40 protein-coding genes and 1 pseudogene (1 of these 41 only partly in view) are annotated in these 48,949 nt (G+C 67.4%); 21 read left to right on the top strand and 20 right to left on the bottom strand.

Features of this window, described 5'->3' with window-relative positions:
• Nucleotides 1-1,902, bottom strand: a pseudogene (locus DXK93_RS28900) (autotransporter outer membrane beta-barrel domain-containing protein); the annotation flags it as partial.
• Between the two features lie 110 nt (nt 1,903-2,012).
• A complete protein-coding gene (locus tag DXK93_RS28895; RefSeq protein ID WP_119451910.1) occupies nt 2,013-2,432 on the bottom strand; it encodes a RidA family protein in 420 nt (139 codons plus the stop codon).
• A 68-nt stretch (nt 2,433-2,500) separates the two neighbouring features.
• On the opposite strand from DXK93_RS28895, the gene DXK93_RS28890 reads away from it, so the two are divergent.
• The 5 genes from DXK93_RS28890 (at nt 2,501) to DXK93_RS28870 (ending at nt 9,426) form a co-directional block, all read left to right on the top strand.
• Nucleotides 2,501-3,112: a class I SAM-dependent methyltransferase gene (locus DXK93_RS28890; protein ID WP_119451909.1), complete on the top strand. Its 612-nt coding sequence runs from the start codon at nt 2,501-2,503 to the stop codon at nt 3,110-3,112.
• A 153-nt stretch (nt 3,113-3,265) separates the two neighbouring features.
• A complete protein-coding gene (locus tag DXK93_RS28885; RefSeq protein ID WP_054451796.1) occupies nt 3,266-4,147 on the top strand; it encodes a ribose-phosphate pyrophosphokinase in 882 nt (293 codons plus the stop codon).
• Nucleotides 4,148-4,172: 25 nt separating this feature from the next.
• Nucleotides 4,173-6,527, top strand: coding sequence for a xylulose 5-phosphate 3-epimerase (locus tag DXK93_RS28880; RefSeq protein WP_119451908.1), 2,355 nt, complete (start codon nt 4,173-4,175; stop codon nt 6,525-6,527).
• 26 nt (nt 6,528-6,553) lie between these two features.
• The gene (locus tag DXK93_RS28875; protein ID WP_119451919.1) at nt 6,554-7,912 is read left to right on the top strand and encodes an MBL fold metallo-hydrolase RNA specificity domain-containing protein; all 1,359 of its coding nucleotides are present in this window, start codon (nt 6,554-6,556) and stop codon (nt 7,910-7,912) included.
• Nucleotides 7,909-9,426 (top strand): thymidine phosphorylase family protein, encoded by a 1,518-nt coding sequence (locus DXK93_RS28870; RefSeq protein ID WP_233564629.1) that lies wholly within the window; start codon nt 7,909-7,911, stop codon nt 9,424-9,426. The genes DXK93_RS28875 and DXK93_RS28870 overlap by 4 nt, the downstream gene beginning before the upstream one ends.
• A 37-nt stretch (nt 9,427-9,463) precedes the next feature.
• Here the strand turns inward: DXK93_RS28870 and DXK93_RS28865 are convergent, their stop codons facing one another.
• From DXK93_RS28865 to DXK93_RS28835, 7 genes are all read right to left on the bottom strand, one after another.
• Entirely contained in the window at nt 9,464-11,671 is a 2,208-nt protein-coding gene (locus DXK93_RS28865; RefSeq protein WP_199728349.1) for a TonB-dependent siderophore receptor, read from the bottom strand.
• Between the two features lie 100 nt (nt 11,672-11,771).
• Entirely contained in the window at nt 11,772-12,776 is a 1,005-nt protein-coding gene (locus tag DXK93_RS28860) for a siderophore ABC transporter substrate-binding protein (RefSeq protein WP_119451907.1), read from the bottom strand.
• A complete protein-coding gene (locus DXK93_RS28855; protein WP_119451906.1) occupies nt 12,773-13,549 on the bottom strand; it encodes an ABC transporter ATP-binding protein in 777 nt (258 codons plus the stop codon). Before DXK93_RS28855 ends, DXK93_RS28860 begins: the two co-directional genes overlap by 4 nt.
• Nucleotides 13,546-14,493 carry an iron chelate uptake ABC transporter family permease subunit gene (locus DXK93_RS28850; RefSeq protein WP_119451905.1) on the bottom strand — a complete coding sequence of 316 codons (948 nt, stop codon included), beginning with the start codon at nt 14,491-14,493 and terminating at the stop codon, nt 13,546-13,548. The genes DXK93_RS28855 and DXK93_RS28850 overlap by 4 nt, the downstream gene beginning before the upstream one ends.
• Nucleotides 14,493-15,434, bottom strand: coding sequence for an ABC transporter permease (locus tag DXK93_RS28845; protein WP_119451904.1), 942 nt, complete (start codon nt 15,432-15,434; stop codon nt 14,493-14,495). Before DXK93_RS28845 ends, DXK93_RS28850 begins: the two co-directional genes overlap by 1 nt.
• Complete coding sequence (locus tag DXK93_RS28840; protein WP_119451903.1) at nt 15,434-17,188, bottom strand: ABC transporter ATP-binding protein; 1,755 nt, start codon at nt 17,186-17,188, stop codon at nt 15,434-15,436. Before DXK93_RS28840 ends, DXK93_RS28845 begins: the two co-directional genes overlap by 1 nt.
• A complete protein-coding gene (locus DXK93_RS28835) occupies nt 17,182-18,984 on the bottom strand; it encodes an ABC transporter ATP-binding protein (protein ID WP_119451902.1) in 1,803 nt (600 codons plus the stop codon). Before DXK93_RS28835 ends, DXK93_RS28840 begins: the two co-directional genes overlap by 7 nt.
• A gap of 142 nt (nt 18,985-19,126) precedes the next feature.
• On the opposite strand from DXK93_RS28835, the gene DXK93_RS28830 reads away from it, so the two are divergent.
• The gene (locus DXK93_RS28830; protein WP_119451901.1) at nt 19,127-19,804 is read left to right on the top strand and encodes a TetR/AcrR family transcriptional regulator; all 678 of its coding nucleotides are present in this window, start codon (nt 19,127-19,129) and stop codon (nt 19,802-19,804) included.
• Between the two features lie 39 nt (nt 19,805-19,843).
• Here the strand turns inward: DXK93_RS28830 and DXK93_RS28825 are convergent, their stop codons facing one another.
• A complete protein-coding gene (locus DXK93_RS28825; protein WP_119451900.1) occupies nt 19,844-21,286 on the bottom strand; it encodes a M81 family metallopeptidase in 1,443 nt (480 codons plus the stop codon).
• Between the two features lie 447 nt (nt 21,287-21,733).
• Here DXK93_RS28825 and DXK93_RS28820 point away from each other — a divergent pair, with 447 nt between their 5' ends.
• From DXK93_RS28820 to DXK93_RS28790, 7 genes are read left to right on the top strand one after another with little or no spacing between them, the layout of a single operon-like run.
• On the top strand, nt 21,734-23,173 hold the full coding sequence (locus DXK93_RS28820; RefSeq protein ID WP_119451916.1) for a M81 family metallopeptidase: 1,440 nt from the start codon (nt 21,734-21,736) through the stop codon (nt 23,171-23,173).
• A 57-nt stretch (nt 23,174-23,230) separates the two neighbouring features.
• Complete coding sequence (locus DXK93_RS28815) at nt 23,231-24,814, top strand: ABC transporter substrate-binding protein (RefSeq protein ID WP_119451899.1); 1,584 nt, start codon at nt 23,231-23,233, stop codon at nt 24,812-24,814.
• A gap of 34 nt (nt 24,815-24,848) precedes the next feature.
• A complete protein-coding gene (locus DXK93_RS28810) occupies nt 24,849-25,784 on the top strand; it encodes an ABC transporter permease (protein ID WP_054451821.1) in 936 nt (311 codons plus the stop codon).
• 19 nt (nt 25,785-25,803) lie between these two features.
• Nucleotides 25,804-26,697: an ABC transporter permease gene (locus DXK93_RS28805; protein WP_054451823.1), complete on the top strand. Its 894-nt coding sequence runs from the start codon at nt 25,804-25,806 to the stop codon at nt 26,695-26,697.
• Nucleotides 26,698-26,706: 9 nt separating this feature from the next.
• A complete protein-coding gene (locus DXK93_RS28800) occupies nt 26,707-27,777 on the top strand; it encodes an ABC transporter ATP-binding protein (protein ID WP_054451825.1) in 1,071 nt (356 codons plus the stop codon).
• Nucleotides 27,774-28,781, top strand: a complete 1,008-nt coding sequence (locus tag DXK93_RS28795; RefSeq protein WP_119451898.1) for an ABC transporter ATP-binding protein — start codon at nt 27,774-27,776, stop codon at nt 28,779-28,781. Before DXK93_RS28800 ends, DXK93_RS28795 begins: the two co-directional genes overlap by 4 nt.
• Nucleotides 28,778-30,163, top strand: a complete 1,386-nt coding sequence (locus DXK93_RS28790) for an amidase (protein ID WP_119451897.1) — start codon at nt 28,778-28,780, stop codon at nt 30,161-30,163. Before DXK93_RS28795 ends, DXK93_RS28790 begins: the two co-directional genes overlap by 4 nt.
• 31 nt (nt 30,164-30,194) lie before the next feature.
• On the opposite strand, the gene DXK93_RS28785 is transcribed toward DXK93_RS28790, so the two are convergent.
• On the bottom strand, nt 30,195-31,070 hold the full coding sequence (locus tag DXK93_RS28785; protein ID WP_054451830.1) for a LysR substrate-binding domain-containing protein: 876 nt from the start codon (nt 31,068-31,070) through the stop codon (nt 30,195-30,197).
• A 119-nt stretch (nt 31,071-31,189) separates the two neighbouring features.
• Between DXK93_RS28785 and DXK93_RS28780 the strand changes: the two genes are divergently transcribed.
• The 3 genes from DXK93_RS28780 (at nt 31,190) to DXK93_RS28770 (ending at nt 34,141) form a co-directional block, all read left to right on the top strand.
• On the top strand, nt 31,190-31,813 hold the full coding sequence (locus DXK93_RS28780) for a glutathione S-transferase family protein (protein ID WP_054451831.1): 624 nt from the start codon (nt 31,190-31,192) through the stop codon (nt 31,811-31,813).
• Nucleotides 31,814-31,911: 98 nt separating this feature from the next.
• The gene (locus DXK93_RS28775) at nt 31,912-32,871 is read left to right on the top strand and encodes an LLM class oxidoreductase (RefSeq protein WP_199728350.1); all 960 of its coding nucleotides are present in this window, start codon (nt 31,912-31,914) and stop codon (nt 32,869-32,871) included.
• Between the two features lie 52 nt (nt 32,872-32,923).
• Nucleotides 32,924-34,141 carry a hypothetical protein gene (locus tag DXK93_RS28770; protein ID WP_119451895.1) on the top strand — a complete coding sequence of 406 codons (1,218 nt, stop codon included), beginning with the start codon at nt 32,924-32,926 and terminating at the stop codon, nt 34,139-34,141.
• A 12-nt stretch (nt 34,142-34,153) separates the two neighbouring features.
• Here the strand turns inward: DXK93_RS28770 and DXK93_RS28765 are convergent, their stop codons facing one another.
• Nucleotides 34,154-35,374, bottom strand: a complete 1,221-nt coding sequence (locus tag DXK93_RS28765; protein WP_119451894.1) for a hypothetical protein — start codon at nt 35,372-35,374, stop codon at nt 34,154-34,156.
• A gap of 197 nt (nt 35,375-35,571) precedes the next feature.
• Nucleotides 35,572-36,621, bottom strand: a complete 1,050-nt coding sequence (locus tag DXK93_RS28760) for a hypothetical protein (RefSeq protein ID WP_119451893.1) — start codon at nt 36,619-36,621, stop codon at nt 35,572-35,574.
• 325 nt (nt 36,622-36,946) lie between these two features.
• On the opposite strand from DXK93_RS28760, the gene DXK93_RS28755 reads away from it, so the two are divergent.
• Nucleotides 36,947-37,606, top strand: a complete 660-nt coding sequence (locus DXK93_RS28755) for a glutathione S-transferase family protein (RefSeq protein ID WP_119451892.1) — start codon at nt 36,947-36,949, stop codon at nt 37,604-37,606.
• Nucleotides 37,607-37,625: 19 nt separating this feature from the next.
• Here DXK93_RS28755 and DXK93_RS28750 read toward each other — a convergent pair whose 3' ends face one another.
• The 7 genes from DXK93_RS28750 to DXK93_RS28720 are packed head-to-tail and all read right to left on the bottom strand — an operon-like array spanning nt 37,626 to nt 45,517.
• Complete coding sequence (locus tag DXK93_RS28750) at nt 37,626-38,372, bottom strand: citryl-CoA lyase (protein WP_054451836.1); 747 nt, start codon at nt 38,370-38,372, stop codon at nt 37,626-37,628.
• 52 nt (nt 38,373-38,424) lie between these two features.
• Nucleotides 38,425-40,560, bottom strand: a complete 2,136-nt coding sequence (locus tag DXK93_RS28745) for an acetate--CoA ligase family protein (protein WP_119451915.1) — start codon at nt 40,558-40,560, stop codon at nt 38,425-38,427.
• The gene (locus DXK93_RS28740; RefSeq protein WP_054451838.1) at nt 40,557-41,054 is read right to left on the bottom strand and encodes a MaoC/PaaZ C-terminal domain-containing protein; all 498 of its coding nucleotides are present in this window, start codon (nt 41,052-41,054) and stop codon (nt 40,557-40,559) included. The genes DXK93_RS28745 and DXK93_RS28740 overlap by 4 nt, the downstream gene beginning before the upstream one ends.
• Nucleotides 41,051-41,800, bottom strand: a complete 750-nt coding sequence (locus tag DXK93_RS28735) for an SDR family NAD(P)-dependent oxidoreductase (protein ID WP_054452294.1) — start codon at nt 41,798-41,800, stop codon at nt 41,051-41,053. Before DXK93_RS28735 ends, DXK93_RS28740 begins: the two co-directional genes overlap by 4 nt.
• A gap of 60 nt (nt 41,801-41,860) precedes the next feature.
• Complete coding sequence (locus tag DXK93_RS28730; protein WP_054451839.1) at nt 41,861-42,826, bottom strand: tripartite tricarboxylate transporter substrate binding protein; 966 nt, start codon at nt 42,824-42,826, stop codon at nt 41,861-41,863.
• Between the two features lie 22 nt (nt 42,827-42,848).
• Nucleotides 42,849-44,312, bottom strand: coding sequence for an aldehyde dehydrogenase (locus tag DXK93_RS28725; RefSeq protein WP_119451891.1), 1,464 nt, complete (start codon nt 44,310-44,312; stop codon nt 42,849-42,851).
• An 11-nt stretch (nt 44,313-44,323) separates the two neighbouring features.
• The gene (locus tag DXK93_RS28720) at nt 44,324-45,517 is read right to left on the bottom strand and encodes an iron-containing alcohol dehydrogenase family protein (RefSeq protein ID WP_119451890.1); all 1,194 of its coding nucleotides are present in this window, start codon (nt 45,515-45,517) and stop codon (nt 44,324-44,326) included.
• A gap of 80 nt (nt 45,518-45,597) precedes the next feature.
• Between DXK93_RS28720 and DXK93_RS28715 the strand changes: the two genes are divergently transcribed.
• From DXK93_RS28715 to DXK93_RS28700, 4 genes are all read left to right on the top strand, one after another.
• On the top strand, nt 45,598-46,419 hold the full coding sequence (locus DXK93_RS28715; protein WP_054451842.1) for an IclR family transcriptional regulator: 822 nt from the start codon (nt 45,598-45,600) through the stop codon (nt 46,417-46,419).
• On the top strand, nt 46,416-47,435 hold the full coding sequence (locus DXK93_RS28710; protein ID WP_119451889.1) for a nitronate monooxygenase family protein: 1,020 nt from the start codon (nt 46,416-46,418) through the stop codon (nt 47,433-47,435). The genes DXK93_RS28715 and DXK93_RS28710 overlap by 4 nt, the downstream gene beginning before the upstream one ends.
• A gap of 256 nt (nt 47,436-47,691) precedes the next feature.
• Nucleotides 47,692-48,663: a tripartite tricarboxylate transporter substrate binding protein gene (locus DXK93_RS28705; protein ID WP_119451888.1), complete on the top strand. Its 972-nt coding sequence runs from the start codon at nt 47,692-47,694 to the stop codon at nt 48,661-48,663.
• Between the two features lie 4 nt (nt 48,664-48,667).
• Nucleotides 48,668-48,949: the 5' portion of an acyl-CoA dehydrogenase family protein gene (locus DXK93_RS28700; RefSeq protein WP_119451887.1), read on the top strand. The gene runs 870 nt beyond the window's last position; only the first 282 of its 1,152 coding nucleotides appear in the window; its start codon is at nt 48,668-48,670; the stop codon falls past the right edge of the window.

Here is a 48,949-nt window from a genome sequence, read left to right as displayed (position 1 = left end):
AGATGTGTATAAGAGACAGCCTATGCTTTGCGCCAGCACGCCATTGCTGTGCGCGCCCATGGTCGTGATCGTGCCCTGGCGGGCTTGCGTGAATGACACGGTGCTGCCGGAGCCGCCGCTGCCGCCCTTGCCGCCCGTCGCCACCGTCACGTTCAGCCCCACGCCCACGCCGACCGCATTGGCCGAACCGCCGCTGCCGCCTCCGCCGCCTATGCTCTGGAGGATCACGCCCGAAGCATTGCCCGCGCGGGTCAGAATCCTGCCTTGCGAGGAAAACTGGATCAGGCCGCCGTTGCCCGCCGCGCCGCCCGTGCCGCCAATGGCGACCGACGCGATCACGCCGGTGCTGTTGGCGTCGCCGCCCACGCCGCCGCCTCCGCCTATGCTCTGCAGCAGCACCGCCGCGCTGTTGTCGCCCGAGGTGTCGATGCCGCCGCTGTTGGCCATGGCGATGCCGCCTCCCGCGCCACCCGTGCCACCATGCCCGCCGCCCACGGCGATGATGCCGTTGCTGGACGAAGCCAGCCCGCCGCCGCCGCCCGCACTGTTGGCAATGACGGCGGCCGCATCGTTGCCGTAGGTGCTGATGACGCCCGCATTGGTGATGGAGATCGCCTGGCCCGCAACCGCGCCCGCGCCGCCGTCCCCACCCCGTCCAAAAGCGCCGCTGGCGCCCCCGGGGCCGCCTTCTCCGCCCAGCACGCTGGCCACGATGCCTTTCGCGCCGACGCTGCCGTTGCTGCCAGCCGTGATCTTCCCCGTATTGACGATCGAGATGGCGCCAGGCGATCCGCCCGCGCCGCCGTCGTGTCCGCCGGACCACGAACCGTTGCCGCCGTTGCCGCCATTGCCCCCCTGGGTCAGCGCATAGACGCCGATCCCCCGGTTGCCGTCGGTCCTGATGGCGCCGCCGTTGGTCACGCTGACCTGGCCGGCATTGCCGCCCGCCGCGGCCTTGGTGTCAACGCCATTGGACGTCGACGCATTGCCGCCGATGGAACGGGCGATCACGCCGTACACGCCGTCGCCGTGGCCGCTGACTGACGTTCCGGCCGAGGACGTGAACATGACCGTCGAGGCATCGCCGCCCCGGCCCGCATCGCTATGCCCGCCGAAATCGCCCGTGTGCTCGGCCGCGCCCGCGGGCCCGCCCGACGAGATCAGACCCACCGCGGCACTGACATCACCCGGCCCCGGTCCGCGCGCCGTCACCGAACTCGTCCCTTGCAGTATCACGGACGCGAGTCCGGCGCTGCCGCCGTGGCCGGACGTGTAAGCGCCGCTGAAGCCGTCGGCGATGGCGCTGTCAGTCCCCGCGCCGCCCCAGGATTGGACCGCGACGCCGAACCCCGTGCCCATTACCGTAGCGTTGTCGAGCGTGATGCGCGCCTGATGCCCGTCGCCGCCGATGCCGTAACCGCCATTGGGTCCGTCCGCATTGCCCCACAGGCCGCCATTGCCGCCCGCGGAATACAAGTCTATTCCGCGGCCAGCAGCGTTGACCGTGCTGGCCGACAAGATGTAGTCGATGATCCGCCCGCCGCCGCCATTGCCCCCCCAGTGATTCTGGTTGGCATCCCTGCCGTTGCCGCCATGGCCGCCGCTGACGTCGATCAGGATGCCGGTCTGGCCGGCCCCATTGGCGCTGATGCGCTGGTTGCGGTCCGTCTGCACGAAGTCGCGCTGGCCCCATTGGCCGTCATGGCCATTGTTGGGATGATTGCCGCTGGAACAACAGGCGCCGTCGGCGCCGCGCAGTTGATAGGACAGCGGCGCGGTCTGGGAGAACGCCGGCCGCCCGAAGACGTAGAGGACGGAGATTCCCGCATGCAAAAGCAATGCCAGCCTGGAAAGCCGCAGGCCGTTGCGGCCGGGCTTTGGAATATCTTGCGGGGAGATCATGGCTGCAGCGGCGGAATTGGGCAAATTGAGAAATTCGCCGTTCACCGCGCGCCGTACAAGTCCAAGATGACGAATCAACCATCCCGGCTGACGAGTCGCCGCTCCCCGCCCTATTTCGAATCCCGCACCGCCGCGACCACCTTGATCTCCACCGCCAGCCCGGGCCGCGCCAGCGCCGCAACGCCCAATATGGTCCAGGCCGGGAAGTCGGACCGTATGTACTTTTCCTTCACCGCGCGGAACCCGGCAAGGTCGGCGCCGACGTCGACGTGATACGAGACCATTTCGACCACGTCGGTAAAATCCAGGCCCAGATGGCCGAGCACCGCGGCGATGCGCTGGAACGCCACGTCGGCTTGCTCCGCGGCCGATTCGGGCACGGAACCGTCTGCGCGCAATCCGATCTGCCCGGCGATGAAAACCAGCCCATTGGCCGTGACCGCAGGCGAGTACTGGAACAGGTCGAAGATCCGGTTGCCGCCAAAGGCGGGATCGTCATCGGGAAGGCGCAGGCGCTCGATCTTGCTCATGGAAGTCCTTGTGCAACGCGGGCGTTGCTCGCTTATCGGGATTTGCAACTCTACTAGGGAACGCCGCGATGTCCACCTCCCCCGCCGACAACGTGATCACGCTGTATCGCGAACATGCCGACGCCTTCGAGAAACTGCGCGGCACGCAGCTGGCCGAACGCGCCTGGCTGGACGCGTTCCTGGATCTGCTGCCCGGCCCCGCTCCCCAGGTGCTGGACATAGGCTGCGGCAACGGCGTCCCCATCGCCCGCCATCTGATCGAACGCGGCTGCAGGCTGACCGGCGTGGATGCCTCGGACGCGATGCTGGCGAGGGCAAGAGCCTCGTTCCCGGGACACAGCTGGATTGAAGCGGACATGCGCAGCCTGCCGCCCTTGCGGCCCTTCCAGGGGCTGATCGCCTGGCACAGCTTCTTTCACCTGCGGCCTGAAGACCAGCGGCCCATGTTCCAGACCTTCGCACGCCTTGCCGCGCCGGGCGCGGCGCTGATGTACACCAGCGGGACGCATCTAGGGGAAGCCATCGGCCGGTTCGAAGGCCAACCGCTCTATCACGGCAGCCTGGACAGCGCGGAGTACCGCGAACTGCTGCGCCAAGCCGGCTTCGAAGTGGTGCGCCACGTGGAAGGCGATACGACCTGCGGCGGCGCCAACATCTGGCTGGCGCGGCGGCATACATAAAACCTTTGAGTTACATCAAGGTTTGACCGGCCGACAACGCCGGCAAACGCCGCCCCTGCGCCATAATCAGAATGCCGCGGCCCCATTGGGGCTGCGCGGGGCCCACCCGGCCTCTTCGGTTTCCCTTACCTCGATCAGGCGGACCCGGCATTCATGCAAAGACTTATCCTCCCGCTCCCCGGCAACGAAGGATTCGCCAAGCGCCTTGCCGCCCTGTGCCAAGGTGAACTCGGCGCCGTCGAGACCCGCCGTTTTCCTGACGGCGAAAGCTACGTACGGCTGCATGGCGACCCGCGCGGACGCGCCGTCGACATCGTCTGCACGCTGGCCCGGCCGGATCCCAGCTTTCTCGGCCTGATCTTCGCGGCCGACACCGCGCGCGACCTGGGCGCCACAGAGGTCAACCTGATCGCGCCCTATCTGGCCTATATGCGCCAGGACAAACGCTTCCAGGACGGAGAAAGCGTGAGTTCGCTGTCGTTCGCGCGCCTGGTGTCGTCGACCTTCGACCGCCTGCTGACGGTCGATCCGCATCTGCACCGGCATCCGTCGCTGGCGGCGCTGTACACCATCCCGACCACCACGCTGCATGCCGCGCCGCGGCTGGCCAGCTGGATCGCCGGCAATGTGCAAGCGCCGCTGATCGTCGGCCCCGACGAGGAAAGCGAGCAATGGGCCGGCTCCATCGCCGCGCGCATTGGCGCGCCACACGTGGTGCTGCGCAAGACCCGTCACGGCGACCGCCAGGTCGACATCGAAGCGCCCGACCTCTCCGCCTGGCGCGACTGCACGCCGGTGCTGGTGGACGACATCGCCTCGTCCGGCCGCACCCTGGTGACGGCCGCCGGCAAGCTGGCGGGCATGCGGCCGCCGCAATGCGTGGTGGTGCATGCGCTCTTCGCCGAGGACGCCTGGTCCCAGGTATCCGCCTGTTTTGAACGCGTCGTTTCCACCGACGCGGTGCCCCATCCCAGCAACCGCATCGAACTCGCGCCCTTGCTGGCCAATGCACTTCTGCGCGACCTGCGCGATTGATCACCCGATTTGAAAGGAACCCGCGATGACGCTACGCGAGCATTGGCTATCTGGCCACGGCCCCATCCAGCACCGCGCTGAAACCGTCGAGCGCATCGATGCGCTGGTGCAACGCCTGGCGGCGAGCGGCCGCATCGCCAGCGCGGACGATGCCTACGCCATGCTGGCCGCGGCCGACCGCCTCAGCTGCGCCGCCATGAACGTGGTGGCGCACATGACCTACGCACGCCGCATCGACCTGAACGGCGCGCCGCTGGCCGCCGAAGACTTCAAGCCCAACCCCGAAGGCCATACGGGCGGTTCGCTGAACATGGCGCCCGCCTTCGTCGCCTACCTGCTGGCCAACGCGTTGAGCGGCAAGACCCGCGGCTGGCTGATGGGCCAGGGCCATTGCGTGGCCGCCATCGAAGCCGTCAACGCCCTGACCGGCGACGTGTCGCCTGCGCAGCGCGGCCGCTATGACCGCAGCGAAGCCGGGCTGGGACGCCTGATCACGGACTTCTATTCCTACGCCATCGACGCCCGGGGTTTGGCAGCCGTGCCGCTGGGCAGCCACGCCGGCCCCAACACGGCGGGCGCCGTGTCGGAAGGCGGCTACCTGGGCTTCGCCGGCCTGCAATACGTGCACATGCCGCTGCCGGGCGAAAGCCTGGTGGCCTTTCTGAGCGACGGCGCGTTCGAAGAACAGCGCGGCTCCGACTGGGCCACGCGCTGGTGGCGCGCCGAGGATTGCGGCCAGGCCGTGCCGGTCATGATCCTCAATGGCCGCCGCATCGAGCAGCGCACGCAGATCGTGCAGGAAGGCGGCGCGCATTGGCTGGCCGAGGACCTGCGCCACAACGGCTTCGATCCGCTCATCGTCGACGGCCGTGATCCGGCGGCCATCGCCTGGGCCATCCTGGCGGCGGAAGACGCGCTGGCCGCAAGCCTCGCGGCGCCAGGCTTCCAGTACCCCGCCCGGCTACCCTACGTCATCGCCGAAACCAAAAAGGGATTCGGCTTTCCCGGCGCCGGCACCAACGCCGCGCACAACCTGCCGCTGGGCGGCAACCCTCATACTGACAGCGCGGCCCGCGAAGCTTTCAACGCCAGCGCGGCCCGGTTGTTCGTCCCGGGGCCGGAACTGGACGCGGCGCTGGCGGCGCTGGCCAATCACGGAGCGCAGCAACGCCCGCTGGAAAGCGGACACCCCATGGCGCACCGGCATCCCGATGCGCCTGCCCTGCCCGAACCCGCCTGGGAAACCGCAGGCGCCCAAGGCAGCGCCATGGCGGCGCTGGACCGCTGGTTCGTCGAACTGGTGCGGGCCAATCCGCGCCTGCGCGTGCGCATCGGCAATCCGGATGAACTGGCCAGCAACAAGATGGGCGGCACGCTGGCCTTGCTGAAGCACCGCGTCGACCATCCGGAGGCCGGCGTGGCCGAAGACCAGCACGGCGCCGTCATCACCGCCCTGAACGAGGAAGCGGTGGCAGCCGCCGCGCTGGCGAACAAGGGCGGCCTGAACCTCATCGTCAGCTACGAGGCCTTCGCGGTGAAGATGCTGGGCCTGCTGCGCCAGGAAATCATCTTCGCGCGCCGCCAGAAGGAACTGGGACAATCCCCGGGCTGGCTGTCAGTGCCGCTGGTGGTCACCTCCCATACGTGGGAGAACGCCAAGAACGAGCAATCGCACCAGGATCCCACCATAGGCGAAGCCCTGCTGGGTGAAATGTCCGATACCTCCCGCGTGCTCTTCCCGGTGGACGGCAACAGCGCCGCGGCGGCGCTGCGCGCGGTCTACGCGCAGCGCGCGCAGGTGGCCTGCATGGTCGTGTCCAAGCGCGAGGGCACGCAGCGCTTCGACGCCCAGGCCGCGCAGACGCTGATCGAACAGGGCGCCGCGCACGTCGCCGGCGACCCGAAGACCAGCGTGCTGCAGTTCGTCGCCATCGGCGCGTACCAGCTCGAAGAGGCGTTGAAAGCCCGCGCCCATCTGGCGCGGCAGGGACGCGAGTGCTGCGTATCCGTGGTGCTGGAACCTGGCCGACTGCGCACACCGCGCGACGAGCTCGAATCCGCTTTTGTCCTGTCCGACGAAGCCGTCCACGCGCTTTTCCCGCCCGGCCTGCCGCGCGTGCTGCTGTGCCATACGCGCCCCGAACCCATGCTGGGCGTGCTGCGCCGGCTGGACGGCGGCCCGGCCCGCACCCGGGCGCTGGGCTACATCAGCCGCGGCGGCACGCTGGACGTGGCCGGCATGCTGTACGCCAACCGCTGCACCTGGGCGCATGCAGTAGATGCGGCCGCTGCCGTCGCGGGCTGGCGCCGCGTAGACGTGCTGGACGCGCCGCGCCTGCAAGCCCTGGACGGCAAGGGCAATCCCGCCGACCTCGCCTGATCATTCTGATGCTGCACAAGGAAACCATGCTCACACTGACCTGCCTGGGTGGAGCCGGCACCGTTACCGGCTCCAAGCACCTCCTGAGCCACGCCGACACGCACCTGCTGATCGACTGCGGCCTGTTCCAGGGCCTGAAGAACCTGCGCGAACTCAATTGGCAGCGACTGCCGCTGTCGCCCGCCGACATCGATGCGGTGGTGCTTACGCACGCGCATCTGGATCATTGCGGCTATCTGCCGCGGCTGGTGGCCGAAGGCTTCAAAGGCAAGATCCACGCCACGCCCGCAACCCGCGACGTCGCCGAGCTGATCCTGCTGGACAGCGCCAATCTGCAGGAAAAGGACGCGGACTTCGCCAACCGCAAGGGCTTTTCCAAACACAAACCCGCGCTGCCGCTCTATCGCGTGGTCGACGCCGAACGCGCGCTGACGCATTTTTCCGATGTAGCGCTGCACCAGGAAACCGCCTTGCCCGGCGGCGCGAAGCTGACCTTGCGCCGCGCCGGCCACATCCTGGGCGCAACGACCGCGCAGATCGATATCGGCGGCATGCGCGTGGTGTTCTCGGGCGACCTGGGCCGCTACAACGATCCGGTGATGCACGATCCCGAGCCCGTGCCACGGGCCGACTACATCGTCATCGAGTCCACCTACGGCAATCGGCGTCACGACCCGGCCGATCCCGTCGAAGCCCTGGGCGCCGTGATCGAACGCACGGTGCAGCGCGGCGGCACGGTCGTCATTCCAGCCTTCGCCGTCGGGCGGGCGCAGACCCTGATCCATGCGCTGTGGAAGCTGCGCCAGGCCGGCCGGCTGCAGAACATCCCGGTCTACCTGGACAGCCCCATGGCTACCAGCGCCACCGAACTGCTGGACCGCCATGCCGGCGAGCACAAGCTCTCCCCACGCGAATACGAGGCCGCCTGCTCGGCCGTGACCTATGTGCGCGACGTCGAAAAATCCAAGGCGCTGTCGGCCAACCGCTATCCCAAGGTCATCATCTCGGCCAGCGGCATGGCCACCGGCGGCCGGGTGCTGCACCATATCGCCGCCTTCGGCAGCGACCATCGCAATACCCTACTTTTCTCCGGCTTCCAGGCCGCCGGCACGCGCGGCCGCAAGCTGCTCAATGGCGCGACTGAAACCAAGATCTACGGCCAGTGGACGCCCATCAATGCCGAGATCGCCGAACTGCCCATGCTGTCGGCGCATGCCGACAGCGACGAACTGATGCGCTGGCTGTCCGGCTTCCAGGAAGCGCCGCGCCGGGTCTTCATCGTCCATGGCGAACCCGAGGCCTCCGAAGCGCTGCGCGAACGCATCGAGCGCGAACTCAGCTGGCATGTCACCGTCCCGCTGCAAGACCAGAGGTACGAGCTGTGAGCAGCGTGCCGGAACTGAAGCCGCCCGCGCTGCGCGCCACGCGCATGCGCCTGCACGCGCAGCATCAGCCGATAGCGCTGATGCGCGCGGACTGCCACGTCTGCCGTTCCGAAGGCCTGGCGTCGCGTTCGCAAGTGCTGATCATCTCGAACGGCCACGAAGTACAGGCCCAGCTCTACCAGATCGACAGCGACCTGCTCGCGCTCGACGAGGTGGCGCTGTCCGAGGAAGCCTGGGACGCGCTGGACATACGCGACGGCGACAGCGTGCAGGTCCGCCACCCGCCGGTGCTGGAGTCCCTGGCCGGCGTGCGCCAGCGCATCTATGGCCGCCGCCTGGGCGAAGAGGATCTTGCCGCCATTGTCCGCGACGTGGTGCGCGGCCGCTACACCGACGTGCACCTGTCGGCCTTTCTCACCGCCACGGCCACGCTGCCGCTGAGCGTCGACGAGACCATCTTCCTGACCAAAGCCATGGTCGAAGTCGGCGACCGCCTGAGCTGGCAGGCGCCGATCGTGGTGGACAAGCATTGCGTGGGAGGCCTGCCCGGCAACCGCACCACCCCGCTGGTGGTCGCCATCGCCGCGGCCAACGGCTTGGTCATGCCCAAGACCTCGTCGCGCGCGATCACTTCGCCGGCGGGCACGGCCGACACCATGGAAATGCTGGCGCCGGTGGACCTGGGCATCGAGCAGCTGCAACGGGTGGTCCAGGCCGAGGGCGGCTGCATCGCCTGGGGCGGCGCCATGCACCTGAGCCCGGCCGACGACATCTTCGTGCGGGTGGAACGCGAACTGGACATCGACACCGAGGGCCAGCTGATCGCCTCGGTGCTATCCAAGAAGATCGCCGCCGGGGCGACGCATGTGGTGATCGACATCCCCGTCGGGCCCACCGCCAAGGTCCGCAGCCGCGAGGCTGCGGAACGCCTTGCCGGCCACCTGATAGAAACCGCCGCGCATTTCGGCCTGACCCTGCGCTGCCTGTATACCGACGGCAGCCAGCCCGTCGGCCGCGGCATCGGCCCCGCGCTGGAAGCCCGCGACGTGCTGGCCGTGCTGCGCAACGACGCCGATCAGCCGCAGGACCTGCGCGAACGCGCCGCTCTGGTTGCGGGCGCCGTGCTCGAAATCGGCGGCGCGGCGCCGCCCGGGCAAGGCATTGCGCTGGCGCTACGGACCCTGGACAGCGGCCAGGCCTGGGAGAAGTTCGCCCGCATCTGCGCCGCCCAGGGCGGCCTGCGCGAACCGCCGCAGGCCGCGCACGTCGAACCTCTGGTCGCGTTGCAAGCCGGCCGCGTGACCCATATCGACAACCGCAAGCTGTCGCGCCTGGCCAAGCTGGCCGGCGCGCCGGAACGGCCTGCAGCCGGCGTGTCGCTGCACGCGCGGTTGGGCGATGAAGTCGCGCGCGGGCAGCCCTGGCTCTATCTCCATGCGCAGACCCGCAGCGAAATGGCCTATGCGCTGGAGTATGCGCGGCACGCCGGGGATATCGTGACCATCGAAGCCTGAAGCGGGCGGCAGCGCCGGCCGCCGTTCGGCCGCCCGCCTAGAATTCCATCGAGGCGGACAGCATGAAGGTGCGCGGCGCGCCCAGCGCCAGGCTCGACAACTGCGGCATGCCCCAATAGGCCTTGTTCGTCAGATTGTTGATGGCGGCTCGCAGCACGATCGGGCGCTCAGCCACCTTGGTGGCGTAGCGCGCGCCTACGTCGTAGGTGGTGCGTCCCGCCACCGATAGCGAATTGTCGGCGCTGATGTACTGTTTGGACACGGCGGTTGCATTGGCCGTCAACGTCAGTCCCTGCACCGCCGGCACATCCCATTCCACGCCCAGCTTGCCCTGGAGCTTGGGAACACCGGTCGCCTGCTTGCCCTCGTTGGCGGCGATGGCGGTCTTCGTGACCTTGGGGTCGATGTACGCCACACCGCCCATCAGGCGCACACCACGCATCGGTTCGCCGAAAAAGCCCCACTCCACGCCCTGGTTGCGCTGTTCGCCGCCGAACGAGAAGACGTTGGTGACGGGGTCCGTATAGCTGCTGGGCCGCTTTATCTCGAACAGGCTCACGGTATGGGTGAAATCCCCCAGATCGACCTTGACGCCGACTTCCGTCTGCTTGGTCTTGTAGGGCGGGAACACCTGTCCCGCGTTGGCGGCGGTGACCGGCGCGGTCTGGCCCTTGCTCAAGCCTTCGATGTAATTGGCGTATACCGAAACGTTGTCGGTCGCCCTGATCAGCAGCGCGGCGGCGGGCGTCGTGGCGCTGGCGTCATAGCGGCTGGTCCGCGCCCCGGTCGTGACGCTGTAGCTGTCGGTGCGCACTTCCTGCCGCCGCGCGCCCAGCGTCAGCTGCACCCGGTCCTCTGCGAAGGACAAGGTATCCGCCAGGCCGTAGCTCACCAGACGCGTCTTGCTGTGCAGGATCGGCGGCCAACTGGTATCGGGGGCCGGCCCCCACACAGGGTGGTAGATGTTGGTGACCCAGTCCGCCCCCGGCACCGTTCTGCGGCCGTAGTCCCGCTGGTTGTCCGAGTAGTACGTGGCATTCAACACCCACTGGTGCTTGATGCCGCCGGTCTGCAATTTGCCGCGCAAACCGGCTTCTCCGGACGTCTTTTTCACGTTCATGTTCAATTGGCCCATCGAGGTGCGATAGTCCCCCGCCTCATTGAACACCTGCGCCACCATGGCGCCGTTGTAGGTGTACTCGGACCGGCTGGTGCCGATGGCGGCGTAAGCCATCAGGTTATCGCTGACATCGAATTCGCCGCGGATCATGGCTGCCTTGTCCTGGTTCTTCACATAGGCCCAGTCCGGATTCAACAGGGTTTCAGGCTTGGGCGGCTTGGGCACGCCTATGCCAGGCGCCAGATTGATCCCTCGGGTCACGCCGTCCACACGCTCATCGCTGTCATACATGTCGATGGAAACGCGCGCGCGTTCCCCGCGCCAATCCAGGCCCAGCGCGGCCAGCTGCGCCTTTTTCTTCTGGTTGTCGACCGGGCCGTCGCCGTCCCTATACACACCATTGAAGCGCAGGCCGAACTGCTGGTTCTCGCCGAAGCGCCGTCCCAGGTCTATGTGCCCGCCGAACTGCGAGTCCGACATGTAGGTCGCCGTCAGGCGCGTCAGGGGATCGGCGCCCGCGCGCTTGGGCACCAGGTTGACGGTACCGCCGACGGAACCGCCTGGCGGCATGCCGTTGAGCAAGGCGGACGGACCTTTCAGGACTTCGATGCGCTCGAACATTTCCGGCGTGGTCCGGTAGTACGGCGCCATGCCGAACAGTCCGCCAAACGAAATATCGGTAGTGCTGGAGCTGAAGCCGCGGATCGAGTAGTTTTCGCTCCAGGCGCCGGTCACGCCGTTGCTGAACACCGAAGGATCGGTCCGGGCGATTACGTCGGTGATGTCCTGCGCCTGCAAGTCCTCGATGTACTTTTCCGTGTAGCTGATGACGGAAAATGGCGTCTCCATCGAATCCTTGTCGCCTAGAAAGCCCACGCGGCCGCCGTAGGTCACCTGTCCGCCGGCATAGGGCGCGGCGGGCGCTTCGGCCTGGCCCGTGACAGTCACTGCCGGCAGTGTTTTCACTCCTGCCTCGGCCGCCTGCTGGGCCCACGCCGGCGATGCCGCGCCGACGCTCAGTCCGAGCAGCGCCGCGGCGAGATAGTTGAGGGAAAAGCCAGAATGCGCGTGCCGCACCCGCGATGGCAGGCGTGCGGCGCGGCCGTTATGGCGACGTTTGCTCATGAAGTGCTCCGTTCGGTTGAGCTTGGGGCCGCCTGCGAAATAAGGCGACTGGGAATCATTTACATATGGACCGGCAATTTCCCCCGATCCCCGGACTGCATCAGTTCTGATAGGCCTTGAGAACGTCGTCGATCATGAGCGCCAGCGACTGTGCGCTGGCAGCCATGACGTACCAGGCTTGCGCATCGGCGAAGACCACGCGGCCGTTCTGCCAGGCGGCGGTCTGGCGCAAGAGCGGATTGCTCAAGCTCTCGGCGTTCAGCGTTGGCCGGCGCTCCATCACGGCAGTGCGATCCACCACGTAGATGATGTCGGGGTTGGCCTGCTGGATGAATTCGCTGGATATCGGCTGGCCATGCAGGCCGGCCTCCGCGTCGGGACTCGCAGGCTTCACGCCCAGGGCCCTGAAGATGAAGCCGTAGCGCGACTGGACGCCGAAGGAACTGAAGGCGCCGTTGTTGTGCAGCACGATGAGCGCTCTTTCGGGGCGGTCCTGGATGAGGCGCTTCGCCTCCTGAACCTTGGCGTCCAGCGCGGCGGCCTTGTCGCGTGCCAGGCTTTCCTTCTCGAAGATCCGTCCCAGCGTGATGAGGTGATCCTTGATGATCTCGATGTGATTGGCTTCGCTGTCGCGGTAGTCCACGTCGAAGTGGATCGTCGGCGCGATCTCGCTCAGCTCCTTGTAGTGGTTCGCCTGCAGCGAGGTGATCAGGATCAGGTCAGGCTTGGCCGCGTGCACCCGTTCCAGATTGGGCTGGACGATCGCGCCCGTGTCCTGCACATCCGCGGCGTTCTTGTACTTCTCCAGAAAGTGAGGCACGAAGTCCTTCGGCATGCCGGCGACCGGAACGCCCAGCTGATCCAGGAAATCCACCTCGTTCATGTCCAGCGCGACCACGCGCTGCGGCAGCTTGCCGATCACCGTGGTTCCCAGCTTGTGCTGCACAGCGACGGGTTGGTATGCCCGTTGCGCCGCGGGGCTGGTGGCGGCCGGCTGCGCCGCCTTGGACGATTCCGCCGCCTCCTGCCCGCAGCCCTGCATCACGGCCGTCGTGGCGGCCAGCAGGGCAAGCGCCCATGCCCTGCGCCCGTGCTTGAGGATCATTTCAGTTCTCCTGATGGATTGAAGTAGTTGCACAGGCGTCCGCGTGCGCCTTGCGTGATCTCGAAGTCCAGCCCATAAAGTTCCCGCAACCGGTCCTCGGTCACGACTTCGGGCACACTGCCGGCGCAATGCACCGCCCCGGCCTTCATTGCAACGATGTGGTCGGAATAGCTGGCCGCAAAGTTGATGTCGTGCACCACCAGGATCACGGTGCGGCCGTGCTCGTCGCACAGGCGGCGCAACGCGCGCATGATCTGGACCGCATGCTTGATGTCGAGGTTGTTGAGCGGTTCATCCAGCAGCATGCAGTCCGTCTGCTGGGCGACCGTCATGGCCAGGAACGCCATCTGGCGCTGCCCGCCGCTGAGTTCGTCGAGATAGGCCGTGCGTAGCGGTTCCAGCGAGAGGAACGCAATCGCCTCGTCGATCACGCGGCGGTCTTCCTGCGTCAACGCGCCGCGGCTATATGGGAACCGCCCGAAGGCGACGAGATCCTCCACCGTCAGGCGCAGATTGAAATCGGGCGATTGACGCAACGTGGCCACGCGCTTGGCGTAATCGCCGATACGGATACCCGATGCCCTGGCGCCCTCGATCAGGATCTCGCCCTCGCTCGGTTCCAGCAGCCGCCCTGCCATCATCAGCAAGGTGGTCTTGCCCGCGCCGTTGGGGCCGATGAGCGAGGTCATCCGCCCGGCGGGGAACTGCAAGCAGACATCGCGCAGCACCGTCTTCGGGCCATAGCTCTTCGAGAGATTCTTGATCGTGATCATGCGGTGCCTCGCGAGCGCGCCATCAGCGCCAGGAACCAGGCGCCGCAAACCAGGTTGACCAGGATGCCGACGCTGGTCCGGTAGTTGAAGAGATGTTCGACCGCAAGCTGCGCCAGGATGAAAATGCCGACCGCGATAGCGCAACCGGCCGACAGCGTGGCGCGGTGCCGGCGCGTGCGCGTCAGGGCATAGGCGGTGTTGGCGACGAAGATGCCCATGAAGGCGGTGGGTCCCAGCAGACTGGTCGACACCGCGACCAGCACCGCAATCAGCGCCAGATGCAGCCGCAAGACGCGCTGATAATCCACGCCCAGGGAGATGGCCTGATCGCGTCCCAGCGAGATCACGTCCAGCGCCGGCAACGTCTTGACTCCAGCCAGGCACACGCCCGCGACGACGATCGCGGAAACCAGCAACTGGCCCGGCTCCGCCTTGTTGAAGGAAGCCTGGGTGAAGCCGAGCAGAATGGAGAATTCGCCAGGACTGGTCTTCAATTGCACGAACTGCGTGAAGGTGCCGATCACCATCGTCAGCACCAGCCCCACCAGCAGCAGGAAGTACACGTTCTGCCTGCCATCGCGGAACAGCCAGCGGTGGATGATCCACGAATAGCCCAGCATCAGCAGCACGGACAGGAAGAAGTTGCCGTTTGCGCCCAGCAGGACCAGGCTCTGCGCCCCCATGGCCAGGACCATCAGGGATTGCAGCAACAGGTAGACGGCTTCGTAGCCCATGATGGCCGGCGTCAGGATCCGGTTGCCGGTGATGGTCTGGAACACGATGGAAGACCATGCGATGCAGATCCCGCCGATGAGCATGGCCGCAAGCCGGGCAAGCCGCTTGGGAATGATGTAGTCGAAGTCCAGGTTGGAACGGAACAGCAGGAAAGCCAGGGCCAATGCGATGACCGTCACCCATGCCGCCTGCCGGGGAACCGCGCGCATCACCGGTGCCTCCAGAAGATCAGCATAAGGAACAGGATGCCGCCCACGCCGCCCGCGGTCAGGCCGATAGGCACTTCGAACGGATAGATCAGAAGGCGGCCCAGGATGTCGCAGGCCAGCAGCAGCGTCGCGCCTCCCAGCGCGACGACGGGCAAGGTGCGACCCAGGTTGTCGCCGTAGCGCAGCGCGACCAGATTGGGGATGACCAGCCCCACAAAGGGAATAGCCCCAACGGTAATGACCGTGGCGGACACGGTGACGGCCACCAGGATCAGCCCCAGCGCCACGGTGGCCCGATAGTTCAGGCCCAGGCTCGCCGCCATGCCTTCGCCCATGCCCAGGACGGTGAAGCGGTGCGCGTACAGATAGATCAACACGACGATCGGCAGGATCAGGTAGATGATCTCGTAGTTGCCCTGCACGATCTTGGAAAAGTCGCCCAACATCCAGCCCTGCATGCTCTGCATGATGTTGTTGCGATACGCGTAGAACTCCGCCAGGGCGCTCAGCACGCCGCCATACATCAGGCCGATCACGGGCACGAGCACTGTATTCTTGAATTTGATGCGGCGGACGACTGCGACGAAGAGCAGGCTGGCCGCGAAGCAGAAGCCCAGCGCGAACAGCATCCGCGCCGCCGGCCCGGCGGCAGGCATCGACAGCATCGACACCAGGATGCCCAGCTTGGCGGCATCCAGTCCGCCCGACGTGGCGGGCTCGACGAACTTGTTGCGCACGATGTGCTGCAGGATCACGCCGCAGACGGCCAGCCCGATGCCCGTCAGCACCAGCGCCGCCAGGCGCGGCAGCCGGCTTGCGGTCAAGGTGAGCCAGGCATCGCCCGACAGCGAGTACAGCTGCGGCCAGGCGATCTGGCGCGCGCCCACCAGCAGCGACGCGCCGCAAAGCACGATGAACAGGCCGACCAGGCTGGCACGCATCAGGCGTGCGCCCCTGCAATGCGCCAGCCGCGGGCAGCCTTGCGCTGATCCAGGAACTGCGCGTACCGCCCCTGGCTCTCACGCAAAGCTGCGGGCGTGCCTTGCTCGGCGATACGTCCGTCCTCGATCACCACGATCTGGTCGGCCATCGCCACGGTGGAAAGCTGGTGCGCGATCACCACCAGCGTGCGCTTCCCGCGCAGCCGCGCCAGCGTCCCGGTGATGATGGCCTGGTTCTCCGCGTCCAGCGCCGCGGTCGCCTCGTCCACCAGCATGATGGGCGCAGGGTTGAGCAGCGCGCGGGCGACGGCGATGCGTTGGCGTTCGCCGCCGGACAGCCGCGCGCCGCCCTCGCCTACCGGTGTGTCCAGCCCTTGCGGCAGGCGCGCGGCGATGCCGTCCACGCCGGCCTGTTTGGCGACATCCATCAACTCGGCATCGCTGCAGCCCGGCCTGCCGGCGCGGATGTTTTCGGCGATGGATCCCGTGAACAGATAGTTGTCCTGGAAGACCTGGCTGATCTGGCCGGCCAGCCTCAAGCTGGAAATCTGCCGCACGTCCACGCCACCGACCAGCACGCCGCCCTGGTTCACGTCGAAGAAACGCGCAATCAGCCGCGCCAGCGTGGTCTTGCCGGAGCCGGACGCGCCAACCAGGGCAACCATGCTGCCCGGTTCGATACGCAGATTCACACCTTGCAGCACCTCGGGCGCGTGATCCGCGTAGCGGAAATGCACATTGCGCAATTCGATCGAAGCATCGCGCGGTTCCTGCGGCGCATCGGACTCCGGCAGCGGCGGGACGGCATACAGCGCTTCGATGGCGTCGAGTTGCCCGCGCGCACCGCGCAGCACCTCCCCATAGCCGACCACCTCCAGCAACGCATCGATATAGCGGACCGCAAGCATCAGCGCGACGATCGCGGCCACGATCTGTCCGGTTGCCAGCGGGTTGCCCAGGATGCCGTCGAGCCACCAGGCTGAGGCGGCCAGCAGGACGGCAAAGACGGCCTGCACGGCCCAGACGTTGAGAACGGCCGCCCCGGCCGACAGCCAGATCACCCGCGCCCCGGACGCGCGCTGTTGTTCCACTGCCTGTTCGAGCAGTCGCGTGCCTCCGCCAGCTCCGTTGAACGCGCGCAGCACCGACTGGGCCTGCGCGAATTCGACCATGCGCTGGCTGGCATCGGCAAAGCGCTGCTGGAAAGCCTCATCCGCGCGCCGCGCCAGTCTTGCCGTGAGCGCCAGCAAGCCTGCCAGCAACGGCAGCGCCGCCAATGCGATCAGGCCCAACAGCCAGTGCTGCGCAAACAGTGCGACGACGAGCACCGCTGGCGTCACCACGCCGGCGATGACGGGCGTGAAGACATGCGCGGGGAGCTGGGCCACAGACATCATGCCTTGCGTGACGACGTGCCCGAGACGGGCCGTATTCTGCGGCGTGAACCAACCCACGGGCAGGCTGGCCACATGGTCGCCGAGGCGATGGCGGGCGTCTTGCAGGATGGCGACGCCCACGCGCACGCCGGCCCGCTCCACATGGCGCCGCAGGCCCCAGCAGACCGCTACCCCGGCCAGCAGCGCGGCCAGCCACGGGGCGGCAGCCTTCACGTCCGCTTCAAGCAGATGCGTGAGCAGCGGCGCCAGCGCGGTAATGGTCAGCCCGCAAAGCACTCCGTAGGCCACGGCCATCCAGCCGTAGCGGCGCAGGACAGGCGCGTCCTGGCCCAGCAACAGCATGAAGGTCTTCAGCATGCGGCCACCTCTTTGTCATCGGAGCTTTCGTAGCCGCCCTGCGCCCACAGCCGGGCATAACTGCCGCCTTGCGCCAGCAACTGCTCATGCCGGCCTTGTTCGACGACGGCGCCGTCCTCGACGACCAGAATGCGGTCGGCGTGCATCACCGTATCCAGCCGGTGCGCGATCACCATCACCGTGCGCCCCCGGGCGAAGCGCGACAACGCGCCCTGGACCGCCGCCTCGTTGCCGGCGTCGGCCGCCGCCGTGGCCTCGTCCAGCACCAGCACGGGAGGATCCAGCAGCACGGCGCGCGCAATGCTGGCGCGCTGGAGTTCGCCGCCGGAAAGCTGCGCGTCCTCGCCGATCACCGAATCGTAGCCGCGCGGCAGCGCCAGGATGCGCTCATGGATATTGGCGGTGCGGGCGGCGTCCTCGATCTCTTGCAGGGTCGCGGAGGGCCGGCCCAGCGCGATGTTGTCGCGCACGCTGGCATGGATCAGGCGCACTTCCTGCAATACGAAGCCCACGCGCCGGTAGAGCTGCGCGCTCGCGATCCGCCTGAGATCGGCGCCGCCCAGCGTGATGCGCCCTTCGTCGGGGTCGAAGAATCGCAGCAGCAGCCGCGCCAGCGTGGACTTGCCCGCGCCCGAGGGCCCGACGATGGCGGTGACCGTGCCGGGTTCCAGCGTGAAGCTGATGCCCGACAGCGTCCGGCGCTCCCCGCCATAGGAATAGCCCACGCTCTCGAACCGGACTTCATGGCCCTCGGGGGTTTGTTCCTGGCCGGGCGCCAGCGGTTCCAGCACCGGCGTCTCCAGCAGCGCCTGCACGCGCTGCGCGGCGCCCGCGGCGCTGCCCAGATCGTGCAGCAGCGTATGCAGCAACAGCACCGGCGCGCATATTCCCGGCGCCACCAGCGCGAACGGCAGCACATCCACCGGCGCCATCCAGTCCAGCCCGACGAACAAGGCGCCAAAACCCAGCACCACGCCCAGCACCGTGACCGGCGCGATCATTGCATGGGCATGCGCCATCGCCGCCACCAGCGGACGGGTAAAACTGGCAAACGCCTCGGCGAAGGCGTCGACGGCCTCGCGATAGCCGCGATGCGCCTTGCCTGCATCGCCGAATGCCTTGACCACGGGGATGCCGCCGACGAACTCGACCGTTGCGCCATTGAGGCGCCCAAGCCGCTCGACGAATTCCTGCATGTTCGCCCCGCCGGCCTTCATGGCCCGGCGCAGGAACAGGAAGAAGCCGGGGAACGGCAGCAACGCCGCCAACGCCATGCGCCAGTCCTGCGCGAACAGGTAGATGACCGAAATCGCAATAGCGCCCGCGGCGCGTCCCACCGCCGTGTAGAAATGCGCGGCCAGGCTGTGCAGCGTGCCGATGTCGTCCTGCATCGCCTGCTTGACCTCGCCCGACGCCCTGCCGGTGAACCAGCCCAGCGGCACCTGCGACAGCCGCTGCGCGGCGGCCAGGCGCAGTCGATGCGTAAGGCGGTTATCGGCCAGATGAGCCGTCAATTCGCCGGCCGAGATCAGCGCCATGCCGGCGAACATGCACGCCAGGCTGGCGACGACAGTCCACCAGATTCCTGGCCAGGCTTGAGCGGTTGCGGAAGGCTCGGCGCCAGCGAGGACGATACGGGCAATGTGCGCGATCCCCGCCAGCGGCACCAGGGTAAGCATGGTGCCCACCGCGGCCAGCGCTGCGGCGGCCATCAATTGCCCGCGTACGGGGGCCAGCACCAAGCCTAGCGGACCGGGTTTCCCAGGCTTGGCCGCGGCTGCTCCTGAACTGCTCATGAAATCGACTTACCCAGATGTTGGTGATAATTATTTGCATCACTATAAACTAAATTCTCGAATTAGTTTCATTGCAATAAACTAAATAAATCGGGCCGGGTTAAAGTGAAGGCTGAATGACGCCAAGGAACCAGGAACAGCCATGACACCGCCAGAGCGCCGACCAGCGCGGGGACGCCCTCCCACCATCACCCGGGAGCGGATTGCCGACGCCGGCATAGCGATGGGCCTGCCGAACATCACCTTCGTCGGGCTCGCGGCGGCACTGGGCGTCAGCCATATGGCGCTGTACAAGCACGTGCCCAGCCTGGAGGAACTCAAGCGCCTGGTCGCCGAGGAGATCTTCAAGCGCTGGCAGATACCGCAAGCCTGTAGCAACGACCGCGGCGAACTGAAGGAATACCTGACCACTTTTGCCGCGTCCGTGCGCGAGTTCGTCAAGGCGCACCCAGGCGTCACGCCCTACGTGATCCGCAGGCTGGCTGCAACGCCTTCCATGCTCGCCAAGATCGACGAACAACAGCGGCACATCGCCAAGGCCTACGGAATTTCCAGGGAACAGTCCCGCATCCTGCTGGCGACGGTGGCCTTCCACGGCATGGCGGTGGCCGACACGGTGTATTCGGTCGCCGGCCTGGAGCCGGTCGTGGAGGCGGAACGCGCGGCGGAAGAATCCGAGATGGAAGTGGAACTGGACCAAGGCATGCAGGCGCTGATCATCGGCCTGCTCGCCATGCTGGATAACGGCCCCCCGCGGTCCGACGCCGCCGCGCCCAAGAAGCGCGTCCCCGGACAGGAAAGAAAGCCGTCCAAAGGCTGAGGGCCGGCCGCGCGGCCCATTGCCGGAATGGCAATCCCGCTACGCAATCGGCCATTTCGGCAGCCTGGCCTTGCGGTACGGCAAGCTGCTCCAGTCCGGGCTGGCGGAACCGGGCGCGGCCACGTACAACACCGCCTTGGCCAAGGGCGCGTACTTGGCGTGGAAGTGGTGCGCGGACTTCACCACGATCAGGCGCTGCGCCGTCAGGTCGCAGCCCAGCTGGGTAAAGAGGTCCGTGTGATAGGCCTGTGTACGCAGCGAGACCAGGACGACCAGGATGCCGTCCACGTCGACCAGCGCGCAGTCGCCCAAGGCGATGCGGGTGTTGGAGTTACCCGTCATGTACATGTCCGCATGCGTCGCCACGACCCGGCAGCGCGCGTCCACGGGGCTGCCGGACAACGGACCGACCTTGCCGCCGATACGCAGGTCCAGCTCCGCGCCGAGGCCAGCGTCGAACGCAATGCGCGCCGCAACCGGATCCCACAAGGGACCGATGGCGGCATTGCGTATGCCGCGCTCGCGCATCCTGGCCAGCAGATAAGTGGAGTCTCCGGCTGCGCCGCTGCCGGGATTGTCCGAACGGTCGGCCAATACGATCGGCCCGTCGCCATGGGCCAGCGCTTCATCCAGCGCCTGGTCCACGCTGCGGTAGGGCACCATGAGCTGTTCGCGCATGCCGATGAGTTCATCGGCCAGGCGGCGCGCCAGCGCTTGCGCGGCGCTAGCGTCGCCATCGGCGTAGACCAGCACCTTGGTGCCCATTTCCGGCACGTCGCCGGTGGCGAAGCCCTGCGCCGCCGAGATCGACAGGATGCCGTCGCGGCCTTCCAGCGCCTTGATACGGCTGACGAAGCCCTGCGCCGGTTCGCGCGTGGTGTGCATGGGCACGATCATGTCGCAGTCGATCAACGCCGCGACGGGTCGCGTGCGCCCGGCCTGCGCGTCCAGGCACAATGCCAGCAGGTCCTCGGCGCGCTCCAGTACATCGGTGTGGGGATATTCCTTGAACAAGACCAGCACCGTGGCCTGCTCCACCATCAGCGGCGTGAGATGCGCGTGCGGATCCAGCTCCGCGCCCACCACCACGTCGGGGCCGACGATCTCGCGCACGCGGCGCAGGATGTCGCCCTCGCAGTCGTCGTAGCCGTCGGCCACCATGGCGCCATGCAGACCCAGCAACACCATGTCCACCGGCAGCGCCGCGCGCAGGTCGGCCAGCAACTCGTCTCGCAAGGTTTCGTAGGCCGCGCGCGTGGTGGTGCCGCCCGGCTGGGCCGAAGCCACCAGCCCTTCGACCAGCGTCCAGCCTCCTGCGCTTGCGCCTTGGCGCGCAACCCATAGCGGTCCGGCGTAGAACGTCATATGGTCGGGATGCGTGCCGCCGGGAAGATACTCGCGCGACTTGAACGCTGCGAGGCCGGTAGGCAAAGGCGAGAACGTATTGGTTTCGGTGGCGAGGGCGCCGGTGAATATGCGCATGGGGCGACTCCAGGGCGCGGCGCGCCGCTAGCGGTTGAAAGGCGACGGCCTTGCGGCTTGCCCGCCGGCCAGGAACAGCTCCAGATTCTGAGCGCCGCCAGACCCGCCCACAAATTCCAAATCATGAACTGTCCATAACCTTTCATATGCGCGCGGAAAGGCTTTCGGCCGGCCTATCGTTTTCCCTTAAAAGCAGCCGATCTGCGCGCTTTTCGCCGCGATTTTCCCCGAAAAAGCGCACACCATAACCTTGGGTTATCCATGGGAACACGTTAGCTATTTGTGCCTCGCTGGTGTGCCGCCGATCATCCGCGATACGGAACGCAGTGCCTCTCTCATGTGGCGGCAATGACGGACATCCGATCCATACAAGGGGAAAACTATGTCGTCGACCTGGACCGCCGCGCGCGCCGCGGCGCATGCAGCAGCCTGTCCGGAGGCCCGGCCATGAAGATCTTCAGCGCCGGCCTGGGCACGGAAACCAACACCTTCGCGCCCATGCCCACCAGCCTCGCCTCCTTCCAGGACCGCGACTACTATCCGGCGGGCACGCATCCGGACTCGGTGACCTTTGCAGGCGCGCCGCTGTACGTGGCACGGCAGCGCGGCCGCGAGGCCGGCTGGACGCTGGCCGAAGGCCTGGTCACGTCCGCGCAGCCGGGCGGCACGACCACCCGCGCCGCCTACGAGACGCTGCGCGACCAGATCCTGGCCGACCTGCGCGCGGCGATGCCGGTGGACATGGTGTTGCTGGGCCTGCACGGCGCCATGGTGGCCGACGGCTACGACGACTGCGAGGGCGACATCCTGCGCCACGTGCGCGAGATCGTCGGCCCCGATGTGGTGGTGGGCGCCGAACTGGATCCCCATGCGCACCTGAGTCCGTTGATGGTGGAACAGGCCACGGTGCTGGTCCTGTTCAAGGAATATCCCCACACCGACATCCGTGAACGCGCGGAAGACCTGCTGGCCTTGTGCCTGGACGCGCAGGCCGGCCGCACGCGACCCGTCGCGGCGTTGGTCGACTGCGACATGATCGTGCCCATGCACACCACGCGCGAACCGGCGCAGGGCTTCGTCAGCCGCATCAAGGCGCTGGAAGGCCGCGACGGCATCCTGTCGATCTCGGCGGCGCAGGGCTTCGCCACCGGCGACGTGCCGGAAATGGGCACCAAGGTGCTGGTCTACGCCGATGGCGACGCTAGCGCCGCGCAAGCGCTGGCGCGCCGCCTGGCCGATGAACTCATCGGCATGCGCGAGCAGCTCATGGTGCCCTACCGCAGCGTGGACCAGGCGCTGGACGAAGCGCTGGCCTTCGGCGACGGTCCGGTGGTGCTGGCCGACCGGCCCGACAATCCCGGCAGCGGCGCGCCCGGCGACGCCACGTTTGTCCTGAGCCGCATGCTGGAACGCGGCGTGACGAACGCGGCGCTGGGTCCGATGTGGGATCCGGTGTCGGCGCGCATTGCGTTCGACGCCGGTCCCGGCGCGGTGCTGGACCTGCGCATCGGCGGCAAGGTCGGTCCCTTGTCCGGCGACCCTCTGGACCTGCGCTGCACGGTCAAGGCCATCCAGGCCGACATGATCATGACGGGCCTGTCCGGCGCGCCGGCAGCGATGGGGGACTGCGCGCTGGTCGAGACCCAGGGCATCGAGATCGTGCTGACCTCACTGCGCAACCAGGCCATCAACATGGACCTGTTCACGCAGCTGGGCTGCGATCTTTCTTCCAGGAAGATCGTGGTGGTCAAGTCCGCGCAGCACTTCCATGCATCGTTCTCGAAAGTCGCGCGCCACATCATCTATGTCGGCGGCAAGGGCGTCGCCACGCCCGACTGGAAAACGCTCACGTACCGCAATATCCGGCTGCCCAAGTGGCCGCTCTAAGAACCTGCCGGCGCGCGGACGCCGGCGCCTCCACCAACAAGATGGGAGCCTAGCGCGATGAAAAAACGCCTGCTTTGCCTGTTCTCGACGGCCACCCTCGGCCTGGCCTTCACCCTTGGCGCCGCGCCGGCGCACGCGCAGCAGGCCAAGACCCTGCGCATCGTGCCGCACGCCGACCTGAAGGTGCTGGATCCGACCTTCACCACCGCCTACATCACGCGCAACTTCGGCTACATGGTGTACGACACGCTGTTCGCGATGGACTCGCACAGCAAGCCGCAGCCGCAGATGGTGGAAAAGTATTCGGCCAGCGACGACAAGAAGACCTGGACCTTCACGCTGCTGCCTGGCCTGAAGTTCAGCGACGGCCAGGCGCTGACCACCGCCGACGTGATCGCGTCGCTGCAGCGCTGGTCCGCGCGCGACAACATCGGCCAGGCCATCACACGCGCCGGTGGCAAGTGGGAAGCCGTGGACGCCAACACCTTCAAGCTGACGCTGGACCAGCCGTTTGACCTGGTGCTCGAAGGCCTGGCGAAGGTGTCCAGCTATCCCGCGTTCATCCTGCCCCAGCGCCTGGCCTCGCAGCCGGCCGACCGACCGCTGACCGAGGTCGTAGGTTCCGGCCCTTACCTCTTCAAGCGCGCCGAATGGGTGCCCGGCAGCAAGATCGTGTTCGAGCAGAATCCGAACTACGTCGGCCCCAAGGCCCAGGCCGACGGCCTGGCCGGCAACAAGACCCCGCACATCCCGCGCGTGGAATGGCGCGTGCTGCCCGATTCCAACAGCGCCACGGCCGCGCTGACCAACGGCGAAGTCGACATGATCGAACAGGCGCCGGCGGACTACATCGACGCCTTGCGCGGCAACAAGAACGTCAAGATCGGCGTGATGGAGCGCGCCCAGGGCTACATCATCCTGAACCAGTCCATGCCGCCGTTCAACAACGAGAAGGCGCGCCAGGCCGTGGCCCACCTGGTGGACCAGGACAAGTTCACCGCCGCCATGGGCTACCCGGACGACCTGCGCATGAAGTACTGCGCCACGGTCTTCATCTGCGGCGGCCCCAACGACACCACTGCCGGCGCGGCGCCCTACGCCAAGCCCGATCCCGCCCTGGCCAAGAAGCTGCTGGCCGAAGCCGGATACAAGGGCGAGAAGGTCGCGATCCTGCTGCCCACCGACCTGGCCTACCTGAACTCCGCCACGCTGGTCGCCATCCAGGCGCTGCAGGACATCGGCGTCAACCTCGACATCCAGTCCATGGACTGGGCCACGCTGACCGCGCGCCGCGCCCGCAAGGAACCCATCGACAAGGGCGGCTGGAACATCTTCCTGTCGGCCGCTTCGGAGTTCAACGTCGACTCGCCCATCAGCAACACCTACCTGGGCGCGGTGTGCGGCAACAGCCTGCCGGGCTGGCCCTGCGACAAGAAGCTGGACGAACTGCGCGCCCAGTGGATTGCGGCCACCAGCTCGGACGAGCGCAAGCGCGTGCTCGACCTGTTCCAGGAGCGCGCCTATGAAGCCTTCCCCGCGATCTCGGTGGGCCAGTATTCGCGGGCATTCGCGTCGCACAACAGCCTGAAGAACGCGGAAAAGATCTGGAGCCTGCCGAACCTGTGGGTGCTGGACAAGTAATCCGCAGCCAGCCTAATCGATACGCGAGACAACCATGGGTTACATCATCCGGCGAGTGCTTGCCATCGTGCCTGTCATGGCAGTGGTGGCGGTGATCGTCTTCCTGCTGATCCACCTGTCGCCGGGAGACCCGGCGGCGCTCATCGCCGGGGATTTCGCCTCCGCCGACGACATCGCCAAGCTGCGCGTGGCGCTGGGCCTGGACGAGCCGCTCTGGCGGCAGTTCGGGCTGTGGGCGGGCAAGCTGCTGCAAGGCGACCTGGGCACGTCCATCTTCACCCACGTGCCCGTGACGCAGCTGCTGGCGCAGCGGGTGGAACCCACGTTGTCCATTGCCGCGCTCACGATGCTGGTCTCCATCATCGTGGCCGTGCCGCTGGGCGTGCTGGCCGCCTACCGCGCCGGCACCTGGATCGACCGCCTGGTGATGCTGTTCGCCGTGCTGGCGTTCTCGGTGCCGGTGTTCCTGGTCGGCTACCTGCTGATCTACGGCTTCGCCATCAAGCTGCAATGGCTGCCGGTGCAGGGCTATGTCAGCCTGTCCGAGGGCGTGGGCCCGTGGCTGCGCAACCTGACCCTGCCCTGTATCAACCTGGCGCTGGTATACATCGCGCTGATCACCCGCATGACCCGCGCGACCGTGGTGGAAGTGCTGCACGAGGACTACATCCGCACGGCGCGCGCCAAGGGCCTGGCGGTGCTGCCCGTGCTGGAGCACGCGCTGCGCAATGCCGCCATCCCGATTGCCACCACGGTGGGCGTGGGCATCGCGCTGCTGATCGGCGGCGTGGTCGTGACCGAGACTGTGTTCGCCATTCCCGGCATCGGCCGGCTGGTCATCGACGCGGTCCAGCACCATGACTATCCGGTGATCCAGAGCGTGCTGCTGCTATCGGCCGGCACCTACGTGCTGATCAATCTGCTGATCGACCTCAGCTACCGGCTGTTCGATCCTCGCATCCGTTACTGAGCCGCCGCAGGAAAGAATCATGTCAGAAAGCTCGATTTCCACCAGCCCGCCCGTGGTGCTGCACGAGGCGCTCAGCGCCAGCGGCCGCCGCTGGCGCTGGATACGCAAGCACCCCACCCTGATCCTGGGCCTGGCGCTGCTGTTGATCGTGGCGGGCCTGGCCATCGCCGCGCCCTGGATCGCCACGCACAACCCTATCAGCATCAATCCGCTGCAACGCATGAAGCCGCCGTCGGCCGAACATTACTTCGGCACCGACGCGCTGGGCCGCGACGTGTTCAGCCGCGTGGTGTGGGGCGGCCGCGTGTCGCTCGTGGTGGCCATCGTGGTGGCGCTGATCGCGACCGCGGTCGGCGTGGTGCTGGGCCTGATGGCGGGCTTCGTGCGCTGGGCCGACGCGATCATCATGCGCATCATGGACGGCATGATGGCCATTCCCGACATCCTGCTGGCCATCGCCCTGATGGCGGTGATCCGCGCCAGCCTGACCACGGTGATCATCGCGATCGCCATTCCGCAGGTACCGCGCGTGGTGCGCCTGGTGCGTTCGCTGGCGCTGACGCTGCGCGAACAGCTTTACGTCGAAGCCGCCCACGCCGTGGGCACGCGCCTGCCGGTGATCCTGCGGCGCCATGTGCTGCCCAACATGGTCACGCCGCTGGTGGTGCAGGCCACGTTCATTGCCGCCACCGCGGTGCTGACCGAAGCGGTGCTGTCGTTCCTGGGCGTAGGCGTGCCGGCCCAGGTGCCCAGCTGGGGCAACATGATGGCCGACGCCCGCAACTACGTGGCGGTGGCGTTCTACACCATCCTGTATCCGGGCATCCTGCTGGCCGTCACCGTGCTGGCGATCAACCTGATGGGCGACGGCCTGCGCGACGCGCTCGACCCCCGCCTGACCAACCAACGCTAGGAGCACGCCATGGCAATCTCTCCCGCCGCCGTCGCCCCTGGCGATGTGCTGCTCGAAGTCGACAACCTGCGCACCTACTTCGATACCGTGTCCGGCACCGTGCGCTCGGTGGACGGCGTGTCCTACCAGGTGCGGGCAGGCCGCACGCTGGGCGTGGTCGGCGAGTCCGGCTGCGGCAAGAGCGTCACCGCGCTGTCCATCCTGCGGCTGATCCCGACGCCGCCCGGGCGCTATGCCGGCGGCCAGATCCGCTACCGCGGCACCGACCTGCTGGGCCTGACCGAAAAGCAGATGCGCCAGATCCGCGGCAACCGGATCTCGATGATCTTCCAGGAACCGATGACCTCGCTGAACCCCGTGCTGACAGTGGGCCGGCAGATCGCGGAAACGGTGATGCTGCATCAAAAGCTCGGCCGCCGCGAGGCCTACCGCCGCGCCGAGGAAATGCTGCGCCTGGTGCAGATCGCGGAACCCGAACGGCGCGTGCACGAGTACCCCTACCAGCTTTCCGGCGGCATGCGGCAGCGCGTGATGATTGCGCTGGCCCTGGCCTGTAATCCCGAAGTGCTGATCGCCGACGAACCGACCACGGCGCTGGACGTGACCATCCAGGCGCAGATCGTGGACCTGCTGCGCAGCCTGCAGCAGAGCTTGGGCATGGGCATCGTGCTGATCACCCACGACCTGGGCGTGGTGGCCGAATGCTGCGACCGCGTGGCCGTGATGTACGCAGGCCGCAAGGTGGAAGAAGCTCCCGTCACCGAACTGTTCGACCGCCCCCTGCATCCGTACACGCGGGCGCTGATGGCGTCGATGCCGTCGATGAACGCGTCGACGCAACGCCTGGCCGAGATCCCCGGCATGGTGCCCGCGCCCAGCGAGCTGGGCAAAGGCTGCAGCTTCGCGCCGCGCTGCGCCTACGCCACCGACCGCTGCCGGGCCGAAGCGCCGCAATTGCTTGAACATGGCAGCGACCACGTGGTCGCCTGCCACGAAGCGGCGCGCGTCGCCGCGCAACCGGCCCCGCAGGCGGCCGCTTCGACGCCCCCCGGCGCCGCCCTGACTGGAGTCCAAGCATGAGCGCCCGCAACCAGCCCGCCGCCCCGACCACGCCCTTGCTGGAAGTGCGCGACCTGAAGATGCACTATCCCGGCGCGGGCGGCTGGTTCAAGCCGCGCCGCAAGGTCATCCAGGCCGTGGACGGCGTGTCGTTCTCTGTCGCCCGCGGCGAGACCCTGGCGCTGGTGGGCGAATCCGGCTGCGGCAAGACCACCACCGGCAAGTCCGTGCTGCGCCTGATCCAGCCGACCTCGGGATCCGTACGGCTGGAAGGCGAGGAAATCCTGGCGCTGTCGGCCGAGCAGATGCGCAGCCGCCGGCGCGACATGCAGATCATCTTCCAGGATCCGTACGCGTCGCTGAATCCACGGCTGACGGCAGGCGACATCGTCGGCGAACCGCTGCAGAACTTCCCGACCTCGGGCGGCCGGTCACGCGCCGATGAGATCGCCTGGCTGTTCTCCAAGGTCGGCCTGCGTCCGGAGGCGATGAAGAAGTTCCCGCACGAGTTCTCCGGCGGCCAGCGGCAGCGCCTGGGCATCGCGCGGGCGCTGGCCCTGCGGCCCAAGCTGATCGTGTGCGACGAACCGGTGTCCGCGCTGGACGTGTCGGTGCAGGCGCAGGTGATCAACCTGCTGATGGACCTGCAGGAAGAGATGGGCATTGCCTACCTGTTCGTCGCGCATGACCTGGCGGTGGTGCGCCACATCAGCCATCGCGTGGCGGTGATGTACCTGGGCCGCATCGTCGAGGTCGCCGACCGCGACACGCTGTTCTCGCGCCCGCTGCACCCGTACACGGAAATCCTGCTGTCGGCCGTCCCGGTTCCCGATCCGCACAAGCCCGCGCAGCGCAAGCTGCTGCAGGGCGATCCGCCCAGCCCGGCGAATCCTCCCAGCGGCTGCCGCTTCCACACGCGCTGCCCGCTGGCGCAGCCAGTGTGCAAGGAGAAGCAGCCGGTCCTGACCCAGCGGCCAGACGGCTCGGACGCCGGGCAGCACTGGGTGGCGTGCCACTTCCGATGAGCGCGCCGCGCCTGCTGGCGGGTCCTCTGCCGGGCAGCGATCCGGTCTTTGGCCGCGGCATCGCCGAGCTGCGGTCGGCCATGGCAGCGGGCGCGCTCAGCGCCATGGACCTGGTGCGCGCCTACCTGGCGCGCATCGCCGCGCACGACCAGGCCGGGCCAGCGCTCAACGCGGTCATCGCGCTGAACAGCCAGGCGCTGGCCGAGGCCGCCGATCGGGACAGGGAAAGACAGCGCGGGGCGGCGCTGGGGCCGCTGCACGGCATTCCCCTTCTGCTCAAGGACAACATCGATACCGTGGGCATGCCCGCCACCGCTGGCTCGCTCGCGCTGGCCGGCCGCCGCCCGCAGCGCGACGCCGACGTCGTGCGCCGGCTGCGCGAAGCCGGCGCCGTGGTGCTGGGCAAGACCACGATGCACGAACTGGCCTGCGGCATCACCAACGTTTCTTCACTATCCGGCCGCACGCGCAACGCCTACGACGCCGCCCGCGTTCCCGGCGGATCCAGCGGCGGTAGCGCCGTCGCGGTGGCGTCCAGCTTCGCGGCGGCCGCGATAGGCACCGACACCAGCGGCTCGATCCGCATCCCCGCGGCCTTCAACCAGGTCTGGGGCCTGCGGCCCACGGCCGGACGCTACAGCAACGCCGGCGTGGTGCCGCTGTCGCCGACGCTCGACACGGTCGGCCCGATGGCCCGCAGCCTTGCTGATATCTCAGCCCTGTGGTCGGTGATGGCGGGACAAGGCGAAGACGCGCGCGGCGCGGACCGGGCCTGGCGCATCGGCATGCTGGAAGCATTCTTCGGCCCAGCCGGCGCGGAACTGGAGGTGTCGCGCCACGTCCGCGCGGCGCTCGCCGGTTGGCAAGCCGAGGGCGCACAGATCCAGCCAGTCGCGCTGCCGCTGGAAGACGCGCGCCTGACCGCCGCCAACGTCACCGGCCATGAATTCCGCGACGCGCTTGCCCTGTGCCTGCGCGATGCGGGTCTGCCCGTGCGCAGCCTGACCGACATCCTGGACGGCGGCTATCCCCACCCGGAAGTCGCGCCGCTGCTGCGCGAGCGCGATGCGCTGCGCGATCCCGACGGCAGCGCGCGCCTCGCGGTGCTGGCCCGCGCCCAGGCGCTGCGCGACGAATTGTTGACTGCCATGGACCAAGGCCAGCTGGACCTGCTGGCCTATCCCAGCGTGCGTGGCGCGCCGGCACTGCTGGGCCAGGCCCAGCGCGGCGGCAATGGGCTGCTCGCGGCGGTGACGGGGCTGCCGGCCTTGAGCGTGCCCATCGGCTTCACGCCCAGCGGAATACCCGTCGGCCTGGAACTGCTGGGTCGCGCGGGCAGCGAGCGCCAGCTGTTTCAGGCTGCGCGGCGCTTCCAGGCTTGAAAACTCCTTGCCGCGTAAGCAGCCGTAGCGGTCACGCCCTGGCCTCCTCGACGATCCAGTCGATGAAGGCGCGGACTTCCGGACGCTGGACCGCGCCGGGCCTGCTGACGGCGTAGTAGGCGAACCTCGCGGGCCAGGGCTTGTCCAGCGCCTGGACCAGGCGTCCGGCCGCGATCTCTTCCTGCGCGTGCGCGGCGGGCACCAGCGCAAGTCCCTGGCCCGCTTCCGCCGCCCGGATCAGCAGGAAATCGTCATCGAACGCATTGCCGCGCTGCGCCCGGGCATCCTGGGCCACGCCATGCGCGCTTAGCCACAGCGGCCAATCGGCGCGGTCCGCATCGTGCAGCAGCGGGTAATCCAGGCAGTCCGCCGGTTCGGCCAGCGCCGCTGCGAAGCCTGGCGCGGCCACCGGCACGAGCACCGGCGCCATCAGCGGCACCACATCCAGTCCCGGATAATCGCCCAGCCCGTGGCGCAGGGCGACATCGACGTGGTCGCGCCGCAGATCGACCAGGGCAGGCGTCGCCTCTACCCGGATTTCGATGTGCGGATGCCGTTCCTTGAACCGCCCCAGGCGTGGAACCAGCCAAGACGCCGCGAACGTCGCCACGGTACTAACGGTCAGGCTTTGCCGCGCCTGCTTAGCGGCCAGCATGTCCACTGCCTTGTCGATCTGCGCGAACGCCGCGCTAAGCATCGGATACGCCTCGGCGCCCGCCTCCGTCATGCGCATGCCGTGGCGTTCGCGCACCAGCAGGGCGATGCCGAGCCGGTCCTCCAGCAGCCGGATCTGCTGGCTGACGGCGCCCGGCGTGACATGCAAGGCCTGCGCCGCCGCGGTGATGCTGCCGCGCTGGCTTACCTCGACAAAAGTGCGCAGCGCCTGCAGGGGAAGCGTTGCCGTCATTTTAGATTTCCTAAATTTAAAAGTGAGAAATGATCGCTGTACCGGATCCCGCTCAACAAAGAAAATTTCAATGCCGCCGCGGATCCTGAATATTTAGCTAATCTTAAATGAGCAAGCCCATGCTGAATCTATACACCGATAGTTCTCCCAATGGCTACAAGGCCACCATCGCGCTGGAAGAACTGGAACTGCCCTACCGCCTGCACCATGTGCGCATCGCGCAGGGCGAGCACCGCCAGCCGGATTTTCTGGCCCTGAATCCGCACGGCCGCATTCCGGTACTGACCGATGATGAAACCGGCGTGGCGCTGTTCGAATCGGCGGCCATACTGCTGTATCTCGCGGAAAAGACCGGGAGGCTGCTGCCCACGGACATCCAAGGCCGCTGGGAAGCGATCAAGTGGCTGCAATTCCATTCCAGCAGCGTCGGTCCCATCATCGGGCAACGCGTGAACTTCGAGGTGTTCGACAAGGCGCGCAACCCCGCCGCGCTCGAACGCTACCAGCGCCTGACCGAGGATGCGCTCGCGGTGCTGGACCGCAGGCTGGCCGATCAGCCCTACCTTGCCGGCGACGCCTACTCCATCGCCGATATCGCGCATTTCGGCTGGAGCCACATCGCACGGATCATCGATTTCGATTTCAGCCATCACCGGCACCTGAGCGCATGGCACGAACGCGTGGCAGCGCGGCCCGCGGTCGCCAAAGGCATCACCCTGCCCGCGCCGGCAACGGGCGCTTGAAGGAAACAAGGACAGTCGGAATGGACACCACCCTCTCTCTCCATGGCACGACGGGAGCGTCGTACTTCGCTTTTTCCGCGCACCCCGGCTATCGGCGGATGTTCGCGCCCGACCGCCTGACGCTGGGCATCTTCCTGCCGCTGCGCTTCTATGAAGGCAGCATGGCGGTCCTTGCGGGGCAGGCCGAACTTGTGCGGCAGATCGACCGGCAGGAGTTTGCCGCCGTCTGGGTGCGCGACGTACCCTTGTACTCCCCTTCGTTCGGCGATGCCGGCCAGGTCTTCGATCCGTTCACCTACCTGGCCTTTCTGGCGGCGCAAACGAAGAAGATTGCACTGGCCACGGGCAGCGCGATCTTTTCCCTGCGCCCCCCCATCGATCTGGCCAAGGCGGCGACAACCATCGACCAATTGTCGGGCGGCCGGCTGGTGCTGGGGATTGCGTCGGGAGACCGTCCGGTCGAGTTTCCTGCCTATGGGCTGAATCACGACGAACGCGCTGCGCGTTTCGCCGAGGCGGTTTCGTACTTCCGTCAGTTGATGCGCCCAGGACGCCTGGAGATCGATTCGCCGCTGGGGCGCTTCAGCAACGCGGAATTCCTGCCCAAGCCCGCCGTGGGCGTCATTCCGCTCATCGTCACGGGTTCGTCGGGGCAGTCGCTGCCGTGGATCGCCGAACACGCCGATGGCTGGCTGACCTATCCCGACGCCACCGATACGTCGACAGGACCCAAGCGCCTGGGGGCCAAGATCCGTGCCTGGCGCGCCCAGATTCCCGACGGCGGCTTCCGGCCGCACATGACCAATGAATGGCTGGACCTGGCCGAAGACCCCGACCATCCCCGCACGCCCTTGCATAACGGCTTCGTGCTGCGCACGGGCAGGAAAGGCTTGATCGCGTTGCTGGAAGAATGGCAGGAGGCCGGCGTCAATCACGCCGCGCTGGGCATCCAGTTCTCGCAACGGCCCGCGGCGGACGTGCTGCAGGAACTGGCGGAGGAAGTGCTGCCGCATTTCCCCACGCATGAAGGGCCTGGGACTTTGCCGGACGCTTGGTAGCTCACGCAGGCGGCTACGCTATCCTTGACGGTTTTCATCCTCCAACCCCGTCATGGCGCAGCCCTCCGCCCGCATACTCGAAGGAACCATCGACCAGATCCGCCTCGCGGTGCCGCTCGTGCGGCACGATGCGTTCCTGCGCGTAGGAACAGAAAGCGTGATCGCCGCCGGGCTGGAAGCGCCGCAGATCAATCAATTGCAGCGCCTGCATCAGCAGGGCATGCCGGCGCGCCTGGGTGTGATGGACGGCGAAGAGGGGCCGGCCGTCTTCTCCTGGGCGGTTCCGGCGCGTGGAGAGCCCATCCCGCCGCGCTACTACCAAACCCTGAAACGGCGCGGCTGGCGCGAGATCGTCATCGGCGGCGCGGTCTGCGCGGCGTTCGTGTGGCTGGCTTGGCTGCTCGGCATCGCCAGCCTCACACGCGTGTTCCTGATGGTCTTCTCGCTGGTCGTCGCCCTGGTGGCGCTGGTGGTGGCGGGTTCGGCCATGCACGGCCTCTGGCACAACCGCCGCCACCGCCCGCTGATCCTGGCCACCGAAGCGCTTTTCGATCCCGAGCAAAAGCCGGTTGCCGGCATACCTGCCCCGCCGCCCGAGCCGCCACGCCTGGAGCCGCTATCGACGCAGGACGAGGGCGAACCGCCCATCGGGTACGTGCGGGGCCGCCTTACCGGCCTCACGCATGAGATGCGCCAGGTTCACAAAGGGCCGAACTATGGCATCTACCGCTACACGGTCAACGGCGTGGACTACGCGATGATCGCCCAGGAAGCGTTCGGCGACGCGCTGCCCTTCCTGGCCGAGGGCGACCGCGTCGAATTGGCAGTGCGCACGGCCTCCGTCCACCAGGATGGCCGGCGCGCCGTCTATGCGCTGCGCAATCTGGAAGATGGCCGCTGCTATATGTGCCACCGCTACTACGGCGGCGAGCAAGGCAGGGACACGCCTATCCGCGTGGGCATGAACCAGCGCGCGCGCCTGCTCAAGCTGATAGGCGCGTTGATGCTGACGGCCTGGCTGTTCGTGGTCGGCCTGCAGTTTTTCGCCGGACCGGACGACGGTTCGTTCCGGGACTTTCCCGAACTGGCCGTCTTCCTGCTGGCGCTCTTCTTCATCGTGTGGCTGGGCTTCGCCCTGCCCCTGCTATGGCTGGACACGCGCTGGCGCATGGGCAGGCCCACGCGGCGGCAGCGTTTCACGCAGCGGATCTACGCCATGCTGGACCTCGGTACGCCCCTTGCGCCCTCGCAGCGCATCGAAGACGTGTAGCGCGCGCAGGCCTCAGTTGCCCAGCAGCTTCACCGTCTGCGGGTTGTAGCCGGAATACGCGCCGCCGCAGCCCGTATAGGCTTGCGCGGCGGCGGGCAGGCCGGTAGCGCGGACGGAGAGTTCGCCGCGCGCGCGGATCTCCCTGTAGCGTTCGGCAGCCACCGTCTCATCCGGCAGGAAGTACAGCCGCACGCGCTGCAGGCCCTTGCCTGGGTCCTTGCCGCTCGCCGCGCTGAAGGCCGGGACGTTCACTGTCGCCTCGCGCCAGGTCCCGGGTTCTTCCAGCGTCTGCCAACGCACCCGCAAGGGCTGCTCCAGATCGAGCAGGACCGGGCTACCGCCACGCACCGGATCGCAAGGCTGCCGCAGCACGCTGCGCGCCGCCTGCGAGCCCATGTCATAGGCCTGGCCGTTGATCTCCACCCGGGCGATGGTCTGCGGCGTCAAGTTCTGCAGGCTGAAAATCGCCACCCCGGGCATCCCGGCCGCCTCCATCCGGTCGTCGGTGGTGCCAGCGAAGCGCGCGATGCCCGGCGCCACCTCGACGTGATCGGCATAGTGGTAATAGTGATAAACCACCAGCTCCGCTTCGCCCTGCGCGGACGCCGAGGGCAGCTTGCCCATATCCGGATACGGCTGGCGTTTCAGCGGCACGGACGCGCCTGGCGTTCCGTCCTGGCTGGAGTACACGTAGCGATCCACGCCGTCCTTCAGGCGCGCGCCGTCGTAGGGGAAATTCTCGCTGGCCGCGGCCCCCTGGTTCGGATAGCGGCGAAAGCGCGAAAACATGTATTGAGCCACCGACCCGGGCTCCAGGTACGGCGACGAGCCCGACGACACGCTCCCGCCGCTCCGGTCCGTCCAGATCGTGCGCCCGCTCAGATTGACGTGCGCTTCCTCGATCGCTGGGTGCGACGCCTGGAAACGGTCCCACCTGCCCTGCTCGATGGAGTCGCTGACGGGCACGATGGCAAGTGCCAACACCGTGGGCAGGAACATCAACGCGTGGACGCGCCCCGGCACCTGGCCTTTATCGCGCACCATGTAGATGATCCAGCACAGCGCCAGCACCAGGGCCAGAGGCCCGCCGAACAACACGCCATAGCTCAACAGCGCCTGCGCGCCCCAGCCCAGATTGGGGCTGGAGACGAACACGATGCCCAGGAACGCCAGCAGTCCCGCCAGCAGGAAGGAGACGATGATGCCAAACAGGTAGTGCCGGATTTGCTTCAAGTGCGCAGTCCTCGCCGGTCGCGGCATCGGCGCCATCCCGGTAGGCATGGCAGCCGACGATCTAGTCTAGCGGCAGGATAACGCTAATTCCAGTTCCGCTCTGGATCGGGAAGCGGATTTTGCCTGTCAATCCGCCAGCGCCCGCCCTGTTCTCTACGATGACGGGCGGCCCTTCCAGCGCCCCCCAGGCTCGTCGCCTACTTGCCCTTGCGCAGCGACAGCGGCACACCCCAGATCGGGTCTTCCATGCCCTGCTTGCCCAAGGGCGTGATCTGCATCGGTGTCATCTTGGCCAGAAGCTGACGGTGTTCCGCGCTTACGTTCTCAAGCCGCTCGATGTACTTCTGCGTGAACTCCATGGGCGCTGGACGCGTATAGACGGTCAGATCTTCGAGCGGGCATTCGATCATCTTCGGATCGACCGCGCGGCAGGCGGACTGCCGGTACTTGTAGCTCGGCGTCTTCAGGTGCATGCGCTGGCTCAGCACCAGTTGGCCGCCCTTGAGCGTGAAACTTGCCAGCGCCTGCTGCGGCGGGATGCGGGCCTGCACCTTGATCGCGGGGATATCGCGGGAATCGGTCTCTTCGCGATAGCCGGCCGCACCGAGCTGCGTGGTCTCGCTGTATTGCTGCTCGCCCCAGCTCACGCAGGCGCCCGAAGCCGCGTGCACGGCGGTGCAGACCGTGCGCGTCTTGGTCTCGGTGCCATAGGTAGCGTCGCGCCAGTTGGTTTCCCGGTAGAACTCGCGATAGAGCTCGGGCGACAGATAGGCGGTGCCGTTGGCGCCGCGGCCCGAACCCTCCTTGCCGCTCGCAGCGCCGACCTGGTCAAGCAAGGCATTCAGCTTGTAGTCGTCGCCACCGGTCAGCAGATATTTGCCCGGCGGCAGGATATGCACCTCGAAGGCCTGGAACAGATAGGTCGTCTTCTTGTCCCGTTGTAGCGAGTTGGTCTGAAAGCCGCGGCTGAAAGTTATGCGCGGATCCTTTTCGTACATCCAGATGACGCGCGAGGTCCATTTGGTCATTTCCAACGCGTCGCTCAGCGAACGATGCGGCATGATGTCGGCCACCAGCACCACGGCCATATCGTCCTTCAGCGCCGCGTCGATCAGGTCCAGCAGCTGGGCATAGCGCGGATCGTTCCTGGTGCCTTCGGCGCTCAGGAACGGATGAGGCGCGCAGCCGGACAGGGCCAGCGCGAGCGCCAGGGCGGACAGGGCAAGTCGCGGACGCGTCAGGGTCATGGATCAGTCCTTGGTATGAGCGGGATCGGTCGGTTGAGCGCGCATACTACTGGCTCGGGGCCAGATCGCAATCCTTGCATAGCGGCTGAAACACACGCCGGCCGGCTCCGATCCGGCGTTCATGCAGACCCGCGCAAGCGCCCGGCCATGCCTCGCAGCCGCAAGGCCAGTAACGGCGGGGCCGCGGCTCCCCCGTACTGCCGCGCCGCCTCGCATGGGCGGTCGGATCGCTGACACAAAAGGTTTGAAATTATTTGTTGCGATTGTTTCTCGTCTCGGCGACGCTAGGCGTCGTCCATCGCGATTCCGCCCGGAGACCCCCGCCATGTCGCTCGCCCTTTACGGCCATCCCTTCTCCTCCTACACGCAGAAGGTGCTGATCGCGCTGTACGAAAACGGCACTCCATTCGAGTTCCGCTGCATCGGCCCCGACACGCCAGAGCACGCGGCCGAATGGCTGCGCCGCTGGCCCCTGCACAAGTTCCCGCTGCTGGAAGACGGCGGCCGCAACATCGCCGAGACCAGCATCATCATCGAGCATCTGCAGCTGGATCATCCCGGGCCGCAGCGCCTGCTGCCCGCCGATCCCAGGGCGGCGCTGCAGGTGCGCTTCCTGAATCGGTTCTTCGACCTGCACGTCATGAACTGGACGCAGCATGCGGTAGGTGGCGCGCTCTCGGGCGACGAGAACAAGCGGCGGGAAACGCTGGCCCTGGCGGTGGAAAAGCTGGAAGTCGCCTATGCATGGCTCGAAACGCATCTGGCCGGCAAGACCTGGGCGGCTGGCGAGGACTTTACCCTGGCGGACTGCGCCGCCGCGCCCTCGCTGTTCTATGGCGACTGGACGCACCGCATCGCCGAATCGTATCCGGTGCTGCGCGCTTATCGGGCGCGGCTGCTTGCGCGTCCATCGTTCGCGCGGGCCGTGGAAGAAGCGCGGCCGTACCGGCCGCTGTTCCCGCTGGGCGCGCCGGACCGGGATTGACCCCGGGCCGGCAGACGCGTCACTCGTTGCCGGCGGCCATGTCCCACACCTTCTGCGCGATGGGATTCTTCTGTTCCTCGATGATGTGCGCCATCAGGCCCACCGAACGGCCGATCATCGTCAAGGCCTTGCCCAACTCCGGCGTCAGGCCCATATCGAGCACGATGGCGCCCTTGGCCCCGGTGGCATTCAGCGGAATCTTGCGGCCCGACTGGCGGGCGGCCGCCGCGGCCAACTCGACGGCAAAGCGCGAGTAATTGCCGTAATAGCCGCAGTCCCTGGCGATCTCGAACATCTTTTCGCAACGGGGATCGCCGTCCACGTGTATGGGATGCCCCACGCCGGGAATCTTGCGCTTGGCCGCCTTGTTGGCCGCGACGCATTCCTCGGCATAGCGGCGCAGTTCCTCGTCCGTGTAGCTATCCTGCTTGGGCAGGGCGTCGCGCAGAAAGCGCGCGGCGTATTCGATCACGCCAAGAAAGCGGCTGCCTGCGCCCAGCAATCCCGCCGCCAGGGCGCCCTGCATGGCCTCGGGCGCGCCGTGCAGGGTCAGCCGCGCCGACAAGGCGCTGGGCGTGAGGCCATGGTCGGTCGCGCTCACCAGGAACAGGTTGAGCATGGTCTTGAGCTGCGGCGTGGGGAACTCGCCCAGCAGCTCCAGGGCCAGCACGTCGATGAAATCGCGCTGGAACAGGTCCTGCACCAGGTCATGGCCTCGCACCAGGATGGTATGGGCGTCGCCGCCTCCGATCTTGCTGTCGAACATCTGAAATCTCCGTGTTTTTTTCCGGGCAGCGGACGGCCGCTGCGCCGGCCTGCTATTCGATGACGGCATCCAGCGCCACCACGCCGCGCCCTTCGTCCAATACCACCAGCGGGTTGACCTCCAGCGATTGCACGTCGTCTCCCAGCGCCGTGAACAAGGCCGCGATGCGCAGCACGGCATCCACCAGGGCCGCCCTGTCGCGCGCCGGCAGGCCGCGATGGCTGGCCAGGCGGCGCGCGATGCGCGTTTGGTCCAGCGCGCGCTCGATCTGCTTGCGGCTGGCCGGCAGGTGGCAGCGCGCCACGTCGGCCTCGACCTCCACCCACACGCCGCCCGCGCCCACGCTCAGCACCGGGCCGAAGACCTCGTCGCGATGCAGGCCCACCAGCATTTCCACGCCGTCGACCACCATCTCCGACACCAGCACGCCGCGGATGGCCGCGACGGGCACCTGATGCCGCGCCGCGTTCGCGACAATGTTCTCGAAAGCCTGCCGCACTTCGGCTTCATCGCGCAGCCGCAGCTGCACGCCGCCGATCTCGCTCTTGTGCAGCACGCCGTCGGCCACCAGCTTGAGCGCCACCGGAAAACCGATGGCGCACGCGGCTGCCGCCGCCTCTTGCGCCGTGGCCGCCTGGGATTCCCGGGGCGCGCGCACGCCGTACTGCGCCAGCAGCGCCTTGGCCTGCGCTTCATTGCAGGGCAGCGTTACGACAGGCGCGGCCGCCGGCAGGCCTGCGGGCGGAGCGTCCGGCGCCTCGTCGGCCCCCAGGTCCGCGTACGCGCTGACGCGCTTGAGCGCCTGCATGGCGTTGCGCAGGCTGTAGACCGGTGCGAATCCTTCCTGGATCAGAAGGTCGTGCGCCGGCCCGCGGCGGCTGCTCATCCAGACGGGCACGAAGGCCTTGGCTCCGCCCTGTGCGACCGCCAGCATGTTGCGCACCAGCCCTTCGGTGCTGGCCGAATAATTGGAGGTGATGGGATAGAGCACGGCGTCCACGCCCGGGTCCGCAAACAGCGGCGCCAGGCAGCGCCGCGCCAGATCCGGGTCGGTCAGCGCCTTGGTGGTCAGGTCCACGGGATTGGTCAGGGCCGCGTAGGCGGGCGCGTGCCGCGCCATCTCGGCCACGGTTTCATCCGCCAGCGCGGCCATGGCCAGCCCGGCTTCGCCCACCTTGTCGGCCGATAGCACGCCCGCGCCGCCCGACGATGAATACACGCAGATGTTGCGCAGGCGGCGCACGCCCACGCGCGATATCAGGCTGGCGACGTCCAGCAGTTCGTCCAGGTCTTCGACACGGATGACGCCGTACTGCGAGAACACCGCGTCGTTGACGGCATCCTCGCCCGCCAGCGAGGCAGTATGCGATTGCGCCGCCTTCTTGCCGAAATCCGAGCGGCCGATCTTCAGCGCGATCAGCGGCTTGCCCGCGCGGCGCGCGGCCGCCGCCGCCGCAATGAAACGCGGGCCGCTGCGTATGCCTTCCATCACGGTGCAGATCAGGTCGGTTCCCGGGTCATGCGCCAGCCAGTTGATGAAGTCCGCGCTGTCCAGGTCCAGTTCGTTGCCGGTGGAGAACCAGCGCGAAAAGCACACGCCGCGCTCGTTGCCCTGCATGAGCGAACGGCCCAGGCCTCCGCCCTGCGTCACCAAGCCGATGCGCGAAAGCTTTCCCGTCCTGCCGTCGTTGCGGAATTCGGTGGAAAAGGTCAGGCCCAGGCGCGGCGCCAGCATGGTCATGCCCGCGCAGTTGGGACCGTACAGGCGCATGCCGCTGCGCTGCGCCAGCGCCAGCATCTCGGCCTCGACCGTGCGCCCCGCTACGCCCAGCTCGGCGAAACCGCCCGTGAACACGATGACGTAGCGCACGCCCTTGGCGGCGCAGGCGCGCAGCGTGGCGACGGCGGATTCGGCCGGCACCAGCAGCAAGGCCACGTCGATACCTTGCGCCGGCACCGCGTCCACGCTGGCATGCAAGGGTTTGCCGAAGAGTTCGCCGCCCTTGGGGTTGACCAGGTGCACCTCGCCGTCGAAATCCGAGTGCTCCAGCACGTTGACCACGGTGGTATGGCCCAGCGTGCCAGGCTTGCTGGAGGCGCCCACGATCATGACCGAACGCGGCCGCGTCAGCTCCACCAGATCGTCGAAGCGGACGTTGGGATCAAACTGGGAAGGACTGGCGCTCATGCGGCCTCCGGGCGGCATTTCATCAGGGTGGTCCATTCCGACTCCACCACGACCTCGCCGTTCTGGTTCTTCACCGTGCGCAGCATGGTCACGCGGCCCGTGCCGGGGCGCTTCTGCGACAGCGTCTTCTCGCCTATGCTCAATTCGACATGGATGGTGTCACCGATGAGCACGGGCTTGCGCCACACGCAGCGCAGTTCGGTCAGCGCCAGCCGGGTGCCGTCCATCAGGCGGTACACCGGCATGCGGGTGGTCAGGCCCGACGCGATGGCCAGGGTCAGCATGCCGTGCGCGGCGCGCTGGCCGAAGGGATGGCTGGCGGCGAATACGGCATCCGTGTGCAGCGCGTTGTAGTCGCCGGACAGCCCGGCGAACTGCACCACATCCGCTTCGGTGACCGTGCGGCGCGGACTTTCCCAGGACTGCCCGGACGCCAGGTCCTCGAAGTACAGGCGGCGGCCCAGATGTTCGTCCAGATCGAATGGCGTGCTCATGCGTAACGCCCTCCCGTCACGTGCACGGTCTCGCCCGTGGTGAAGCCGGCCAGGCGCGATGCCAGGAAGGCTACCGTCGCGGCCACATCGGCCGGGTCGCCCAGCCGGCCGACCGGCGTGTTGGTCTTGGCGCGTTCGGTCAGCTCTTGGTAGTCGGGGCGCTTCTGCATGCGCGGCGTCGAAATGACGCCCGGGGCGACCGCGTTGGCGGTTATGCCGAACTTGCCGGACTCCAGCGCCAACGAACGGGTAAAGCCGATCAGCCCGGCCTTGGCGGCCGAGTAGTTGGTCTGCCCGGGATTTCCCAGATGGGCGCGCGAGGCAATGTTGATGACGCGGCCGAAGCGCTGTTCCATCATCAGCGGCAGCACTGCGCGCGAGCAATGGAATGCCCCTTGCAGCGTCACGTCCAGCACCGCGTGCCAATCTTCCTCGGACATCTTGGTCAGATAACGGTCGCGCGCGAAGCCCGCGTTGTTGACCAGGATATCCACCTTCTTCCAGCGCTCGACCGCCTGCTGCACGGCGCGGCCGACCTCGTCCTTGTTGGTCACGTCGGCGCGCACGCCCAGGACGTTCCCGCCCAAGGCAGACAGTTCGGCGCAGGCGGATTCGATCGCCTCTTCATTGGCGTCGCAAACCACCACATTGCAGCCTTCCTGCACGAAGCGCCTGGCCATTGCCATGCCCAGCGTGCCCGCGCCGCCCGTGATGAAAGCGGTGCAACCCTTCAGTTCCAGATCCATGATGCCATTCCATTCGAGTTTCAATGTTCCTGCCGCGCCGGGCCCGCCCGGGCCCGGCGTTCAATCGACCTGCAGCCGCGCCTTCTCCACCAGAGCCTGGGCGCCGGCCCTCTCCTTGGCCCAGAAGACCGCGAAGGCTTCGGGCGTGCTGCCCACCAGCGGCGTGTAGATGCGCGCGAAGCGTTCCTGCACTTCGGGCATCTGCAGGGTGTCGCGCAAGGCCTTGGAGAACTTGTCGACGATGGGTTGGGGCGTGCCCGCCGGCATGACCACGGCCTGCCAGGTCGTCACTTTGAAGCCGGGCACGCCGGACTCGGCCACCGTGGGCACGTCGGGCATGTCCGCCACGCGCTGGTCGCCGCTGACGGCAAGGGCGCGCAGCGCGCCTTCCTTGATGAAGGGCGCGGTGGTGGAGCGGCTGTCCACCATGAAGGACAGGCGCCCGGCGATCAGGTCCTGCAGCGCGGGCGCGCTGCCCTTGTAAGGCACGTGCGTCATGGGCGCGTTCAGGGCCAGCGACAGCGCGGCGCCCGCCACGTGCATGGAACTGCCGTGCCCGGCGGACCCGTACGACAACCCCGCGTCGGGCTTCTTCGCCGCCTGCACCAGGTCCTGCATGGTCTGGAATGGCGACGACTTCGGCACCACCACAACCAGCGGCGAATCGGTCAATTGCGTGACCGGCACAAAGGCCTTGCCCGGATCGACCTGCACGCCCTTGTAGAGATAAGTGTTGATGGCCAGCGGCCCGACGTTGGCCCACAGCGCCGTGTAGCCGTCGGGTTCGGCCGTGGCCACGGCCTGGTTGGCGATGTTGCCGTTGGCGCCGGGCTTGTAGATCGGCACCACGGGCTGGCCGAGCTTTTTGGACAGCTCGTCCTGCACCATCTTGAACGCGATGTCCGAAGCGCCCCCGGGCGCGAAACCGATGACCATGCGCAGCGGACGGTCGGGCCATTCCGCGTGCGCGCCGGCCGCCAGCATGCAGGCGGCCAGGCCCGAGGCCAGCTTGACGATGAACTTCATGTTGTCTCCTGTGGGCGCCACGCTAGATCGTGGTGTCGTACTTGACGTTCTTGAGCTGGGTGTTTTCGTAGATGGCTTCCAGCCCGCGTTCCTTGCCGATGCCAGACTGCTTGTAGCCGCCAAACGGCGCATCGAACGACGTCCGCAGGCCGGTGTTGATGGCCACGCTGCCCGACTGCAGGCCGCGCGCCATGCGCAGGGCGCGGCCGCCGTCGCGCGTGTACAGCACCGCGGCCAGCCCGTAGCGCGTGTCGTTGGCGATGCGCAAGGCGTCGGCTTCGTCGCGAAAGCCGATCACGGATTGCACCGGGCCGAAGATCTCGTCCTGCGCGCTCTGCATGCGCGCGTGGGAGTTCAGCAGCAGCGTGGGCGGCACGAAGTAGCCCTTGGCCGTGTCGCCTTCCAGCTTCATGTTGCCGTAATGGACGGGCTGCGCGCCCTCTTCCCGCGCCAGCGCCACGTACTTCTCGACGCGCTGCTTCTGGGCCGCGCTGACCAGGGGGCCCATCTCGGTCGCTGGGTCCGCGGGCGAGCCGATGCGCACGGCGTCCAGGCGCTGCTGCAGCAGGCCAAGGAATTCCTCGCGCACGGAATCCTGTACCAGCAGGCGCGTGCAGGCGATGCAGACCTGGCCGGAATTCTTGATGATGTCGCCCGCGGCCACGGCCGCCGCCTTGTCCAGCGGCGCGTCCTCGAACACGATCAGCGGCGACTTGCCGCCCAGCTCCAGCGTGACGCGCTTGACGTCGGCGGCCGCGGACGCCTGGATACGCGCGCCGGTCACGGTGCCCCCGGTGAACGACACCCGTGATACCAGCGGATGAGTGACCAGCCGTTCGCCCACCGTGGCGCCGGGACCGTTGACCACGTTGATCACGCCGGGCGGAAAGCCGGCTTCCTCGAACAAGCGCGCCAGCGCCATGCTGGACAGCGGCGTCACTTCCGAGGGCTTGAGGATCACCGTATTGCCCGCGGCCAGCGCCGGACCGAGCTTGTTGACGGTCAGCGTCATCGGGTAATTCCACGGCATGATGAGCGCGCACACGCCCAGCGGCTCGCGTATCGTGAAATTGAGCACGTCGGCATTGCCCACCGGTATGGTCTCGCCGCGCAGGGCCGGAATGATGCCCGCGAAGTACTCCAGCGACGCCGGCATGCCCTTGAGCGAATCCAGCGAATGCGTAATGGGCTTGCCCACGTTCAGCGTTTCGATCCAGGCGAGCTTTTCGCGGTCGCGCTCGAACAGCTCGGCCAGGCGCCGCAGCAGCTTGCCGCGCTGGGCCGGTGTGGTCTTGCGCCAGTGCGTTTCAAAGGCGTTGTGCGCAGCCTGCACGGCGGCGTCGACGTCGGCCGCCGATGCCTCGTGCACGCTGGCAAGCACCTGCGCCGTGGCCGGGTTGCAGGTATCGAACGTGCGGCCTTCGGCGCCAGCGCGCCAGTTTTCCCCGATCAGCAGTTCATAGGGGCGGGAATCGATGACATCCATGCGGGCGCTCCTTACGCGGCCATTTGCAGGTATAGGGATTGGATTTCTTCCGGCGCGAGTACGCGCGGATTGATGGGCATGGACGCGCTCAGCATGGCCTGGCTGGCCAGCTGAGCGGCGTCCTGCTCAGACAGCGCCAAGCCGGAAAAGCGCAGGGGAATGCCCGCCAGCCGCGCCAGCGACTCGACCGCCTCGATCAGGGCCAGGGCGTCCTGTTGTTCGTCGCCCGTCGCGGCTATGCCCAGCGCGCGGGCGGCCTCGGCGTAAGGCGCGGCGGCGGTCTGCGCCGTGTGGCGCGCCACCACGCTGAAGATCGGACCCAGCACTTCCGCATGCGCCATGTGGACGCGCGACTCCAGCGGCGTGCACATGGCGTGCACGGCGTCCACCTTGCTCATGCCGATGGCCAGGCCCGCCATATATGCGCCCATCTGCATGTCGGCGCGCGCGCGCAGGCTGTCCGGGGCGCGCAGCACGTCGGGCAGCGCCCGCATGCACAGGCGCAGGGCCTGCAAGGCCATGGCCTTGCCGACAGGGGAAGGATCGGTATTGATCCAGGCGCCCAGCGCATGCAGCACGGCGTCGAAGCCGCCCTGCGCGGTGGGGCGCGGCGGCAGGCTGAGCGTAAGCTCGGGCTGCAGCGCCACCAGCGCCGGACGGGCGCGCAAGGAACGGTACAGGCGCTTGCGCCCGTCGTCGCCCTGGATCAGCGCGGCCGAGCTGCTTTCGCTGCCGGTGCCCGAAGTCGTGGGCACGGCGATGAAGAGCGGATCGGCGGGATCGGCGGCGGCGTTCAGCCAGGCTTGCCCACACAGCGCCTGCAATTCGGCGGCATCGAACCCGCCCGCCAGGCAGGCGTAGACCGCCTTGGCCACGTCGATGGCGCTGCCCCCGCCCACCGCCAGCACGCTGGCGCAGCCCTGCTCGCGCGCCACGTGCAGCGCGGCCCGCACCTGGTCCATGGCGGGATTGGGCACCACGCCGTCATAGACATGCCATTGCAGTCCCGGCATGGCGGCAAGCGCCGCTTCGACCGCGGCGCCCGTTGCGCCCCAGGTGCCGGCATCGGTCACCACCAGCGGCAGGCGCAGGCGCGCGCCCGCGGCCGCCAAGGTTCTGGCCAGGGCCTTCCCGCCCCAATGGCAAACGCCAGGCCAGGACATCACGCCCTGGGCCTGTGGCGCACAATCCTGCTGACCGCTCATTCGTCCTCCTGATCTTGCATAATTTGCTATGCGAATTTATAATTCATTTAGTGAATTGATCATAAAAAAGGAGCTTGCCCATGTCAAGAGCCTCGCCTCGCGCGCCCAAGAACGACGCCACCGAAGATTCCGCGGAACCCGACCGCCAATTCGTCACCGCGCTGGCCCGCGGGCTGGACATCCTGCGCTGCTTCAGCGCCGAACGGCGCATGCTGGGCACGACGGAACTGGCCCATCTGACCGGCCTGGCCCAGCCCACGGTCTGGCGGCTGTGCCATACCCTGCAAAAGACGGGATTCCTGGCCGCCGTGCCAGGCAAGGACAAGCTGCAACTTGGTATCGCCGCCATCGCGCTGGGCGGCGCGGCGCTGGCGGGGCAGGAAGCGCTGGACATCATCCGGCCCATGTTGCAGGCGCTGGCCGACCGCTATCAGGTCGCGGTGGCGCTGGGACGGCGCGACGGCGACAGCATCGTCTACCTGCTGCGCTGCCAGGGAAATTCGCCGCTGCTGATGAATCTGCGCGTGGGTTCGCGCATACCGCTGTTCCATAGCGCGATCGGCTGGGCCTACCTGGCCTGCTGCTCGCCCGAGGAACGCGAGGCCCTGCTGCAAGAGGCCCGCGCATCCGGCAAGGCCGGCGATGCCACGGAGCAACAGGCCATTGCCGACGCCATCGCCCGGTATCCGGAGCGCGGCTTCGTCTATCACGAGCGCCCCGCCTATCAGATCAACACCGTCGCCGCCGCCATCGAACTGCCCGCCGGCGAACGCTACGTGGTCAGCTGCGGCGGCCCGGCGGCGCTGCTGCCCCGGCAACTGATGCTCGATGAAGCCGGCCCCACGCTACGGCAGTTGGCGCATGAACTGCAGCCCATCCTGCTGATGGGGAGGCACGTGTGACCCAGCCTCTTGCTCCGGCCATTCCGCAACGCTGGCCCACCCGCATCACCGAACTGATGGGCATACGCTGGCCGTTGCTGCTGGGCGGCATGATGTGGCTGTCGGATGCGCGGCTGGTCGCCGCCATGGTGCGCGCAGGCGGCATGGGTTTCATGACCGCGCGCAGCTCACGCACGGACCAGGACTTCCGGCAGGCGCTGCGCGATTGCGGCGAACTGACGGGCGGCCTGCCGTTCGGCGTCAACCTCACGCTGTCGCGCCGCGCGGCCAATAACGAGTCCATGCTGACGCGGCTGCGCATCGCGCTCGACGCGGGCGTGCGCCTGTTCGAAACGGCGGGCCTGCCGCCCACGCCGCTGCTGCCCGCGCTGCGCGAGGCTGGCGCCATCGTCATCCACAAGTGCGCGCATGTGCGCCATGCCGTCGCGGCGCAGAACATGGGCGTGGACGCAGTCACGCTGGTCGGCATGGAAGAAGGCGGCCACCCCGGCAGCAACCAGCTGCCCACCTTCCTCAACGGCGCCTATGCCCTGGAACAGCTGCGCATTCCGCTGGCGCTGGGCGGCGGCATCGGCCACGGCCGGCAGATCGCCGCGGCGCTGGCCCTGGGCGCCGACGCCGTGGTGATGGGCAGCGTCTTCACGCCAGCGCAGGAGACCCCGGCGCACGCCGCGTACAAGCAGCGCGTGGTCGACACCAGCGAGCACGGCACCCGCGCCGTGCTCGGCAGCCTGGGCGACACCTGGCGCATTCTCGACAACGAAAACGCCCGCAAGGTCGCCGCGCTGGAACAGGCGGGCGCCAGCAGCTACGCGGACTTCGGCGAACTGATCAGCGGCGAACGCACCCAGGCCCTCGCCTATCAGGCGGGCCAGCATGAAGAAGGCATGCTGTCCATGGGCCCGGCGGTGGGCTTCGCCCGCGGCATAGAACCCGTGGAAAGCATCGTCCTGCGGCTGCAGCGGGAATGCGTGCAGGCCAGCGCGCGCTTCAGGCACATGCTCGATTCCGCTTGAATCCGGTCCCGCGCCAGCGGGCCGTTTCTCACCTCCCGCATCCCTGCCCCGCCCTGTGCGCGGCAGGGATTTTTCATGCGCGAACGGCGCCGAATCCAGCCGCCGGTCGAAAACCCGTTATTGCAGCGTCCTGATGGCCGCAGTATCATCAATTCATTAAACGAATTATTAATTCGCAATGCGAATAATAAACGGATCACCCAAGAATCCGTCCGCGCAACGCAAGCGCGCTCAACCCAAAAAACAGGAGACAGGAATGAAGTTCAGCAAGATGGTGGCGGCAGCCCTGCTGGCCGCGGGCTTCGCGACGGCGGCCTCGGCCGCGGAATGGCCGGACAAGCCGATACGCGCGGTGATCGGTTTTGCGCCCGGGGGACCTTCCGACATCGCGTTCAAGATGATGCAGGACGAGCTGAGCAAGAAGCTCGGCCAGCCCGTCATCCCGGAATACAAGCCCGGCGCCAACGGCAATCTCTCGCTGCTGGCCGCAGCCAGCGCGCCCGCCGACGGCTACACCATCCTCTGGACCAACGCGGCCACCATCGCCGTCAACCAGTACCTGTACAAGGACCTGAAGATCGACCCGGCCCAGGCCTTCGCGCCCGTCGCGCAACTGACCGATTCGCCGCTGGTGGTGGTGGTGCCCAAGGATTCGCCCTACCAGACCATGGCGGACCTGATCAAGGCGATCAAGGCGGACAAGCAGGCGACGATCACCTACGGATCGCCGGGCTACGGCAGTTCGGCGCACACCGCGGCGTCCTCGCTCGCGCTGGCCTTGAACACCAAGCTCACGCACGTGCCGTACAAGGGCAGCGCGCCCGCGCTGCAGGACCTGGTCGCCGGACGGCTGACCTTCATGATCGACAGCCGTTCCAGTTCGCTGCCCTACATCAAGGACGGCATGCTGCGCCCCCTGGCGGTCAGCGGCGCCGCCCGCGTCAAGGATCTGCCGGACCTGCCCACCATCGCCGAATCCGGCGTACCGGGCTTCAAGGTCACCACCTGGCAGGCCGTGGTCGTCCCCGCAGGCACCCCCAAGCCCATCATCGACAAGCTGGCCCGGGCGCTGGAAGAAACCGCCGCCATGCCCATCGTGCAGGAACGCTTCGAACGCATCGCCACCCCGCTGGTCAGCAGCTCGCCCGAGGCATTCGCCAAATTCTGGGCGGAGCACCGCGAGGCTACCCGCGACCTGGTGGAACGCGCCAATCTGAAGCTGGAGTAATCGCATGAGCAACATCGACCTGACGCCCGAACAACAGGAGCTGCAGCACAGCATCCGCCGCTTCATGCTGGCGGAAGTGGCGCCCATCGTCGCGCAGCACGAAAAGGCGCGGACCTTTCCGTTCGACCTGATGCCCAAGCTGGCGGAGCTGGGCTACCTGGGCGGCAACCTGCCGGAAGACCAGGGCGGGCATGGCATCGACATGCCCACCTGGGCCATGATGATGGAAGAGCTGGGCTACCACTGGCTGTCGCTGCGCACCATCGTCAACATCACCAACGGCTCC

It is taken from the genome of Achromobacter sp. K91 (assembly GCF_003576205.1).
Classification (GTDB): domain Bacteria; phylum Pseudomonadota; class Gammaproteobacteria; order Burkholderiales; family Burkholderiaceae_B; genus Achromobacter; species Achromobacter aegrifaciens.
The sequence above is the reverse complement of the archived record's forward strand: the minus strand, read 5'-3'. Positions and strand labels throughout refer to the sequence as shown.

What these genes read in the sequence shown, in the direction of transcription:
- DXK93_RS28860 (WP_119451907.1), bottom strand. Translation starts at nt 12,776, where the DNA reads ATGATCCTCAAGCACGGGCGCAGGGCATGGGCGCTTGCCCTGCTGGCC.
- DXK93_RS28825 (WP_119451900.1), bottom strand. Translation starts at nt 21,286, where the DNA reads ATGCGCATATTCACCGGCGCCCTCGCCACCGAAACCAATACGTTCTCG.
- DXK93_RS28790 (WP_119451897.1), top strand. Translation starts at nt 28,778, where the DNA reads ATGAGCGCGCCGCGCCTGCTGGCGGGTCCTCTGCCGGGCAGCGATCCG.
- DXK93_RS28890 (WP_119451909.1), top strand. Translation starts at nt 2,501, where the DNA reads ATGTCCACCTCCCCCGCCGACAACGTGATCACGCTGTATCGCGAACAT.
- DXK93_RS28820 (WP_119451916.1), top strand. Translation starts at nt 21,734, where the DNA reads ATGAAGATCTTCAGCGCCGGCCTGGGCACGGAAACCAACACCTTCGCG.
- DXK93_RS28735 (WP_054452294.1), bottom strand. Translation starts at nt 41,800, where the DNA reads ATGGATCTGGAACTGAAGGGTTGCACCGCTTTCATCACGGGCGGCGCG.
- DXK93_RS28815 (WP_119451899.1), top strand. Translation starts at nt 23,231, where the DNA reads ATGAAAAAACGCCTGCTTTGCCTGTTCTCGACGGCCACCCTCGGCCTG.
- DXK93_RS28780 (WP_054451831.1), top strand. Translation starts at nt 31,190, where the DNA reads ATGCTGAATCTATACACCGATAGTTCTCCCAATGGCTACAAGGCCACC.
- DXK93_RS28770 (WP_119451895.1), top strand. Translation starts at nt 32,924, where the DNA reads ATGGCGCAGCCCTCCGCCCGCATACTCGAAGGAACCATCGACCAGATC.
- DXK93_RS28830 (WP_119451901.1), top strand. Translation starts at nt 19,127, where the DNA reads ATGACACCGCCAGAGCGCCGACCAGCGCGGGGACGCCCTCCCACCATC.
- DXK93_RS28740 (WP_054451838.1), bottom strand. Translation starts at nt 41,054, where the DNA reads ATGAGCACGCCATTCGATCTGGACGAACATCTGGGCCGCCGCCTGTAC.
- DXK93_RS28845 (WP_119451904.1), bottom strand. Translation starts at nt 15,434, where the DNA reads ATGCGTGCCAGCCTGGTCGGCCTGTTCATCGTGCTTTGCGGCGCGTCG.
- DXK93_RS28755 (WP_119451892.1), top strand. Translation starts at nt 36,947, where the DNA reads ATGTCGCTCGCCCTTTACGGCCATCCCTTCTCCTCCTACACGCAGAAG.
- DXK93_RS28795 (WP_119451898.1), top strand. Translation starts at nt 27,774, where the DNA reads ATGAGCGCCCGCAACCAGCCCGCCGCCCCGACCACGCCCTTGCTGGAA.
- DXK93_RS28750 (WP_054451836.1), bottom strand. Translation starts at nt 38,372, where the DNA reads ATGTTCGACAGCAAGATCGGAGGCGGCGACGCCCATACCATCCTGGTG.
- DXK93_RS28715 (WP_054451842.1), top strand. Translation starts at nt 45,598, where the DNA reads ATGTCAAGAGCCTCGCCTCGCGCGCCCAAGAACGACGCCACCGAAGAT.
- DXK93_RS28725 (WP_119451891.1), bottom strand. Translation starts at nt 44,312, where the DNA reads ATGGATGTCATCGATTCCCGCCCCTATGAACTGCTGATCGGGGAAAAC.
- DXK93_RS28875 (WP_119451919.1), top strand. Translation starts at nt 6,554, where the DNA reads ATGCTCACACTGACCTGCCTGGGTGGAGCCGGCACCGTTACCGGCTCC.
- DXK93_RS28800 (WP_054451825.1), top strand. Translation starts at nt 26,707, where the DNA reads ATGGCAATCTCTCCCGCCGCCGTCGCCCCTGGCGATGTGCTGCTCGAA.
- DXK93_RS28760 (WP_119451893.1), bottom strand. Translation starts at nt 36,621, where the DNA reads ATGACCCTGACGCGTCCGCGACTTGCCCTGTCCGCCCTGGCGCTCGCG.
- DXK93_RS28720 (WP_119451890.1), bottom strand. Translation starts at nt 45,517, where the DNA reads ATGAGCGGTCAGCAGGATTGTGCGCCACAGGCCCAGGGCGTGATGTCC.
- DXK93_RS28895 (WP_119451910.1), bottom strand. Translation starts at nt 2,432, where the DNA reads ATGAGCAAGATCGAGCGCCTGCGCCTTCCCGATGACGATCCCGCCTTT.
- DXK93_RS28850 (WP_119451905.1), bottom strand. Translation starts at nt 14,493, where the DNA reads ATGCGCGCGGTTCCCCGGCAGGCGGCATGGGTGACGGTCATCGCATTG.
- DXK93_RS28730 (WP_054451839.1), bottom strand. Translation starts at nt 42,826, where the DNA reads ATGAAGTTCATCGTCAAGCTGGCCTCGGGCCTGGCCGCCTGCATGCTG.
- DXK93_RS28835 (WP_119451902.1), bottom strand. Translation starts at nt 18,984, where the DNA reads ATGAGCAGTTCAGGAGCAGCCGCGGCCAAGCCTGGGAAACCCGGTCCG.
- DXK93_RS28705 (WP_119451888.1), top strand. Translation starts at nt 47,692, where the DNA reads ATGAAGTTCAGCAAGATGGTGGCGGCAGCCCTGCTGGCCGCGGGCTTC.
- DXK93_RS28865 (WP_199728349.1), bottom strand. Translation starts at nt 11,671, where the DNA reads ATGAGCAAACGTCGCCATAACGGCCGCGCCGCACGCCTGCCATCGCGG.
- DXK93_RS28885 (WP_054451796.1), top strand. Translation starts at nt 3,266, where the DNA reads ATGCAAAGACTTATCCTCCCGCTCCCCGGCAACGAAGGATTCGCCAAG.
- DXK93_RS28840 (WP_119451903.1), bottom strand. Translation starts at nt 17,188, where the DNA reads ATGCTGAAGACCTTCATGCTGTTGCTGGGCCAGGACGCGCCTGTCCTG.
- DXK93_RS28785 (WP_054451830.1), bottom strand. Translation starts at nt 31,070, where the DNA reads ATGACGGCAACGCTTCCCCTGCAGGCGCTGCGCACTTTTGTCGAGGTA.
- DXK93_RS28805 (WP_054451823.1), top strand. Translation starts at nt 25,804, where the DNA reads ATGTCAGAAAGCTCGATTTCCACCAGCCCGCCCGTGGTGCTGCACGAG.
- DXK93_RS28745 (WP_119451915.1), bottom strand. Translation starts at nt 40,560, where the DNA reads ATGAGCGCCAGTCCTTCCCAGTTTGATCCCAACGTCCGCTTCGACGAT.
- DXK93_RS28810 (WP_054451821.1), top strand. Translation starts at nt 24,849, where the DNA reads ATGGGTTACATCATCCGGCGAGTGCTTGCCATCGTGCCTGTCATGGCA.
- DXK93_RS28775 (WP_199728350.1), top strand. Translation starts at nt 31,912, where the DNA reads ATGTTCGCGCCCGACCGCCTGACGCTGGGCATCTTCCTGCCGCTGCGC.
- DXK93_RS28855 (WP_119451906.1), bottom strand. Translation starts at nt 13,549, where the DNA reads ATGATCACGATCAAGAATCTCTCGAAGAGCTATGGCCCGAAGACGGTG.
- DXK93_RS28880 (WP_119451908.1), top strand. Translation starts at nt 4,173, where the DNA reads ATGACGCTACGCGAGCATTGGCTATCTGGCCACGGCCCCATCCAGCAC.